This window comes from Agilicoccus flavus (genome assembly GCF_014857905.1).
GTDB classification, from domain to species: Bacteria; Actinomycetota; Actinomycetes; order Actinomycetales; family Dermatophilaceae; genus Agilicoccus; species Agilicoccus flavus.
In genome coordinates, this window is the sequence record NZ_JACYXE010000002.1 from 115,344 (window position 1) to 171,889 (window position 56,546).

Genomic DNA, 56,546 nt, shown 5'->3' on the forward strand with positions numbered 1-56,546 from the left:
CACCGGGTCCAGCGCGTCCCCGTCACCGAGAGCCAGGGCCGGATCCACACCTCGGCCGCCGGCGTGCTCGTCCTGCCCGAGGTCGAGGAGGAGGACGAGGTCGAGATCGGGCCGAACGACCTGCGCATCGACGTGTACCGCTCGTCGGGACCCGGCGGCCAGAGCGTCAACACGACCGACTCGGCGGTGCGGATCACCCACCTGCCCACCGGGATCGTCGTCTCGTGCCAGAACGAGAAGAGCCAGCTCCAGAACAAGGAGTCGGCGCTGCGGGTCCTGCGGGCCCGCCTGCTCCAGGCGGCGCGGGACGCGGCGGATGCCGAGGCGAGCGAGGCCCGCAAGAGCCAGGTCCGCACCGTCGACCGCAGCGAGCGCATCCGCACGTACAACTTCCCCGAGAACCGCATCGCCGACCACCGCACCGGGTTCAAGGCGTACAACCTCGACGCGGTCCTCGACGGCGACCTCGACCCCGTCGTGCAGTCGGCGGTCGAGGCCGACGAGGCGGCGCGGATGGCGGCGCTGGGCGAGGCGGGCGGCTCCGGCTCGGGCCGCGCGTGACGCCCGCCGTGCCCGGGGCGCCCGACCTGCCGCCCCCGTCGTCGCCCTCGTCGCCCCCGTCGGCCGGGCGGGACCCGAGCGTGGCGCAGGCGGTACACGCGGTCGGCGCCCGCCTGGCCGCGGCGGGGATCGCGTCGTCCCGCGCCGACGCCGTGGCACTGCTGGCGCACGTCCTGTCCGTCGAGCCCGGTGAGGTCGAACGCCAGGTCGTCCTGCGCTCCGGGACGCTGCCGCCGCAGGCGCGGCACCGGCTCGTGGCCCTTGTCGACGAGCGGGCGCGGCGCGTGCCGTTGCAGCACCTCACCGGCCGGGCCCACTTCCGGCATCTGACCCTGCGGGTCGGTCCCGGGGTGTTCGTGCCCCGCCCCGAGACCGAGGTGCTCGTCGACCTCGCGCTGTCGTACCTGCGCCGGCGCGAGGCGGTCGTCGGGGCCGAGCCGGTGGCCGGATCGCGGGCGGAGCGCGACGCCGCGAGCTCGACACCGCCGGTCGTCGTCGACCTGTGCACCGGCTCGGGGGCGATCGCGTTCGCCCTCGCCAGCGAGTGGCCGTCGGCGCGCGTCCACGCCGCCGAGCTCGACCCGGCCGCGGCGGCGTGGGCGGAGCGCAACGGCCGCGAACTCGGCCTCGACGTCAACCTGAGGTCGATGGACGCGGCCGAGGCGTTCCCGCAGCTCGCGGGGCGCGTAGACCTCGTCACGTGCAACCCCCCGTACATCCCGGCCGACGCCGTGCCCCTCGACCCGGAGGTGGCCGACCACGACCCGGAGCTCGCCCTCTACGGCGGTCCCGGCGACGGTCTCGGGGTCCCGCGCGTCATGGCGCTCGCCGCCGCGCGCCTCCTGCGCCCCGGGGGCCTGCTGCTCATGGAGCACGCCGACAGCCAGGGCGAGTCGATCCTCGCGATGTTCGACGGGATCACGGCGGCCGAGGTGGCGGGGGAGGACGACCGCCCTGCCTCGGGCGGCGGCCGGCCGGCCTTCGTCGAGGTCCTCGACCACCCCGACCTCACCGGCCGCCCGCGTGTGGCCGCCGCCCTCCGGGGGTAGAACTCTCGCGAAGACCGACCAGCGGGCGGGACCGCGCTCCGACCGCGACCGGCCGACGAGCGCCGCACCGCAGCCACCGCACGACGAACCACCAAGGAGACGTCATGGGCTTCCTCGATCGCGTCATCGCCAACCTCACCGGCCGCTCGATCCGAGGCGAACACCCCGACTCCCGCCGCGGCTCGGGCCCCCACGGGTCGTGGCAGGGCCGGTCGTCCGGGGGGCAGCCGCCGTACGGTCAGCAGGGCTACGAGCAGCAGTACGGGCAGCCGCAGCACGGGCAACCGCAGTACGGGCAGCAGGGTTACGGCCAGGCCACCTTCGGCGGGCCGGGCCAGGGCTCGTGGGGGACGTCGGGACCGCAGGACCGGGTGGCCGGCCAGGGCGGATACGGCGCGCCGGGCGCGTCGGGCCGCAACCGGGACGAGGAGGCGATCGCCCGCTACCGCTACCTCCTCGAGACGGCCCCGCCGGAGCGCATCGAACAGGCCCACGAGGAGGCGTTTGCGCAGCTCACGCCCGAGCAGCGGCGTCAGGTGCTCCAGCAGCTCACCGAGGCGAGCGGCGAACCCGTGCGCGGCGACGACCCGCGGACGCTCGCCCGCGCCGCGACGCGCCTCGAGATGCGGCGCCCCGGCTCGCTCTTCTCGACGTTCGGTGGGCGCGGCATGGGCATGGGCGGCGCCGGCATCGGCCTGGGTGGGATGCTCCTCACCTCGGTGGCCGGGGCCTTCGTCGGCTCGGCCATCGCGAACGAGATGTTCGACAACGACGGCTTCATGGACTGGGACACCGACGGCGACGCCGGCGAGCAGGTCGCCGACGGCGGCGACGGTGGTGGCGACGGCGGAGGCGACTTCGACGGCGGAGGTGACTTCGGCGGGGACTTCGGCGGCGGCGACTTCGGCGGAGACTTCGGGGGCGGTGACTTCGGCGGGTTCTGACCCGTCGCCCCGGGTGGCGCCGGGCCCGTCGTCGGCGCGGGCCGGCGGGCCGGGAGGGCCCGGCTCCTACGATGGGCCCATGAGTACGGTCATCGACGCCACCGGCGCGGAGGAACGGTCCGACGACGGGCCGCAGCAGGACCGGCCCGAGCCCGATCTCGCCCTCGTCGTCGAGGCCGTCCGCCGGGGCGCGCTCGTCGTCCTGCCCACCGACACCGTCTACGGCATCGGGGCCGACGCCTTCGACGCGGAGGCGGTCGGCGAGCTCCTGGCGGCCAAGGGCCGCGGCCGCGACATGCCCCCGCCCGTGCTCGTCCCGAACAAGCGCACCGTCGACGGCCTCGCCACCGAGGTGCCGGCCTACGCCCGGCGCCTCATCGACCGGTACTGGCCGGGGCCCGTCACGCTCGTGCTCAAGGCCCAGGCGTCGCTGCGCTGGGACCTCGGCGACACGAACGGCACCGTCGCGGTGCGCATGCCCGACCACGAGGTCGCGCTCGAGGTGCTCGCCGACACCGGGCCGCTCGCGGTCTCCAGCGCCAACCGGCACGGGCAGCCGGCGGCCACCACGGCGGCCCAGGCGCGCGAGCAGCTCGGCGACGCCGTCGAGGTGTACGTCGAGGCGGGCCCGGCGCCCGGCGGCGTCGCCTCGACCATCGTCGACTGCACGAAGGACGCCCCCGCCATCCTGCGCGAGGGGGCGGTCCCCGCCGCGGAGGTCTTCGCCATCGCCGGCGTCGGGGACCCGACCGACGCCGACGCCCCCGCCGCTGACGTCGCCGACGCCGACGCCGACGCGCCCGAGGCCGACACCCCTGCCGATACCGACCCCGCCACCGACACCGACGTCGCCGGCCCGGCCCGGGCGGCGGCCCCCGGCGACGGCGACGCGGGAGCCACCGCCGTCGACCGCCCGGAGCCGGCGGGTCCCAGCGACGACGAGGTCCTCGTCGAGGCGTTCGCGCCGGAGGGTGACCGGGCCGACGTTCCGGCCGACGACGCCGGCGACGCCGACCACGCCGACGATTCCGACGACGTGGGGGCCCCTCGCCGCTCGACCGAGCCCGGCCCCCGGGGCTGAGGGCAGGTGCGCGAGTACTTCCTCGTCTGCGTCGTCGCGGCGGCCATCACGTTCGCGACGACCCCGATGGTGCGCGCGCTCGCCATCCGCGTGGGCGCCGTCACGGCGGTGCGGGCCCGTGACGTGCACACCCACCCCATCCCGCGGCTCGGGGGAGTGGCGATGTTCCTCGGCTTCGTCGGGGCCACCGTCGTCGCCGGCCGGCTGCCGCACCTGTCGCAGATCTTCGAGAGCCCCGAGATGCGGGGGGTCCTCATCGGGGCCGCCATCGTCACCGCCGTGGGGGCCCTCGACGACGTGACGGAGCTCGACTGGCTCACCAAGCTCGCCGGTCAGACGATCGCGGCGGGCGCCATGGCGTTCTTCGGCGTCCAGCTCTTGTCGTTGCCGCTGTTCGGGGTGACGGTGCTGCCGGGGCCAGTGCTCATCGGGCTGACCGTCGTCATCGTGCTCGTGTCGACGAACGCCGTGAACTTCATCGACGGTCTCGACGGGCTCGCCGCGGGGATCGTCGCCATCGCCTCGCTCGCGTTCTTCCTCTACGCCTACCAGCTCAGCTACACCTTCGACCCGCCCAACGTCATGTCGACGGCCACGTTCATCACCGCCGCCACGCTCGGCGCCTGCCTCGGGTTCCTCCCGCACAACTTCAATCCGGCCCGGCTGTTCATGGGCGACTCGGGCTCCCTCCTGCTGGGGCTGCTGCTCGCGGCGACGACCATCTCGATGGTCGGCAACATCGATCCGAGCGCCCAGGTGAACGCGAACGCCCAGGTGGCCCTGTACCTGCCGATCGCCCTGCCGCTCGCAGTGATGTCGATCCCGTTGCTCGACATGACCCTCGCCGTCGTCCGACGCACCCGCCGCGGGCAGCGGCCGTGGACCCCCGACGCCCAGCACCTGCAGCACCGGATGCTGCACATCGGCCACACCCACCGCCGGGCCGTGCTGCTCCTGTACCTGTGGGCCGGGATCGTCGCCTTCGGCGTCGTCTCGTTCGCCTTCGTCGACGGCTTCTGGCCCGTCGCGGCCATCGCGGTCGCCGTCCTCGTCGCGCTCCTGCTCACTGCCAAGCTGCCCGACTGGCTCGACCGCCGGGCCTCCCGCGCGCGGGCTGCGGGCGCGGCGCCGGCGGGCGAACGCCGCCGCTGAGCGGCTCCGACCGCGGACGGACGGCTCGCGACGCTTGTGATAGCGTTCACAAGCAAGATGCAGGGCGGACGTCCCGGTCGCGTGCTCGTGCGAATCACCCGTTGGCGTGATCGGCCGAAACGGAGCACGATGCGACCCGTAGGAACCGCCCGTCCCGACCCCGCCCAGGAAGGCGCAACATGCCGCGTGCACCCCATCGCGCCGGCCGACGTCGCGCGCCGATCGGGCGGATGATCCGCGGTGGCTCCGTCGCCGCCGGTGCCGCCACGGGGATCGCCGCCGCCGTGCTGTGGCCGCTGCGCGGGGCCGTCGCCGCCGCCTCGGCCCTCGGCGCGGGCGCCGTCGTCACCCTCGCCTTCGCGATCGGGGTCGGCGCCCTCGCGCTCGTCGTGGCCGGCCCCGGCGCCGTGGCCAGGATGAGCCTGCTCGGTGCCTTCGTGGTCTACGCGGGGCAGCTCATCGCCCTCACCGCGCTCGCCCTCGCGCTGCGGGACGTCGAGGTCATCGACCGCGTCGGCGTCGCCGTCGGCGGCATCGCGGCCTGCCTCGCCTGGCAGGTGGGGCAGATCCGCGGCTTCACCACCTCCCGGGCCCTCGTCTTCGGCGGGGCGGTCCGATGAGCGCCCACACCCCGCGCGAGGGTGACGGCACCCTACGCCGCAGCTACTCCCGGGGCGAGTCCATCGGCGGCACGGTCAGCGCCTACCTCATCGCCGGCCCCGTCGCGTACGGTGCGCTGGGATGGGGGCTCGACCGGTGGCTGGACACCGTGTTCCTCACCCCGCTGGGCCTGCTCCTGGGGATGGCGCTGGCGCTGTACGTCGTCTGGCTCCGGTACGGTAAATCATGAGCGGTCGACCAAGTTCCACTCAGGTCGTCGCGCCCACCCCCTTCCCGCAACCCCGACCGCTGCCGAGCTTCAAGGAGAATCCGTGAGTCTGAACGCCTGGGGCGCCTCCCTCGGTGCCGTGGTGGCCGCCGAGGGCGACAGTCACTTCCCCCCGAAGGTCGCGGACTTCTGGCAGCCGCTGGTCACGTTCGGTCACGTGGGCAACACGACGATCGCCCTGACCCGCCCCATGGTCGTGCTCACGCTGGTGGCCCTCGTGCTCTCGGTGTGGCTCGTCACGACGACGCGTCGCGCGGCCGCGGTGCCGAGCAAGGGGCAGTGGTTCACCGAGCAGGTGTACGACTTCGTGCGCAACAACGTGGCGCGCGACATGATCGGCACCAAGGACTTCATGCGGTTCGTCCCGCTGCTGTTCGCGCTGTTCACGTTCATCCTGCTCAGCAACCTCAGCGGCGTCATCCCCGGCATCCAGATGCCGCCCATGGCCCGCATCGGCTTCCCGATCGCCCTGACGCTCATCGTGTACGTCGTCTACCACTGGATCGGCATCAAGAAGCACGGCGGGTTCGGCCGCTACCTCAAGTGGATGATCCCCCCGGGCATCCCGGGCTGGCTCATGCCGCTCATCGTGCCGCTCGAGCTGTTGACGTACTTCATCACGCGCCCGCTCACGCTGGCCCTGCGACTCTTCGGCAACATGTTCGCGGGTCACATGCTCCTCGTCGTCTTCATCATGGGTGGCTGGCTGCTGCTGACGTCCGGCAGTATCGGTCTGGCCCTGGTCACCATCCCGGCGTGGATCCTCGGTTTCGTCATGACGGCCTTCGAGATCCTGGTCCAGGTGCTGCAGGCCTTCGTCTTCACCCTCCTCGCCGCGAGCTACTTCGGCGGCGCCCTCGCCGACGAGCACTGAGCCCGCTCGGCCCCACAGTTTCCGCGCCCCGCGCGCGGTTGCCACAACCGAATAGAACCCCTCAGAGCTGGGCGGCACTCGGCCGCCGGCAGATCCACGAGAACGAAAGAGGCAACATCGTGACTGGTGACGTCACCCTCATCGGCTACGGCCTGGCCGCGATCGGCCCGGCCATCGCCGTCGGCCTGATCTTCGCCGCCTACATCAACGGCGTCGCGCGTCAGCCCGAGGCCGGCCGCCTCCTGCAGCCGATCGCCATCCTCGGCTTCGCCCTCGCCGAGGCGCTCGCGATCTTCGCGCTGGTGCTCTTCTTCATCCGACTCTGATCCACCCGGCCCGACCGGGCCGACGCGCAAGGAGACCACAGTGCAGCTATCTGGCTTGACCACGGCCGCCGGCCTGGCCGCCGCGGCCGGTGCGGAGGATCCGGAGGCAGCCGCCATCCCGATCCTGCCGAACCCCGTGGAGCTCGTCTTCGGTCTGGTCGTCTTCCTCATCTTCCTGGCGGTCATCGCGAAGTACGTGGTGCCCAACCTCGAAAAGGCCTACGCCGAGCGCAAGGCCGCCATCGAGGGAGGCATGAGCCAGGCCGAGGAGGCGCAGCGCGAGGCCGAGGCGACCAAGCGTCGCTACGAGCAGCAGCTCGCCGACGCCCGGGACGAGGCAGCGCGCATCCGCGAGGAGGCGCGCGAGCAGGGCGCCTCGATCATCGCCGAGATGCGGGGACAGGCCCAGGCCGAGGCGGCCCGCATCACCGAGGGCGCGCAGAAGCAGATCCGCGCCGAGCACGCGCAGGCGCTGACCTCGCTGCGTTCCGAGGTGGGGCGCCTGTCGACCGACCTCGCGAGCCGCATCGTCGGCGAGTCCCTGCACAACGAGACGCGTCGGTCCGGCATCGTCGACCGCTTCCTCGAGGAGCTCGAGGCGGGCCGTGTCCGTCCGGAGGCCGTCGGCCACGGGACGCCCACCCCGGCGGCGCACGTCGGCGCGGAGGGACAGCACTGATGCAGGGCGTGTCGCGCAGCGCGCAGGCGCAGGTGCGCGAGGCCACGCAGCGCGTCCTCGACGCCGGCGTCGACTGGGCCGCGCTCTCGGACGACCTGTTCTCCGTGGTCGCGGTCCTCGACGGCAGCGCGGCCCTGCGCCGTGCCGTCGGCGACCCGTCGCGCGAGGGGAGTGCCAAGAGCGAGCTGGTCGGCCGGGTGTTCGGCGGCCGCGTCTCCGACGCGACCGTCGACGTCGTCAAGGCGGCCGCAGCTCAGCGCTGGTCCTCCGAGAGCGACCTCGTCACGGCGCTCGAGACCGCCGCGGTGGACGTGCAGTTCGCCATGGCGGAGGCGGCCGGCCGCGGGGACGACGTCGAGGAGCAGCTGTTCCGCTTCGAGCGCGCCGTCGCCGGCGCGGGCGACCTGCGGGACGGCCTCAACGACACCCGTCTTCCGCGGGAGCGCAAGGAGTCGGTCGTCGATGCCCTCACGCAGGGTCGGGTCCACCCCGAGACGCGCCGGCTGCTCCTGCAGGCGGTCCGTCACCCCCGCGGGCGACGGTTCGACTCGACGATCGAGCACTACCTCGCCGTCGGTGAGCAGAGGCGGGACCGGCTCGCCGCGCTCGTCTCGGTGGCCCAGCCCCTGACGGGCGAGCAGCAACACCGGCTCGTCGCCGCCCTCGAGCGGCTGTACGAGCGCAAGGTGGACCTGCGGATCGTCATCGTGCCCGAGGTCATCGGCGGCATCCGCATCCAGGTCGGCGACGAGGTCGTCGACGGCACCGTCGTGCGTCGCCTCGAACAGGCCCGTCGGGCCATGGACGCCTGACGCGACACAACTTCATCCCGTGGTGATGTCGGTGACATCCCACACGCACATCACCACGCAGAGCAGCACACCGATGGCCATCGACCACGTGTCGGGGCCGGACGACGAGGAGACGAGACAACGATGACGGAGCTTTCGATCCGTCCGGAGGAGATCCGGGACGCACTGGACCAGTTCGTCCAGTCCTATGAGCCCGGCGCGGCCTCCCGCGAAGAGGTCGGCCGGGTGTCCGACGCCGGTGACGGCATCGCCCACGTCGAGGGGCTTCCCTCGGTCATGACCAACGAGCTGCTCGAGTTCGCGGACGGCACGCTCGGCCTCGCGCTCAACCTCGACGTCCACGAGATCGGTGTCGTCATCCTCGGTGACTTCTCCGGCATCGAGGAGGGGCAGAGCGTCAAGCGGACCGGTGAGGTCCTCTCCGTGCCCGTGGGCGACGCCTACATGGGCCGCGTCGTCAACCCGCTCGGCCAGCCGATCGACGGCCTCGGCGAGATCGACGCCTCCGCCCGCCGCGAGCTCGAGCTCCAGGCGCCGAACGTCATGAAGCGCAAGTCGGTCCACGAGCCGCTGCAGACGGGCATCAAGGCGATCGACGCGATGATCCCCGTGGGTCGCGGTCAGCGCCAGCTCATCATCGGCGACCGCCAGACCGGCAAGACCACGGTCGCGGTCGACACGATCATCAACCAGCGCCAGAACTGGGAGTCGGGCGACCCCGACAAGCAGGTCCGCTGCATCTACGTCGCCATCGGGCAGAAGGGCTCGACGATCGCGTCCGTGCGCGGCACGCTCGAAGAGGCCGGCGCGATGGAGTACACGACGATCGTCGCCGCCCCGGCCTCCGACGCCGCCGGCTTCAAGTACCTCGCCCCCTACACCGGCTCGGCCATCGGCCAGCACTGGATGTACGAGGGCAAGCACGTCCTCATCGTCTTCGACGACCTGAGCAAGCAGGCCGAGGCCTACCGCGCCGTGTCGCTGCTGCTGCGCCGCCCGCCGGGCCGCGAGGCCTACCCGGGCGACGTCTTCTACCTGCACAGCCGGCTCCTCGAGCGCTGCGCGAAGCTCTCCGACGACATGGGGGCCGGTTCGATGACGGGTCTACCCATCATCGAGACGAAGGCCGGTGACGTCTCGGCGTACATCCCGACGAACGTCATCTCGATCACCGACGGCCAGATCTACCTGCAGGCCGACCTCTTCAACGCCAACGTGCGCCCCGCGATCGACGTGGGTGTCTCGGTGTCCCGGGTCGGTGGCTCCGCGCAGATCAAGGCCATGAAGTCGGTGTCGGGTCGCCTCAAGCTCGACCTCGCGCAGTTCCGCGCGATGGAGGCGTTCGCGATGTTCGCCTCCGACCTCGACCCCGCCTCCCGCGCGCAGCTCGCCCGCGGCGCCCGGCTCGTCGAGCTGCTCAAGCAGCCGCAGGCGTCGCCGTACCCGGTCGAGGAGGAGGTCGCCTCGGTCTGGTCCGGGACGACCGGTCACCTCGACGACGTCGCGGTCTCGGACGTGCGCCGCTTCGAGCGCGAGTTCCTCGACTACCTCCGTCGCACCGACGACGGCGGCATCCTCGCGGCCATCCGCGAGACGAAGAAGCTCGACGACGACACCGAGAAGGCGCTCGAGCACGCGATCGGCGACTTCACGTCGCAGTTCAAGGCCGGCGAGGCCGACGACCTGGTCCCGCAGGACGAGCCGACCGAGGCGCTCGGTGACGAGGACGTCGACCAGGAGAAGATCACCCGACGCCGCTGACGCCGTCGGCGTCGGGGGCCGAGAGGCTCCCGGCGCCGCGCGTCCGGGCGGGTGATCCCGATCGAGAACCACAGGTAGGAGAGGCGGAACACTATGGGAGCGCAGATCCGGGAGTACCGGCAGCGCATCCGCTCCGTGAAGTCGATCAAGAAGATCACGCGGGCCATGGAACTCATGGCGGCCTCGCGCGTGGTCAAGGCCCGGCAGCGGGTCGACGACACGACGCCGTACGCGGACGCCATCACGCAGGCCCTCGCCACGGTCGCCGGCCACTCGGACGTGGTCCACCCGCTGACGACCGAGGCCGAGAACCCGACGCGCGCGGCCGTCCTCATCGTCGCGAGCGACCGCGGGCTCGCCGGGGCGTACTCCTCGGCGGTCCTCAAGGCGAGCGAGCAGCTCGTCACGCGGCTGACGGAGGAGGGCAAGGAGGTCGTCCCCTTCCTGTACGGCCGCAAGGCGGTCGGCTACTACTCGTTCCGCCGCCGGGAGTTCGCCGAGTCGTGGGAGGGCAACACGGACGCGCCGCAGGTCGAGCGCGCCCGCGAGATCGCCGAGCGTCTCGTCGAGGAGTTCCTCGCCGAGGAGGGGGGCGTCGACGAGGTGCACGTCGTATACACGAAGTTCGTCTCCATGGTCTCCCAGGAGCCCCGCTCCCTGCGGCTGCTGCCGATCCAGGTCGTCGACGACGCGACCGGGTCCGACACCGACACGGCGCGGTCGGGGCGCGACGAGGGCGGGCAGATGCCGCTCTACGACTTCGAGCCCAGCGCCGAGGAGGTCCTCGACGCGGTCCTCCCGCAGTACGTCCGGCACCGGATCTTCAACTGCCTGCTGCAGGCGGCGGCCTCCGAGCTCGCGGCGCGCCAGCGCGCGATGAAGTCGGCCACGGACAACGCCGAGGACCTCATCACCACGTACACGCGGCTGGCCAACCAGGCCCGCCAGGCGGAAATCACGCAAGAGATCAGTGAGATCGTGGGCGGCGCCAACGCCCTCGCGGACGCCAAGTAACCCACCCACATCCGAGGAGCACCGCGCATGTCTACTGCAGTTGCCCAGACGACCCAGCCAGATGCCCACCAGGGTGGGCAGGGTCGGCTGTCCCGCATCATCGGTCCGGTCGTCGACGTCGAGTTCCCCGCCGACGCGATGCCCGAGATGTACAACCTGCTCACCGCCGAGGTCGAGCTCTCCGGCGAGACGAAGAAGATCAACCTCGAGGTCGCGCAGTTCCTCGGCGACAACCTCGTCCGCGCCATCTCGCTGCAGCCGACCGACGGCCTCGTGCGCGGCACCCCCGTGCAGGACACCGGTGGCCCCATCACGGTCCCCGTCGGCGACGTGACCCTCGGGAACGTGTTCAACGCGACCGGGCAGTGCCTCAACCTCGAGGGCACCGGCGAGACGCTCGACATCAAGGAGCGCTGGGGTATCCACCGCGGCGCCCCCGCGTTCGACCAGCTCGAGTCCAAGACCGAGATGTTCGAGACGGGCATCAAGGTCATCGACCTGCTCACGCCGTACGTGCTCGGCGGGAAGATCGGTCTCTTCGGCGGTGCGGGCGTCGGCAAGACCGTCCTCATCCAGGAGATGATCGCCCGCGTCGCCCGCGACCACGGTGGTGTGTCGGTGTTCGCCGGGGTCGGCGAGCGCACCCGTGAGGGCAACGACCTCATCGTCGAGATGGAGGAGGCCGGGGTTCTCGGCCAGACCGCCCTCGTCTTCGGCCAGATGGACGAGCCGCCGGGCACCCGCCTGCGCGTCGCGCTGTCGGCGCTGACGATGGCGGAGTACTTCCGCGACGTGCAGAACCAGGACGTGCTGCTCTTCATCGACAACATCTTCCGGTTCACGCAGGCCGGCTCCGAGGTGTCGACGCTGCTCGGCCGCATGCCGTCCGCGGTGGGCTACCAGCCGACACTCGCCGACGAGATGGGCGTGCTCCAGGAGCGCATCACCTCGACGCGCGGTCACTCGATCACCTCGATGCAGGCGATCTACGTGCCGGCCGACGACTACACCGACCCGGCCCCGGCCACGACGTTCGCGCACCTCGACGCGACGACGGAGCTCAGCCGCGAGATCGCCTCGCTCGGCATCTACCCGGCCGTGGACCCGCTGACCTCGACGTCGCGGATCCTCGACCCGCGGTACATCAAGCAGGACCACTACGACACGGCGGTCCGGGTGAAGTCGATCCTGCAGAAGAACAAGGAGCTGCAGGACATCATCGCGATCCTCGGTATCGACGAGCTGTCCGAGGAGGACAAGATCGTCGTCAACCGCGCGCGTCGCATCCAGCGCTTCCTCTCGCAGAACACCTACGTGGCGAAGCAGTTCACGGGCATCGAGGGCTCGACCGTCCCGCTCAAGGACACCGTCGAGGCGTTCACGAAGATCTGCGACGGTGACTACGACACCGTCCCCGAGCAGGCGTTCTTCATGTGCGGTGGCCTCGACGACGTCGAGCGTCAGGCCAAGGAGCTCGAGAAGCACAGCTGACCTCGGGCGCTGCCCGTGGCACAGTGAGAGGTCGGTTCCGCCGCATGGCGGGACCGACCTCTTGCGGTGTCCGCGCCGGATGGCAGAGCCGCGCGATCCCACCGCGTCTATCGTGCGGGATATGACCGCCCGGTGTGCGTACGTGATCCTGTGCCACACGGATCCCCAGGGTGTCCTCCGGCTCGTGCGCAGGATTCGTCGGCTCTCTCCGGGCGCCCCGATCCTGGTGCGACACCATCGCGCGAGTCTTTTCGCCTCGGGCGACATCGAGTCGGCCGGTGGAGTGTCGTATCGGAGCGACGTCGCCGTCGAGTGGGGCGATTGGTCCATGGTCGAGATGCAAATCGACGCTCTGCGAGCTGCCCGCCGGATCGTCCCGGCGGCCCGTTACGTCGTCGTCTCGGGCCAGGACTACCCCGTTCGGGATCTCGAGGCGTGGGAGGACGAGCTTGCAGCGGAAGGCGCGGACATGCTCCTCGACCCGATGTCCGCTCAGCCCCGAAACCACGAGTTCGTCTGGCGGGTCATCGGTGAGCCCGCGCGAACCCCGCGGCTCATCCACGCGTTGTCACGGACCCTGGCGAATACAGTCAGCGCGCTGGCCGGCGATCACCTCGAGATCTATCCGGTCACGAGAGAGATGCGGACCCGGTGGTGGGTCGGGACGCGCCGGCGCGAGACACCGCCGCTTCCCATCGTCAAGGCATCAGCGTGGACCACGCTCAGTGACCGCGCCGTGGCGGCGGTTCTTCGAGCGGGGGAGGACCCTGAGATCACGTCCTTCTTCAAGACCGTACGAAATCCCGACGAGTTCTTCGTCTCTTCCGTGCTCGTGGCTTCCGGTCTACGGACGAGCATCCGCCGGACGACGGCCAAGCGCTTCGCCGTGGGCGCACCCGGTCCGGACTGGGTGGACCTCGACCTGGTGGAAGCAGCCGCCACGTCGGACGCCGCGTTCGTCCGCAAGATGCCACCGAACGTCGATCCGGTCGTCGTGTCCGCTGCCGATGCGTTGGTGGACCTCGAGCGGGCTCGCCGAGTGGCCGACTGAGCCGCTCGGGGTGCGGGGTCGACGTCGGAAGCGTGGGGGGTGGACGTCGTCGGTGTGCGGTGACGTTCGTCACCCCGCTGTTGTGTACGTCGAGAAGGGTTGGCGCCGCGCGCACCTCGACGTTCTTCCCGCTCTCGGCGGTCGCGGGGGATGCCGTCCCGGCTCAGATGCGGGGGTCGAGCGACGATGGGTCAGACGTCGAAGGATCCGACATTCTGCACCGCCACGGAAGGCATCTTCATGCGTCACCCACGCCCTCGTACCTCTGTCCCCATCGTTGCCGCAGTGGTCACGGCACTGGCCGCTCTGACCGGCGCCCCCGCCCTCGCCGCGACCGGCACCTCGCCGCGGGCGCCGCAGAAGGTCGCCAAGACCAGCGCCGACGACCGCATCGCCCGGGCCGCCCGCGGCACGGCAACGCAGGCTGCCGCGCGGACCGCCGCGAGCTCCACCGCATTCGCGTCCCGGGTGACGGCCCGCGCCGTGACGTTCACCGACACCGCCGGCAAGAAGTGGGCTCCGCGCCCGGTGACGTTCGGCACGCGCAAGCAGTCGACCCGGCTCGTGGGCCAGGACGTCACCCGCACGACACAGGACGCCCTCTACCAGGTCAACGCCTGGGGTGTGAAGGGGTACTCGCTGCCCGTGCCTGCCCCGGGCACCTACACCGTTCGCATCCTCACCGCCGAGGACACCTTCGACCGAGCAGGCAAGCGCGTCTTCGACGTGGTCGCCGAGAAGCGGACCGTCGGCTCGCGGGTGGACATCGCCAAGGCCGTCGGTCGGGGCGCTGCCCATGACATCGTCGCTCGGGTGCCCGTCACGGACGGCCGCCTCGACCTGTCCTTCGTCAAGAGGGTCGACGAGCCGTTGGTGGCTGCGATCGAGGTGACGGGTACGGTCCCTGCCCACCTGGCCGCCGGCCCCGCGCCCACGCAGGCCGTGCGGTTCGCACCGGGGAACGTCTTCACCACTCGCGTCGACACGGCCCCGCTCGCTCCGAACAGCGCCGCCGCGGCGGCGAAGCTCACGAAGCAGGTCCAGAACCACTGGGGCGGCACCGCGGGTGTCAGCGCCTACGCATACGGCGTCGGCTTCAACGTCGCTCCCAGGGGCACCAAGCGCATCACCATCGGATTCCACGACTGCCAGAAGAAGAAGCACATTCCGTCGGGTCTGTATGACGGTGCGAAGCACTTCGTGTCCGTCCCCGTGCCTGCGGATGCGACTCCGGCGGCCGGTACGGACGCCGAGATGACGATCTACGACCCCGCCGCCGACCAGATGTGGGACTTCTGGCAGATGCGGCGCAACACGACGACGCGAGCGTGGGAAGCATGCTGGGGCGGCCGGATCGACAAGGTGTCGACGGTGACGCGTCCGGCGTTCGAGAACTACTTCGGAGCCAGCGCCTCCGGCCTGGCCGTCGCCGGCGGGATGATCACCGTCGAGGACATGCTCCGCGGGCGGATCGACCACGCCATGAGCATCTCGCTGATCGACGTGGCCCGATGGGACAAGGTCTCGTGGCCCGCGTCCCGGTCGGACGGAATCTCCACGGACCCGGACGCCATCGCCGAGGGCCAGCGCATCCGCCTCGACCCCGCCCTGGACCTCGATCGGCTCCAGCTCACGCCGTTCGCGCGGATGGTGGCCGAGGCGGCTCAGAAGTACGGCTTCATCGTCATGGACAAGGGCGGCGCCGTCGCGGTGGCCACGGAAGCCGGCGATCTCGCCAAGCGCCGCACGGGCCAGAACCCGTGGGACACGTTCCTCGCGGGGCCGGCCTACGACGCGCTGGCGGGATTCCCGTGGCAGCACGCGCAGATCCTGCCCATGCACTACGGCCGTCCCTGATACCTCTCACCTCCTCGACCCCTCCGTCGTTCTCACCTGATCCCACGGAAGGGACATCTCGTCATGCCCAGATCTCGACGTCGGCGGAGCATCGTGCTCGCCGCGTGTGCTTCGATCGTCGCGTCCGCCTCGCTATGGTCTTCCCCTGTAGCGGCCCACCCGAGCGTCGTCGATGCGCCGGCGCCCGTGAGGTTCACCACCGACACGGCCCCGCTGACCGACGCTGCCGGCGCGATCTGGCAGGCCAGGCCGGCCGAGCTGGACACCGACAAGCGATCGACGCGCCTCCTCGGCAAGGACGTTCGCGGCACCACCGACGACCGTCTGTACCAGGTCAACGCGTGGGGGGCGACGAAGTGGACGATCCCGGTGACGGTCAGCGGCCGCTATCGGGTGCGGCTGCTCGCCGCCGAGGACACCTTCACGGAGGCTGGGCGTCGGGTCTTCGACGTCACGGCCGAGGGCAACACCGTGGCGTCCGCCGTGGACCTCGTCGCCGCGGCCGGGTTCGGCACGGCTCACGACATCACCTTCGAGACGCAGGTCGTCGACGACCGCCTGGACCTGGGCTTCGTCCGAAAGGTCGACATGCCCCTGATCGCGGCGGTGGAGGTGACGTGGGTGCCACCGGCCCAGACCGAGGACGGGCACGTGCGGATGGTCGCCGGTCCGGCCGCGGTGCGTGACGCGGCGGGGGCGACGTGGTCACCGGCCTTCGGATACACCGGCCCATACCGCACGTCGACGGCGCTGGCCGGAGCGGCGATCGGCGGTACCGACGACGACGAGCTCTACCGCACGTCGACGTGGGGCATGACGGGGTGGAAGACCCCCGTCCGGTCGCCCGGTACCTACACCGTCCGGTTGCTCACGACCGAAGGACGTTGGACCGCGGTCGGGCAGCGCCTCTTCGACGTGACGGCGGAGGGCCGCCCCGCTCTCGAGGCGGTCGACATCTACAAGTCCTCGGGCATCAAGTCCGCCTTCGCACCGCAGTTCCAGGTGGAGGTCACCGACGGGGTTCTCGATCTGGGTTTCGTCGCCACGAAGGATCAGGCGACCGTCTCCGCCATCGAGGTCATCCCGGCGACGGCCACCCCCACGCCGCCGACCGGCCCGCCCGTGGTGGTCGACGACGGGACCGACGAGGAGGAGAGCGGCCCGGTCGAGAGGGCGATCTTCACCTCGCGCATGGTGGCGCGACCCACGGCCTACACCGATCTCGAGGGACACCGGTGGTCGCGGTGGTCGGCGACTCTGGGTTCCTGGAACGCCACGACGAAGCTCACCGGCGACGTGGGGGGGACGACCGACGACGACCTGTACCGCGCGAACGTCTGGGGCGTGAAGGGGTACACCCTGCCGGTGCCCGAGTCCTCGACCTACCGCGTCAGGCTGCTCATGGCGGAGGACAGCTTCTTCAGCGCGGGCAAGCGCGTCTTCGACATCGCCGCCGAGGGTGCGGTCCGGGAATCCGGCGTGGACGTCGCGGCGAGAGTCGGTCACGGCGTCGCCCACGACGTCACCTTCGACGTCGAGGTCACCGACGGGGAGCTCGATCTCACGTTCCTCCGCAAGATCGACGAGCCCCTCGTGTCTGCGATCGAGGTGACGTCCACGAACCCGGTCCTGGTGCCGGAAGCGGCCCCTCACCGCCTGGTGAAACTCGCGCCCGACAGCTTCTTCACGACACCGGTCGCCGACGCTCCCGTGGCCGAGAACTCCGCTGCGGTGTCGTCCTGGCTGACCTCGCAGGTCTCCTCGCGGTATGGAGGCATCGCCGCCTTCAGCGCCTACCACTTCAACATCGCGTTCTACCCGGTTCCGGCCGGCGTGCGCCGCGTGACCGTCGACTACTCCTGCGGGCCCACTCCTCCGCCCAGCTTGTACGACGGGCCCGGATACTTCCTCGACGTGCCTGTTCCCGACACCGCCGTCACGTCCCAGGGCACGGACGGTGCCATGACGATCTACGACGCGAAGACCGACCAGATGTGGAACTTCTGGCAGATGAAGTACTCCGCCACCACGAAGCGGTGGTCCGCCTGCTGGGGCGGCCGCATCGATCAGGTCTCGAAGAACCAGGGAGTCTTCCCCAGCGGGTTCGGGGCCAGCGCCTCGGGCATCGCCGTCACGCCCGGGATCGTCAGCCTGGAGGACGTGAAGCGGGGCCGCATCGATCACGCGCTCGTCCTGTCCGTGCCGGGGCCCGCGGCGGGGCGCTTCTCGTGGCCCGCCAACCGCACCGACGGCACCTCCTCGGACCCGGCGGCCGTCATGGAGGGGCAACGGCTCAGGCTCGACCCGTCGCTCGACCTCGATACGCTCAACCTGACCCCCGTGGGGCGCCTGGTGGCGGAGGCCGCGCAGAAGTACGGGTTCGTCGTCACGGACAACGGTGGCTCGGTCGCCGTGTCGACCGAGGCCGGCGACCACGAGGCGGTGCTCACCGGCGCCAACCCGTGGGACACCTACGTGGCCCGGCGGGACTGGGAGGTCATGAAGAACTTCCCCTGGAGCAAGGTGCAGGCCCTGCCCGTGGACTACGGGCGGCCCTCGTCGCCGTAGTATCCGTAGCCGAGCAGACCGGGGCGCTCGGGGCGGGTGGGCCGTGTGGCCCGCTTGTTCCGGGCGTCCCGCCATGCTCGTGAGAGGAACAGCGGATTGCCGATGACGTATCGGCGCCACATGCGACGCGGTTCCTGAGCGAGCCGCCAGGCCCACTCCATCCCCACCTCACGGACCCATCGTGGCGCGCGCGGGATACGTCCGGAGTAGAAGTCGAAGAGTCCGCCGACGCCGAGGACGAGGCCGGCCCGCAGCGCGTCGCGATGGCGGTCCAGCCAGATCTCCTGGAGCGGCACACCGAACGCGACGAGAAGGATGTCGGCCCCGGAGGCGTTGATCCGGTCGATGACCTCGGCCTCGTCGGTCGGGCCGAAGTATCCGTGATGCGTCCCCGCGATGCGCAGGGTCGGGTACCGCCTCTGCATCTCGCTCGCGGCGGCCGAGGCGACGCCGTCCCGGGCGCCGAGCAGGAACAGGGACAAGTCGTTCTCGGCCGCCTGTTCGCACAGCAGGGGGAACATGTCGGTCCCGTTGACGTTCTCGCGGACGTCGATGCCCTGGAACCCGGTGGCCACCTTGATGCCGATCCCGTCCGGCATGACTCGATCGGCATGGGACAGGACGTCTCGGTAGGCGGCGTTGTCGATGGCCTGGTTCAGGCAGTCCGGATTGACGAAGGTCAGCACGGCGGTCCTCGCGGCCTGAGCCTGCTGCACCGCCCAGTGCAGGGTCTCGTCCATCGTCGAATTGTCGAGCTCGACGCCGAGCAGGTCGAAGCGTTCGGGTGTAGGTCGCCCGCCTCCGCCGAGCAACTCGGCGACGACGTAGCGCGCCACCAGAGCGAGGTTGCGGGGCCGGAACAACGCCTGGTCGATCGGCTCGTCCTCGGCGACACCGTAGGCGATCCCTGTTCGGGCCCGAAGGCGTTGCGGCGACAGCAATCCGGGTTCGACGGCGGGATCCCGGTCACGCCGCCCGATCACATCGGCAGGATGCAGGGGCCGGGGGCCGATGACCCTGAGGTCTCCGACGATGAGCGACAGGGCGTACGGGATGCGACGTCCACGGGCCGTCCCGGCGAACGAACGGATGACGATGGGCCGCTCCGCGCGTCCGAGCCTGCGGTGCTCGTCGAAGACGCGACCGGTCTCGCGTTCCGCCATCGCCGCCCGGGCGATGGCCAGGGGAGCGGCGACCGCCAGGGCCACGACACCGGCCAGACGGTCGACGGCGCGACCAACGCCGACCTCGCCGCAATCGAGCGCCGACGAGGACCCGGGCGCGGCCCGCCGATCCGACCCGGGACGCTCCTTGGAGCCCCCGATGCCACTGTCTCCCATGGGAATCAGGTTAACTGGCGTTTGGTGAGCCGCCGACGGCACGGTGCCGGAGCGAGGCGAGCCCGCTGGGAGGTGACCGTGACCGTGGAGTCCGATGTTGCCGCGCGCCCGACGTCGTGGCCGCAGGTGTGGGACGTCTTCCGCGAGCTGCGCCGGGCCGACGATCGACGTAGTCACTACCTGTTCTCCCGGGTCACTCTCGACATCTGGCGGGCCGGCCAGTGCCTCAGGTATGCGCGCGGCGCCCGTTGCTGGGTCGTCCGGCGGATGGTTCTCGTCGCCGATCTCGTGTGGACCCAGGCCCTGATGGGCGCGGAGCTCCCCCACGAAGCCTGGGCGGGTCCGGGGCTGAAGCTCGAGCACGGCGGCCGCGGCGTGATCCTGCATCCCTCGGTGTCGCTGGGACGAGACGTGACGATCTACCACCGCGTGACCATCGGCGTGAAGGACGGCCGCCCGGCCGCGTCGGTCGGGGATCGTGTGTACCTCGGCGCCGGCTGCGTGATCCTGGGGCCGGTCGTCCTGGGTGAAGGGTGCCGGATCGGCGCCAACGCCGTGGTCACGAACGACACCGAACCCCACCGGACCTATGCCGGAACTCCGGCGAGACCGGTCGGGACACCCAGAGTTCACGACCTGTGACGCATGGGGGTTTGTCGGGGTTGTCATGGGAGTGGGCGTCCGGGACGGACCGGCGTCCCGGCCTGCGGGGGTCGACGATGTGAACGGAGTTCTCAGTGAGTGACATCAGCACGCCAGATGCGACGAAAGTGCCCTTGGTCTCGGTCGTGGTGCCGACCTACAAGAGGGCCGACAAGATCGGTCCGGTGCTTCGCAGTGTTCTCGACCAGACGCTGCAGGACTTCGAGGTGGTCGTCGTGGACGACGCCTCGCTCGACGGGACCGATCGCGTCGTGCAGGAGATCGGCGATCCTCGGATCCGTCTCGTCGTCCACGACGTGAATCGTGGCGGCAACGCGGCACGTCGCACGGGGATCGAGCACAGCACCGGCCGTTATGTCGCCTTTCTCGACAGCGACGACGTGTGGTTGCCGACCAAGCTCGAGCGTCAGGTGCAGGCCCTGGTCGACAAGGGACCCGGTTACGGATTGTGCGCGACGTGGTACGTCATGGAATCGCCCGACGGGGCCGAGCGCTCTCGCGTGGAGCCGACCCTCGAGGGACTCGCCGTGCCGGCGCTGTACGCGGGCAACTGGCTCGGAAGCTACTCGACGATCATGGTCGAACGCACCGCCCTGGACGCCGTCGGTGGCCCGGACCCCTCCCTGAAGTCGTGTCAGGACTGGGACCTCTATCTCCGGGTGAACCAGGTGACGAGCCTGGTCTGCGTCCGTGAGCACCTCGTCAGGTATCTCGTGGACGACGACGATCCGGTCCGCATCTCCGGGCGTCGATCATCCGTCCTCAGCGGACACCGCCACGTCGTCGCGCTTGCAGCCCGGGCCGACCTCGACGACGCCACCCGGGTCGCGGCCGCGGTCACCTTCATGCAGGTCTTCGCGCACCACGGCGCCACGCGCGACCTCGTGCGCGCCGTTCGCCTCGTGCCCGGACGCGCGTGGACCCCGCGGGGAGTGCGGTTCGCGGTACACATGTGTGCCCGCGCGGCAAGGCGCCGGTTGTCCGGTGCGCGCCGGCCTTCTGCCTGAGCGGCTCTCTGTCGGGCCCTCAGGAGTAGTGGGCGTCGAAGGCAGCCATGGCGGTCGCGACGGCGTCCGCCCTCCCGGGCGGGACCCACGCGCCCGTCAGGATGCGTTCGATCTTGCCTCGGAAGTCGCGGTACTCGGCGGAGGTGGCCTCCGTCGGGCTCGGGTAGACGACGCGTGCCTCGGGATTCGTCAACCCGTCCGCCAGGTCGCTCATCGTCGGCATCTTGTAGTCGTACGGCTCCTGAGCGAACAGGTCGACGAACATCCGCACGAGGAGGAGCCGGAAGCGGTCGTCGGCGAACGTCGACGTCGACTTCTGGAAGTGCCGGTAGGTCGCGATGACGTAGTTGAAGTGGACGATCGCGTCATCCTGTTCGTGGATCGCGATGCGTCGTTGGTCGCTGAGGGCCTGGGTGTGCAGGGTGATGTCGAAGACGTGCTGCTCGCCGAAGAGCTCGCTCTCGTGCCCCATGTGCATGTGCGGCGGGAACGATCTGAGCCAGTCCCGCGACGCGCACAGCTCCCACGTGGCCGCGATGGTCAGGTCCTTGGACGCGTACCACTCGTCCCATACCGAGTTGACGCCCGACACGAACAGGCCCTCGTCCCGGGTCCTGGTGTACCGGTCGTCCAAGGCACCCGGCCGCAGGAGGAAGAGGTCGGCGTCGTGGAGGATGACGTGCGTGCCGCGCGCCGCCGACACCCCGGTGATGAGCTGGATGCCGTAGTTGTGGAACGGATTGCGCAGTGCCGGCAGGAGGTGCCGTTCGGGGTGAGGGAAGTACCGCATCGAGATGGGCCCGTTCCACCTGGACCGGCGTGATTCGAGGACCTGTGCGATCGCCTTCGTCGGCCGGTCGGGCACGACGATGGTCTCGACCCGGTGGGCGCTCTCCTGGGTCGCACACGTGGCCATGGCCAGCTCGAGGAAGACGGGCAGGTCGCCGGGCACCGGCATGAGCAGGCTGTAGCCCGGAACCGCTGGTTCTGCGGCGGGCCAGCGCGCGAAGCGACCGCTCCAATAGGTGGGAGCCAGCGACATCAGGGCGCTCCTTCTCGTTCGTCGGTAGGGGGGCGGATCAGGACCGGCGTGAGCCGACCCCGGCGAGGAAGTCGGACATCGGGCCGGCAGTCGTGTCGGTCGTGAACGAGCGCAATACGGCATCGCGGCCCGTGCGGCCCATGCGTGCGCGGGCGTCCGGATCGCGTGCCAGATCGGCCAGGGCGCCGGCAAGGAGGTCGCCTCGCCCGGGCGGGAGCACCCGGCCCATCCTGCCGTCCTCCACGAGTTCCTCGACGGCGGCGATCCGGGTGGTCACCACAGGAAGCTCGGTGGCGAGCGCCTCCATGATGACGACGGGCAGCCCCTCCTGGAACGACGGGAGGACGAAGACGTCGGCCCAGTGATACTGCTCGAGGATGTCGTCCTGCCCGATCGGCCCGAGGAGGCTGACGCGATCGCCGAGATCACGCGCACGGATCTGGTCGCGCAGATCGTCCTCGAGCTCACCGCCGCCGACGATGCGGACCTCCACCTCCACGCCGGCGTCCCGGAGCTCGGCCACCGCGTCGATCAGCACCGGTGCACCCTTCTCGGGAACCAGGCGACCGACGTCGAGAATGCGAAGGGGGCGGTCTCCCGTGGTGTCCCTGCCCCCTGGCGGTGGCACATACCGGCGCGGGTCCACCGCCATGCGCACCACGTGCAGCTTGGGCCACTGCGACGGTGCCACGAGCCGCATCAGCTGGCTCCGACAAAAATCGCTGATGCACGCGACGCCGTCGGCCGAGGCCACCTTGGCCGCCAGGTCCACCTTCTCGACGGCCTCGAATTCGGTGGGGCCGTGCATCGTCATCGACCAGCGCCATCCGGCGTCGGGGCCGTCGATGATGCGACCGAGGTGGACGACCAGCCGCGCCACGTCGGCCGAGACGTTCGCGAAGTGCACGTGGACGTGCCGGATGTCTCGCCGCCGCAGCTCGTCGAGGAGCACGACCGCCTCGGCGAAGTAGAAGGTCTGCCAGAGGCGTGCTCGAGCCGTGCGGTCGCCGGACCACAGCGCGCGGCGCAGCCCGGAGGCCCAGGCGGCCGGGCGCTGCCGCAGCAATCGCGCATGGGCACCCGGGAACCGCCGGGCGACGTCGTCCAACAGATTCGTGGTCGATGCGGCCTCGGCCCGCATCTCCGACGAACGCAGTTCGTCCTCGGGGCATGGTCGGACCGAGAACGTCGCGACCTCTACCCCCTGGGTGCGCACCGCCTGGATCTCACGCTCGATGAAGGTATGAGAGATCGCCGGGTATTTGCTCACGAGATACGCGACCCGGTGCCGGGCCGGACCCGGCGCGGCGCGATCAGGACCCGACGAGGCCGGTCGTGGATGCTGGGCCGTCATCGTGTGGACTCGTCCCGGTCCCAGGCCGTCGAGGGCGTGGAGGCGGCGGCCCGTGCGGCCCGTCGTCCGGCCAGCACCACACCGACGTAGACCACTGCCCCCGGCAACAGGCGAGGGCGCCGCAAGACCAGGAGAAACAGACTGCGAAGGGTCGCCGTGGTCGATGTGGAGAAGTCGCCCGCCGATCCGCCCACCACGTCGTCGTCTCCGGCCCGAGCCAGCGCGGCGTTCCCCCGGGCGACCCGCGTCCGCACCGCGACGAGGTTGCGCAGATCCCGCGGCGCGTGCACGTCGAACCACCCGTCCGTGACCACCCGCTCCTCGGCGGTGAACAGGCGCTGGACGAAGAGGTCGTCCGCCTCCAGCGCCGGGAAGTCGGAGAAGCGCCGACGTCCCGCCTCGGACAGGCCGTAGACGCCGAGGCCGACGAGGCCGGACCGTACGTAGGGAAGCTCTCGGTAGACGTCGTAGTACGCGCGGACGGCCCAGGAACAGTGCTCGGTCCGAAAGCGCACGTGCGGCGCCGCCACCCGCGCGTCCGAGACCGAGAGAGCGGAGATCATGCCCCCGAGCGCGTCGGGCGACAGAGTGATGTCGGCGTCGAGAAAGATCCGGGGAAAAGTGCGAGCGGCCGCATCACCCGCGTTCAGTGCGCCGGCCTTGCCCGGTCGGGAAAGATCGAGCACCGTGACACCGGCGTAGCGACGAGCCACGACGACAGTGTCGTCCGTGCACCCGTTGGCGGCGACGACCACGTCCAGCGGAGGTGTCCCGGCCCGGGCCAACCCCTCGAGGCACCGGCCGATCACTCGCCCCTCCTGATAGGCGGGGATGACGACGGACGCGGCCGGTTCCGGCGTGGAAGACGCCACGGGACACGCTCCTCGAGATCGACGGTCGCACGGGCAGGTCGGCCTCAGTCTACGTAACCGCCGGTGGCCCGCGGCGACGCGTCGGGGCCGACAGACCTGCGAGAGTCGTTGCGGAACAACGTTATTGTCATTGACAGGAGACCGAGGAGCGCACCAGGGGGGCCGCTGATGAGGGTCATGTTCCATCCGCCCACGCTCGGGGCGGCAGGCAATCCCTACGTCGACCACCTCGCTCGAGGGTTGTCGTCCGCGGGGGTCGAACTCGTGCCCTACACGCGCCGGGGGATGCTGGCGAGGCTGGACGCCATCCACGTCAACTGGCCCGCCTACTTGTTGGACTGGCGTGACCGCCCGCACGCGATCCTGGACGTCGGCCGCCTGACCGCCTACCTCACCATCGCCCGCCTGCGCGGAACCAAGATCGTGTGGACGGCACACGACCTCGGGGCGCACGACCGCACCATGCCACGCCTCAGGAGGCTGTACGAGAGGGTCTTCTCCGCGTGCGTCACCGACGTCATCAGTCTCAGTGCCGCAGGTGTGCCGGCGTTGCGCCGACACTTTCCGGAACTGCGGCGGGCTCGGGTGCACGTCGTCCCGCACGGGCACTATCGCGACGACTACCCGCACGACGTGGATCGCGCCGAGGCGAGGGCCCGCCTCGGGATCCCGGGCGACGGACCTGTCGTCCTGCAGTTCGGGCAGCTGCGACGGTACAAGGGCATCGACGCGATGATCCGGTCCTTTTCCGCGCTCGACGATGAGGACGCACGCCTGGTCGTGGTGGGGGAGTCGAAGGACGAGACGTACACGCGCGAACTGCAGGCGCTCGCAGGCTCGATCCCGCGCGTGGACCTGCGTGCGACGCGTGTGTCCGAGGAGGACGTGGGTCTTCTCCTGACGGCGTGCGACGTGCTGTACGCGGCCTATCCGCCCGGCACCTCCCTCAATTCGGGGGTCGCGGTGCTCGGAGCCTCGTTCGCGCGCCGGACCGTCGTGCGGGATACCCCCGTCATGCGGGAGCTCGCGAGCATCGTCGGAGACGGATGGATCGTCCTGGCGGCAGACGGCCAGGACTCGGCCGCCCTGCGCACGGCTCTCGACCCGTCGACGACCCCCACCCGATCGCCGGCCCTGGAGGAGCTGGACTGGGACCGGATCGTGGCGGCGACCCTGGCGGTCTACCAGGGGTCCGCCGACGCGCACAGCGCCTGACGCCGGGTCACGAAGGCGGCGACCCGGCCCCGGGTCCGCTCTCGCTCAGACCCGTCGCCTCGTCGATGCGTCGATCCCGACGGCGCCACAGCCCGGCGCTCGCCGGGGCGAGAGTCAGGCTCCAGGCGCGTAGCCGCAGTCGGCGATCGTGGCGGATGAAGCCGGCGGCCCGGCGGTACTCCCGTGCCGCGGTCCGGGCATCACCGGACCGCAGGGCTCGATCGCCGGCTGCGCGGCTGCGCCACGGGGAACCGCGGTCGAGTCGGTCCTGGAGGATCTCGCGCTCCTGCGCCGACAGGTCGAGACCTTCGGTCTCGATGAATCGGCGGAAGACGGACTCCTCGCCGGTGAGCATTCGTTCACCGTCGGAGGAGAGACTTCCCCGTCGCCAGCGGTACAGGGCCAGGGGCCGCCGCTCGAAGACGATCTCCACTCCGCCGTAGATCGCCCGAAGCCACAGATCCCAATCCTCCGCAACGGGCAGGGTCGTGTCGTATCCGCCGAGCTCGTCGAAGACGTCCCTCGGGATCAGAGCGATCGTCGAGACGAAGTTCGTCGCCAGGATCGCCTGCCGCTGTCGCTCCGGTGCCGGAAAGAACTCCATGACCCGTGCGCGGTCCGGCGCGATGCCCTCCACCGTGAGCGGGTAGGCGTTGCAGCTGACGATCCGACGGCCGGCGCCGGCCTCCCGCCAGGCGCGCACCATGGCTTCGACGGCCGGAGGGAGGAGCACGTCGTCCGAGTCGCAGAAGACGAGCAAGGACCCTCGTGCGGCCGCTGCGCCCGCGTTCCGTGCGCTCGACACGCCGGCGTTCTGCTGGCGGATCACGCGCACTCGCTCGCCGTGGGCCGACGCGACCTCCGACGTCGCGTCGGACGAACCGTCGTCGACCACGAGGACCTCGATGTGCGGGTAGGTCTGGGTCAGCAGGCCCGTGAGGGTGGCGCCGATGGTGTCGGCGGCCTGGAACGCCGGCACGACGGCGGTGACGAGCGGCTCTGTCGCGGCGGGGGTGCGGACGGTCGGACGGGGCGGCTCGGAACGATCCGAGTCGTCCGGTGTCCCGTCGGCAGGCGTCGAGTGCCGGGGTGTCGTCATGGGCGGAGTCCTGTCGGGTGCATCCCCGAGCCATCCCGCCCGTTCACGCGGAGTCTGGGCGCGTGGTCGGTGCGGCCGCTGCGGAGGAGGGGCGAATGTCGCTCCTGGCCTACAGTATCCGCGTGACATCACCCTGTTCCACGACCGCGAGGGCGCCACTGGGCGCCCGTGTCCGCGGAGGGAGTGAATGACGGCGGGCACCCCTCCGGGTGATCCGGAGTTGCCGCCGGACGAGTCGCGGCCGACGCCAGGGGAGCCTGTCGCCGCCGAGCCGCTGCCGGTCGACGGCGGGGAACACCGCCCGTCCGTGACACGGGTGCTGTTGAAGGGGACGTTCTGGCAGGCGCTGTCACAGTTCGCGCCGCTGATCATCAACCTCGTCCTGACGCCCTACATCATCCACGGGCTCGGACTGGAGATGTACACCATCTTCCTCATCGCGAATTCCGTTCAGGCGCTCATGGGGACGTTCAACGGCGGAATCGGGCCGAGCGTCACCCGGTATCTCGTCATCTACGCGGGACAGCGTGACCAGGTTGCAGCGACTCGACTGGTTACGACCATGGGTGTGGTCGTCGGCGTCGGCGTCCTGGTCGTCTTCGGTGCGTTCTACGCGTTCATACCCGCGATCATCGACTTCTACCCCGCGATGCAGCAGGACGAGTCGGGCGCCGCCTTCCTGCTCAGCACCCAGGTGATCCTCCTCGGAGTGCTGCAACTGCGAAGTCTGTTCCAGTCGGTGCTCTTCGCACAGCAGCAGTTCGTCGTGGCGAGCGTGGCGGTCTTGATGGGTCACCTCGTCTACACGGTCGGCCTCGTCCTCACCGTCGAGTCGGGAGCCGGCCTCCGCGGCATCGCCTGGACCTTCGTCTGCCAGCAGGCGCTCGGAACGTTGATCATCGTTCCTCCCGCCTTCCGGCACCTGAGGCGGAAGGGAATCGGGTTCATCGACCGCGCGCTCTTCCACGAGTTCTTCGTCTACGCCGGGAAGGTGCAGGGGTCTTCCTTGCTCGGCATGATCGGGCAGCAGGCCGACACGCTCATCATCGGCAAGGTGCGTCCGGAGCAGATGGGGTTCTTCGGTCCCGGGTCGACATTCGCCCAACAGCTCCGCACAGTGCCGCTGAATGCCGTCGGACCCATGGAGACCATTCTCGGGCGCGCCGTGGGCGAGCGCGGAACCGCGGATGCCCTGGAGGAATGCCGACGGCTCCAGCGGATCTGGGTGCGCGGCGTGACCGGCTTCATCGCCGCCGGTGCACCCGCGGCGTATTTCGGCGTGATCGCCTGGTTGCACCTCGGCTCCAACCTGCCGGGCATCGTCGCGTCGATCCTCCTGGTCGCGCACCTCTTCTCCCTGCTTCCTCGAGTTCAGATCATCTGGTGTCTCGTCCTTCGACGGGCCGGCTTCGACCTGTCGCAGAACATCGTGTTCCTCGTCGTCAAGCTCGCAGCGACCCTGGCCCTCATCGGTCCGTTCGGAGTCGTCGGTGCCGTCCTCGCGACCGCGGGGGCGCAGCTCGTGGCGAACGCCTTCCTCACGCATCGCATCAGGGCGCGGCTGGACACGCCCGTCCCGTCGCCGTGGCGGGACGTCCACGTCCCCGCAACCTTCCTCGCTCTCGGTCTCTCCCTGGCCCTCGCCTGGGGGGCGAACCAGCTCGTCGGTCCGGTCGTTCCGTTGGGGCCGCTCGGGCTCATCACGTGTGGACTGGCCGCCGCTCCTGCGTTCGTCCTCTACCTGCACCAGGCGGTCGGTCTCGGGCGTCTGCGGGACATCCTGCGGCAGAGGTGACCCCGGTGCGACGAATCTGCTTTGGGTAGAATGGATCACCGGGGCCGAGGGCAGTGTGGGCCGGTGGCCCGTCGGCCGCTCACCCGATCGCTACCGATCGTCGTGGGTGGCCATTCCGACCGAGTTCCCCCGAGACTTCCGGAGCGCGACTGTGCCACCACGTCCCCTCGTCAGTGTCATCGTTCCCGCTTACCAGGCGGAGGACACCCTCGGGGCTGCCTTGACGGGTGCCCTGACCCAGACCTATGACCGGGTCGAGATCGTGGTGTGCAACGACGGATCCTCCGACGCGACCTCCGCGATCGCCCACGCCCACGCTCTGGGCAACTCCTCGACACGGCATCGCGTCGTCGTCGTCGATCAGGAGAACCGTGGGCTGGCCGCGGCACGCAACGCTGCCATCGAGGCGAGCAGTGGAGAGCTGGTCACGCTCTGCGACTCCGACGACATGCTGCTGCCGTCGCACGTGGGCGACGCCGTCGAGGCCTTCGACCGGCGTGGTGGCGGGCGGACGTTCGTCTCCTCCAATGCATGGTTCTTGTCGAAGCACGGCATCATCCCCGGGCGGCGCATCTACACTCGCCCGGCTGCCGTCCCGTCCGAGCACCAGCGGATGCGCATTCTCGAGGGCAACATCGCCAGCATCTTCTCGACCTTCCCTCGAGCGATGTGGGAAGAACTGGGTGGATTCTCGAGCGAGATGCGTCTGATGGAGGACTACGACCTCTGGGCGAGAGCGATCTTCGCGGGGTGGACGTTGACGTGGGTGGAGCGCCCCACCGCCTGCTACCGGCTCACGCCCGGCTCCCTCTCGTCCGATTCGGCTCGGATGGCGGAGTACGACAAACTCCTCAAGGGTCGACTGCGCGAGCGCTTCGGGGAGTCCATGACGCCCCAGGAACGTGACCGGCTCGACTTCATGCTCGAGCACGACACCGCGGCCCAGTACATCGACGCGGCCGCCGTCGAGTTGGCAGCCGGCAGGACCGCGGAGGCCGCGCGCCTCCTCGGTCTCGCGGCACGCCTCTCCCCGTCCGACCGACGGTTGCGTCTGAAGGCCCTGGCCCTGCAGCGGCTGCCCGTGACCGGCCGTGTCTACGCTCGCCGGGAGGCCCAGCGCCTGTCGGAGACGTCTCGATGATCGATGCGCCGCGACCCGTGGGGGCCCGCAGGCGTCCACGCCGGTCCGCCCGGTGGTTGGCAGCTCTGTGTGTCGGTGCGATTCTCACCGCCTCCTGTGCCGGGCCGGAGCCTGAGCCCTCCCCGACGACCTCGGCCCCGTCTCCCGCTGAACTGGCGAAGACGCCGTCGAAGCTGTTCGGGTCCCCGCCGGATAATCCGTTCCTCACCGACGTCTCGCATGCCCCGGTCCATGGGAACTCGACCGACATGATGCGGGATCTCCTCGGACAGATCGCCGCGAGCAACGGTTCCGTGGCGCTCAACACCGGGCACTACAACTCGACGTTGTGGGTGGCCGACGCCGACACGCGCCCCGTCCGCATCGCCTTCGACAACTGCCAGAAGAAGCCCGACGTACCGGACGGTCTGTACGACGGGCCCAAGTACTTCGTCGACGTCCCCATGCCCGACGCTGCTGCCCCTGCCAAGGGGACCGATGGTGCTCTCACGGTGTGGTCCCCGGATGCAGACCGTCTGTGGGAGTTCTGGGTCGCCAAGGAGGACGCCGCGGGCACGTGGTCCGCGTGCTGGGGAGGCCGCATCGACGGGCTGGCCCAGAGCCACGGCGCCTTCCCGAACCCCTTCGGGGCGTCGGCGTCGGGTCTGGCCACGGTCGGGTCGATGATCAGCGTCGAGGAGGCCCGCCGCGGCCGCATCGATCACGCGATCAACATCGGGCTGCGCACGGTCGGCTCGCCGTCCCGCGTCTACTACCCGGCCAACCGGAGCGACGGGAAGGGCGACTCGCCGGCATCGATCCCCATGGGCGCCCGCCTGCGCCTCGATCCGTCGATCGACGTGAACGCGCTGGACCTGACCCCGTTGGGCAAGGCCGTCGCGCGCGCGGCGCAGACGTATGGATTCCTGGTCACGGAGACGTCAGGGACCGTGGGGCTGGGGGCCGAGAGCGGACAGGCGGAGCGGCAGCGCACCGGCACCGACCCGTGGAAGGCGATCCTGGGCGACGTCCCCGACTACGCACAATTGGACGACTTCCCGTGGGATCGCCTGCAGGTGCTCGAGGCGGGATACGGGGCGCCCGAGGACGTGCCCTCCCCGTCCACGTCAGGCTGACAGGGTTCGGCTGTCCGCTGCGCGCGACAGGTCAGGCTCGTCGTCGAGTTCGCTGTTCTCGACCAGCTCCGGCCTCCCGGCGATGCCGGCAACGAGCCACATGAGGTCGTTCGGCAGGGGATAAGGGTTCGGGCTCGTCATCGACGGAACGAACCAGACCACCAGAAGAGCGATGAGGAGCAGCGCGAAGCCCTGGTACTCACTCCCGGGGACCCGGCGGGGTAGGCGAGCGGCGACCGCGACGGGGCCGAGCAGGACGGCCAGGATCCACAGGACCGCGCCGAGGATGCCCGTCTCGACCGCGCGGGAGAGGAACACGTTGTGGACCTCGATGGCGACGTTCGACAGTGGGTAGTTCGGGTCCTGCCGGACCCAGTCGTCGACGACGCGCACGAAGCGTTGCCACCCCACTCCGTCCAGCGGGCGTTCGGCCACGACGCGCAGGCCGGCGGCGTTGGTGTTCTGGCGGTCGTAGATCGAGGACTGCATGGTGAGGCGCTCACTGAACGCGTCACCCAGCCCCGGGACGGCCGCGAAGAGCACCACCACGAATCCGATCGTGCCCAGGACGACGGCAGGTAGCCGCCGTCGCGCCGCGGGCACGAGCAGACCGACTCCGAGCACGGCGACGACGACGGCGAGCCATACGGAGCGCGTCAAGGCCAGGGCGACCCCGAGCGTCGTGCAGACGATGGCGGCGCCCGCCAGCACCCGAAGACCGGTACGGCCACGGGTGCGGCTCCACAACAACGCCGCCATGAAGAGACACATCGCCTGTGTCATCCCGTTCGCCTCGGCGCCGGCGAAGGGACCCCGGGCCCGTCCGAAGAGAATGCCCACGCTCTCGTCCATGATGTAGCGCGGCCGAACGAGCGACGAGGGGCCGATGATCTCGAAGACTGCGGTCAGACCCAGATAGACGCCGACCACCGAGAACACGATGAGCAGCAGCTCACGGCGCCGCGTCGTGGTGAAGACCAGCGCCCCGAGGGCGAACATTCCTAGTGGAACGATGATCCGATCGAGGAGCGCGAACGCCGGACCAGCCTGGAAGAGGGTGCCGTGGGTCAGGGCCGACGCGGCGGTCCACGCCACGACCGCGAACATGACGACGTAGACGTACTGGAAGCGCAGGCGCGGGCGGTGCGGGTCGAGAACGAGCAGGAGCACCGCTCCGGCGAAGGCGACTCGATCCAGAGGCAGTGGGACGCCGAGGAGGCCCCAGAACCCCGAGAACATCGAGCCGACCAGAGCGGCGAGCAGCGCCCACGTGTGGAGGGGGATCCGGTCCGATCTCCCGGCCGCCCGGCTCATCGGGCGCGCGACGACCGTCGGCGGTCGAGGCCGACGGCGATCACGAACGCCAGCAGCAGGCCGAGGCCGGCCCCGACGACCCCGTAGCGCTGCATCGAGGAGCGGCCCGTGTCCGAGATGACGGCCGCCTTTGCGATCGTGCGCAGGTCGGCGGACGCAGACGTCGCGGCGATCTGTGACTTGTACTTCTCGCTGCGCGCCTCCAGCTCCACCTCGAGCACGGATGCGTTGCTCTGCGCCTTCGTCACGGCCGCGGCCGTGCGGTTGTATTGGGCACTGGTGGAGTTTCGGTTCCCGTTGACCCGGGAGAACTCGGTCGTCGCCCGATCGAGCTCGGTCTTGGCCGCTGCCCAGGCCGCTGCAGCCTGCTTCACCTGTGCCAACGTCGCCTGCGGGTCCGTCTCCTCGCGGGCCGTGTTGACGGACGCCACCAGCGCCTCGGCGGCCGCGTCGGCCCCACCGAGGGCCTCCTGTTCGGAGCCGCTCTCCGCCAAGACGCGGATGACGTTGGACTCGGGTACCGGCGACGCGGAGACGGACGTCCCTGCGGGGACGTCGACGAAACCGCTCTGGGTCACCCAGCGGGAGTAGTCCTCGGCCATCGACCGCGTCGACTGCGGGAAGCCCGCAATGGCTCCGGCGCTCATGTCACCCGGTCCGACGGCCACGCGGGCCTCCGCGGTGTACGTCGCGGGGAGCCGGCTGCCGATCAGGGCACCGAGCGCGCCGAGGAGAAGGACGAGGCCAAGTGCCAGTGGCCAGCGTCGGATCAGCGACCCGATGGGTGACGCCAGGGTTGTCTCCCTGGTGGGGGTGGAGCTCACGCTTCTCCTCGAGGTTCACGGTGCCGCGAGCAGCAGGTCGGCCTGGCTCGAAGGCGTTGCACGACATAGCTATACGGTTCGGTGGCCCACCCTAGCGCCGTTGCCCGAAGAAGCCCGTCGGAGCCTGTCAACGCGACCCGAGCACGCGCGCGGGCGTCCCGCCGACGATCGTTCCCGGCTCGATGGCTCCGCGGACGACCGAATTCGCGGCGACGACGACCCCGGATCCGATCCGGGCTCCGGGAAGCACGGTGACTCCTGCCCCCAGCCAGACGTCGTCGCCGATGACGACGCCGTCACCGGACCACGGCTGTCGGGCGATCGGTGTACCGCGCTCGGTGCCGTGATTGGACCCGACGAGCGTGACGAACTGGGAGATGAGGCAGTCCGACCCGATCTCGATGCGGGCGCCAGCGCATCGGATGTTGTTGAACTCACCCACGTACGTGCGGTCGCCGATGCTCAACGTGGCTCCGGTGAGGCCACCGCCGTTCGTGACGGACACCACCGCCGGGCCCGACAAGGTCACGCCGTCACCCAGGGACGTTCGGGCCACGTCGCCGGAGAACGCCAACGACGGAGCGATGTGGGCGTGAGGAAAGGCCAGTCGCAGTCGCTCCCGGGGGAGCACGACGTCGCGCACGTACCGGGCGATGGCCTTCAGCGGCATGAGTTGTCCTGTCGTGGTGGAAGTTCGGGGCTCGAGCCCCAGCCTACGAGCCTGCGAGCGCGGCGCCCGGGCAGTCGAGCCGCGGGGGCGGCGGGAAGGGGCGCGGTGGCGACGGGCCGGGGCGATAGACTGCCCGGACCGCAGCGTCTACCCGGAGGATCACCGTGGCCAACCTGAACGTCGAGCTCGTCGCCGCCAACGGCAAGGTCTGGGAGGGTGAGGCCCGGATGGTGCGGGTCCGCAGCGTCGAGGGCGACCTCGGTGTCCTGCCCGGTCACGAGCCGATGCTCGTGGCGTTGGCGCCCGGCGAGGTCCACATCCGCGCCGAGGGCGGCGACGACACGACGGTCGAGATCGACGGTGGCTTCATGACCGTCGACAGCGACCACGTGACGGTCGTCGCCGAGTCGGTCGTACGCAGCGGCTCCTGACCCGATGAGCGGGGTGCTGATCTCGGCCGAAGTGCTGGTCGGTGCCCTGCTCCTCCTCGGCGTCTTCGTCGCCGTCACCCTGCTCCGCCGGCGCCTCATCGCGCAGGACGCCGAACTCGCCCTGTGCACCCTGGTCGTGGGCACGTCGCGCCCCCGGGTCGGCATGATGCGCATGACGGTGGACACCCTCGAGTGGTACCGCCTCTTCGGCGTCACCCCGCGCCCCGACCACCGGTGGGCCCGTTGGGGGCTCGACATCGGGACCCCCCGGCCCGTCGACGAGGACGCGAGCCCGCACGGGACGACGAGTTCCAGCGTGCAGGTCCCCGTCGAGGTCGCGGGGGAGCCGACCCCTCTGGCCATCGTCATGACGATCGGCAGCTACACGGCCTTCCGGGCCTGGGCCGAGGCCGGCCCACCGCGGTTCCCCGTCACGGGCTGAGCGGCCGGTCGGGCCGCGGCGAGCGGCGCAGCGTCACTCGCCGGACGCGTCGCCAGCGCCCTCGTCCTCTCGCCGCGCCCGGCCCCGCCGCTCCGGCGCTTCCGCACGGCCGCCGCCGGGCCGCCACAGGACGTCGCCGTCGGGCCCGCTCGCGACGCGCGCGAGGATGAACAGCAGGTCCGAGAGCCGGTTGAGGTACGTCGCCGCAAGGGGGTTCACTCCGCCGGGCCGGTCCCCGTCCGCGGGCTCGGTGCCGTAGGCCTCGACGGCCGCCCACGCCGACCGCTCCGCCCGGCGCACGACCGTGCAGGCGAGATGGAGGTAGGCCCCGCCGGGGCCCCCGCCGGGCAGGATGAAGGACCGCAGCGCGGGCAGGTCGGCGTTGTAGCGGTCGCAGTCGGCCTCCAGCTCGTCGATCCAGCGCTCCTGGACCCGCAGGGGCGGGTACTCGTAGGCGGTCGCGAGCGGGTTGCACAGGTCGGCGCCGACGTCGAACAGGTCGTTCTGCACACGGGTGAGCGTCTCGCGGATCTCCTCGCTCAACCCCCCGACCGTGACGGCCACACCGAGCGCCGCGTTCGCCTCGTTCGCGTCGGCGTACGCGACGAGCCGCGGGTCGGTCTTGCTCACCCGGCTGAAGTCGCCGAGGGCCGTCGTGCCCGAGTCCCCGGTGCGGGTGTAGATCCGGCTGAGGTTGACCATTCCCGCATCCTCCCAGACGCCCTCGACGCGCCGGGTCTACGGTCGGGGCATGGGCGATCTGCAGTGTCCGGCCACCGTCCTCGTCGTGCCCCCCGGCTGGGACGCCGGCGCGGTCGACGCCTCCTGGGCGGACGCGCCGCACGCCTGGCCCGGACCCCTCGACGCGACCGTCGCCCTCGTGCTCGCCGCGCCCTCGCGCGTCGAGACCGCGCAGGCCCTCGCGGCGCGGGTCGGGGCGGGAATGCGGGTCGTGGACGGTCTGGGCGGTTCCTCCGCGACGGTCGTCGCCGCCGCCATCGACGACGCGACCGACCTCGCCCGGGGGGAGCTCGTGCTCGTCCTGCCGACGGTGTCGCCGCCCGGCTGCCCCGCCGACGCGCCGGCGTGGCTCAGCATCGACGACGACGGGTGGGTGACGGTACCCCGGAACCCCGACCCCCTGGACTCCGAGCCCCGGAACCCCGGGGCCTCGGGGCGCGCCGGGCTCGGACCTCGGTGAGCCGGTCCTCCGGTCAGCCGACGCCGGTGGCGGCCTCGCGGCGGGGGTCGCCGGCGGCCTCCAGCGCGGAGTCGGGGTGGCGCAGGCAGGCGCCGACGCCGCCGAAGAACATCGCGAGCCGCTCGTGCGCGACGGCCCGCATCCCGGTGGCGGCGGCGATCTCGGCGAGTCCGACGCCGGGCTCGTACTCGAGGTGGGCGGAACCGTCGCCGTCGAGGACGACGTGCGCCCGGGGTGCGTCGATGGCTTCCTGCAGCGGGTGGTCGTCGAGGCAAACGCCGCCGAGCACCTGGAACAGCGCTGTCGTGATGCGGTCGGCGCCCGGGCTGCCAATGGCGAGCACGGCGCCGTCGTCGCGGCGGGCCGTGGCGGGCGCCATGTTCGACGCGAGGCGGGTGCCGGGGCGCAGCGCGTGCAGGCCCCGACGGTTGAGCTCCGGCTCGCCGAGCGCGTTGTTGAGCATGAGACCGGTGCCGGGCACCGTCACCCCGGAGCCGTAGCCCGACGACGTCGTGATCGCGCACGCGAGGCCGTCGCTGTCGACGACGGAGACGTGGATCGTCTCGGGGGAGGAGCACACCGCCTCGAGGCCGGCCGGGCCGAGGGTGTCGAGCAGCTCGAGCAGCTCGCGGCCGGCGGTCTCGAGGTCGTGCGCCCGGTCGATGGCCCGGTAACGGTAGCCGAGGACCGTGCGCTGGATGTCGACGACGTCGGACGCGTCCGTCGCGCCCCGGGTGCGGCGCCGGTCGGCCAGGAGCCGCAGCATCGTCGTCAACACCGGACCGCCGACGGACGGCGGCGGGTTGGCGGCGATGTCCCACGCGTGCAGCCGCGACCGCAGGGCGGGCCGGGTCACGGTCCGGTACTCCTGCAGGTCGGCCAGGCCGAGCAGGCCGCCGCGTCCGGCCAGGTCGGCGGCCAGCAGGCGGGCGAGCTCGCCCGAGTAGAGCGTGGACACCCCGTCGGCGGCGATCGTCTCGAACGTCGCGGCGAGCTGCGGGCTGAGCAGCGTCTGACCCATGACGGGCAGCGTGCCGTCCTGGCGGAGGTACGCCTTGGTCTCCGGGTCCGCGGCGAACAGCGTGTCGCCGGCCGTGCCGAGGTAGTAGGCCGACGCGCCGCCGAGCCGGAAGCCGCGGCGTGCGACGTCGATGGCCGGCGCCATCACCTCGGCCCACGGCAGGACCCCCCATCGCCCACTCGCCCGGTCGAGGGCCGCGAACATCCCGGGGGTGGCCACGGTTCCCGCGCCGCCGTAGATCGTCAGCCCGCCGAAGTACCCGGTCTCGTGCGCGTCGACGCCGTGCGTGAACCGCTCGGCGGCGGCGGCGCGGCCCGGCATCTCGACGTTGCCGTCGACGACGACGGGCTCGTCGCCCGGCGCCCACACGTTGACGAAGGCGCCGCCCATCGGCGACACGAGGCCGGGCTCCGTGACGGTCGCCGTGATGACGGCGGCCACCGCCGCGTCGACGGCGTTGCCGCCGGCGGCGGCGACGGACAGGGCGGCGTCCACCGGGTCGTGGCCGGGGGCGGCCACGGCGACGCGTCGGGTCATGGGTGCTCCGTTCGATGCGGGGCGCGGCCGGTCGGCGCGCCGTGAGGCCACCCGGCGTCCGCGCCAGGGAGGCGTTCCGGCGGTCCGGCGTTCCGGTGCGGGCAGGTCGCCCGTCCATCTTCCCACGGCGAGATCCGTGCGAAGGGCGGGAGCGAGCCTGCCGAGATCGAGCTAGAAGAGCCGCGCCTCGGCGTCGTCCATGCCGCGCAGCGCCTCGTAGTCGAGCGTCACGCAGCGGATACCGCGGTCGGTGGCGAGGGTGCGCGCCTGCGGCTTGATCTCCTGGGCGGCGAAGACGCCCCGCACCGGCCCGGCGGCGCGCAGGTGCGGGTCGCGGTTCATGAGCTCGAGGTAGCGGGTGAGCTGTTCGACCCCGTCGATCTCGCCGCGGCGCTTGATCTCGACGGCCACGCTCACGCCCGCCTCGTCGCGGCACAGGATGTCGACCGGTCCGATCGCCGTCATGTACTCGCGCCGGACGAGGCGGTAGCCCGCCCCCAGGGTGGTGATGTGTTCGGCGAGCAGCTTCTGCAGGTGCGCCTCGACCCCGTCCTTGACGAGGCCCGGGTCCACCCCGAGGGCGTGGGACGAGTCCGACAGCACCTCGAAGAGGCGGATCCGCAGCGTGTCGCCCGACTTCGGGGCTCGGACCACCCACACGGCGGTGACGCCCAGCTCGGCCTCGACCTCGTCGGGGTCGGCCTCGGCGAGGGTGCACGGCGGCGACATCCAGTTGAGCGGCTTGTACGAACCGCCGTCGCTGTGCACGAGCACCGACCCGTCGGCCTTGACGAGCAGCAGACGGGTCGCCCGGGGCAGGTGGGCCGCAAGACGGCCCTCGTAGTCGACGCTGCAGGACGCGATGACGAGACGCACGACGAGTCACCCTAGCGGGCCGGGAGGTCCGGCGATGACGCCCTCGGCGGGCGGCGGTTCGGGTGCCGGCGACGTCGCCCGACCGTCCGCGGGTCGGCCTCCCGGGCCTCGTGGCGCTCGAAAGGCCATTCGACGCAAGGGTGCTCGCCCTGGCAGGGTGGAAGGAGGCGACGGTGCCTCGACCACGACGGGCCCTGCGGGGCCCTCCACCCGGAATCGACCCCAGGAGCACCGGTGACGCAGGCGGCCGAGCACAGCCCCAGCCACGACAAGCCGATCATGAGCAGCATGTGGGGCTCCACGCCCCGCTGGGAACGATACGTCGCGTTCTACCGCCCGGAGCGGGTCGGCACCCTCGCCGACCACCGCCGCATGTGGTCCCTCGCCCGGGGCCGCCGCGCCGTCATCCTCCTCGGCGCGGTCTCGGTCCGGCACCGCTACCGCGACCTCGTCTTTGCCCTCGCGCTGAAGTACCTGCGCCGCCGTCCCCCGCGCGTCCTCATCACCGACGCGACGTGGGAGCCCGGCAGCCGGGCGCTCGCCGCCCGGACCCACCTGCCCGAGTCCGTGCTCGCTCGCCTCGTCCGCGGCGTGATCGGCCTCATCGACGGGCCCCACGTCCACTACGCCGTGCTGTCCCGCGACGAGATCCCCGCCTTCTCGCAGACCTGGGGCGTGCCGACGGAACGTATCGTCTTCACGCCGTTCCCCGCGACGATCCCCGCCGACACCCCCACGTCCGAGGGTGACTACGTCTTCGCCGGGGGGAACTCGCTGCGCGACTACGACCTGCTCGAGGAGGCCCTCGAGCGGTCGGGCCAGCGGGCGGTCGTCGCCTCGACGTGGCGCCCGCGGCGCGACGTCGCCGACGTCCGGGCCGGCACGTTTCCCCATGAGGAGTACGTGCGCCTCCTCGCCGGCGCCCGCGCCGTCGTCACGCCGCTGCAGACGACGGTGCGGTCGGCCGGCCAGCAGACCTACCTCAACGCGATGCTCCTCGGCAAGGTCGCCGTCGTCACGGACGCGCCCGGCGTGCGCGACTACGTCACCGACGGGGTCACCGGCGTGATCGTGCCCCCGACGGCGGAGGCACTGGCGGCGGCGCTGCGCGACATCGCCGACCCGGCCCGAGCGGAGCACTACCGGGCGATGGGGCAGCGGGCCCGCGAGTACGTGCTCGCACACCACACGTACGAGCGGTACTTCGACGACGCCGTCCTCGGTGCGATCGGGCTGCCGGCCTCGGTCTGAGGTCGCCGTTTCGACCGACCGGTCAGGACGCCCACCCCACCTCGATCGGGAGGTCGAGGGCTGACCGATCGATCAGGGGCCGTCGGGGGAGCCGGGCCGCTCGAGCTGGGCGAACGCGTCGCGGAGCTGTTCCGCTCCCCGCTTGAGGCGCTCGGTGCTGCCCACCCGGTTCCACACCGGCCAGGTCAGCGGCACCGTCACCGGGCTGCCGGGGGTCGACGACTCGATGGTCATCGCCATGCTCCGGATCGGGGTGAGGCCGGCCTTGAACCCGTCGAGGTCGAGCACGGTGCGCGCCGACGGGTCCGCGAACGACAGCATGGACCAGGGCAGCCGGAAGATGAGGGTGGCCGGCTTGGCCGCGTCGGGGCGCTCGAGGTGCCACGTCGCCCGGGAGTCGTAGTTCGGGTCCTTCGGGTCCCACGTGCCGATGACGAGCTCACCCACCTTGAGGAAGGTGGGCGACACCTGCGTCGTCGTGCCGGGCACGACGTAGGCCGTCGACGTCGTCAGGGCGACGACGTTCCACCCGCCGACGTCGGGCAACGGCCACCAACCGGCGGGGAGCCCGTCGAGCCGGGCCGGGTCGAGCGCGGCCCGCACGAACACCTCCGCGGTGCTCATCGTCGGCACCATGCGGATCGCGATGTCGTAGACCGGCTCGCCGCTGCCCCCGGGCAGCCGCAACCCGGGGCCGGTGAGCAGGTCGAACCCGATCTCGATGGGGGAGGTGACCCGTCCGGAGAACGACATCGTCAGGTACAGCCACGACTCGTCGTGGTCGATCTGCACCTGCTGCATCCCGTTCTGCGGCGCCGAATGCACCGTGCGGGGGCCGGACCTGACCGGGTCGTGCGCGAGCAGGCCCATCCACTGGTCGGCCGTGAGGGGGTCGTGCGTGAGCACGCGGCGGGCCGGCGCGACGAGGGCGGTGCGCGGCGCGGTGTTCCACGTCGTGGCCGACCAGTCGTCGTGCCACGCGGCGTACATCCCGCCCGCGAGGCCGAGGCCGGCGTACAGGCGCAGGAGGTCGGCGCCGATGCGCAGGGCCTCCTGCTCGCTGTGCGGCCCCTGGTCCCGCTCGGCCGGGCCGTTCGACCCGGAGCCGAGCGAGCTGCTCACCCCGAAGCTGCTCACGAGCAGGGGCGTGCCGCCGTGGTGCGAGGCGAGGGCCGCGAGGTAGGCGCGGTACGGGTCCTCCTCGTTCGCGTACTGCGGCTGGCGGTCGAGGAAGTCGGGCGCGTAGGGGGCGGCCGCGTAGGCCGCGAACGTGCCGCCGGGCCAGGCCGGGGAGGCGAACACGTGCGTCGTGTCGATGCCGGGGCCGCGCTGCGCGGCGATCCGCTCGGTCGGGTGGCTGAACGGGTCGGTCTCGGGGGAGTTGCCCACTGCGAGGGGAACGGACACGCCGCGGGCCGCCTCGAGCGCCGCGAGCTCGTCGAGGCGCGCGGCGAGCCAGTGCTCCGTCGCGGACGCCTGCACCGTCGAGGAGAAGTACCGGCCCTCGTGCCGGGCCTGACCGCTGCCGGCGGCGTCGGTCGCGACGACGGTCGCGGCCGGCCAGCCGTCGCCGAGGATCCACGCCACCGTCCAGGCGGAGACGTCGGCGGCCCAGCTGCCCGTGGGGCGGGCCGCGGTCGCGCGACCCGGGCGGACGAGGTCGCCGTGGACGGCCGCGCTCGCGTCGCGCAGCGCCTGCGTGGTCGCCGTCGTGACCCGGGGTGCGGTCAACAGGTCCCGGGCCAGGGGCGGCACGGCCACGCCCTGCACGAGGTAGATCGGGCTCGTCGCGTGAGCCGCGTTGTACGCGCGCAGCTCGGCGTAGAACGCCGGCGGGTGCAGCCGCGTGAGCCGCACGATCCGGACGCCGAGCTCGGCCATCGTCCCCAGCCACCGCCGGTAGTCGGCGGCCGTCGCCGAGAAGGTGCCCGGGGCGTCGCCCGGGAGGGTCGCCTCGAGGGTGACCCCGCCCCAGAACTGCACGTCCTGGCCCAGCGTGTGCAGGACGAGGCGCTGCTGGGCCTGGACCGCCACGCACGAGAGGCCGCCGACCGTGCGCGGATGCGGCGCCCAGGATCCGGCTCTCGAGGCGGAGGTGCTCGCGCGGCCCGTGGAGGGTCCTGCGGCGGGCGGGGCGGGCTCGGCGGTGCAACCCGCGAGAACGCCGCTCGCCCCGGCCGCGAGCGTGCCCGCGAGGAATCCGCGACGGGGCACTCCGTGCGGCGAGGTCATCGGTGGGCTTCTCCTCACTGCGGGGCGCGGGGGCGGGCGGTCCGCGGCACGGTCGCCGACGCGGACGCGCGCCGGGTTGAGACAATACCGCCATGCCCCGCGCCAACCGCCGTCGCCGTGACGACCGCGGATTGAGCCTCGACCGCGCGATCGGCGGCCTCGTCCGCACCGAGCACTATGCCGGGCGGCCGTTCTCGGTCCGGCGGGTCGGGCCGCGCCGCGACGGCGACGTCCGCGACTACCGGTGCCCGGGGTGTCAGCAGGCGGTGTCCTCGGCCATCGCCCACGTCGTCGCGTGGCCGGAGGACGGCTGGGGCGGCATGGGCGGCCTCGAAGACCGGCGTCACTGGCACGAGAGCTGCTGGCGCGCGCGGGACCGCCGCCCGCCGCCCGGGTCCTATCGCTGAGTGCCTCCCCGGCGCCACCCCGATGGCCGTCGGCGCCCCCGGTGACCGTCGGCGACCCCCTGCGACCCTCGCGTCGTCAGTGACCGGCGCCGGGTTCGACGAGCTCGACGAGGACCCCGCCCGCGTCCTTGGGGTGGACGAAGTTGATGCGGCTGCCGGCCGTGCCGCGCCTGGGCTCGGGGTAGAGCAGTCGCACCCCGCGCTCGCGGAGGGTGGCGCTCACCGCGTCGACGTCCTCGACCCGGTACGCGACCTGCTGGACCCCCACACCGTTGCGCTCGATGAACGTGGCGATGGTGGAGGACTCGTCCAACGGCGCGAGGAGCTGCACGCACGACCCGGAGTCGCCGACGCCCATCATCGCCTCGGCCACGCCCTGCTCCTCGTTGACCTCGCGGTGGAGCAGCGTCATCCCGTAGACGCGCTCGTGGAAGGCGATGGCCTCGTCGAGGTCGCGCACGGCCACGCCCACGTGGTCGATGGCGGTGAATAGGGGCGTCGGCCCGGCGGAGGGGGTGGCAGGGGTGGCGGGCCGGTGGGGGGTGGCGTCGTCGGTCGTCATGGGCCTCACGGTAAAGGCCCGGCGGCCGACCCGCCCGGGTGTCGGCTCCGGCCACTAGGCTGGCGCCGACCCACCCGGCCGGACCCACGGCCCGGGCGACCCGACGCGGGGCAGGCTCCCCGCACCCATCTGCATCACCGACGCCGGAGGCTGATCGACATGAGCGGAACCGACAACACGAAGACGAGCGTCATCGTCGCGGGGGCCCGCACCCCGACAGGCCGTCTCCTCGGCGGGCTCAAGGACCTGAGCGGCGCCCAGCTCGGCGGGATCGCCATCAAGGGCGCGCTCGAGAAGTCGGGCGTCTCGCCGGACCAGGTCGACTACGTCATCATGGGCCAGGTCCTCACGGCCGGGGCCGGCCAGATCCCCGCCCGCCAGGCGGCCCACGAGGGCGGCATCCCCATGTCCGTGCCCGCCCTGACCATCAACAAGGTGTGCCTCTCGGGCATCGACGCCATCGCCCTCGCCGACCAGCTCATCCGAGCCGGTGAGTTCGAGGTCGTCGTCGCCGGTGGCCAGGAGTCGATGACGAACGCACCGCACCTGCTCGCCAAGAGCCGCTCGGGCTTCAAGTACGGCGACGTGGGCCTCAAGGACCACATGGACTACGACGGCCTGTGGGACGCCTTCACCGACCAGGCGATGGGCGGGCTCACCGAGGAGGCCAACTCGGGCGACAAGGAGCTCACCCGCGCCGAGCAGGACGAGTTCTCGGCCCGCAGCCACCGCCTCGCCGCCCAGGCGACCGAGGAGGGCCGCTTCGCGGACGAGATCGTCCCCGTCTCCATCCCGCAGCGCAAGGGCGACCCGGTCGTCGTGGACAGCGACGAGGGCATCCGCAAGGGCACGACGGCCGAGAGCCTCGGCAAGCTCCGCCCGGCCTTCCGCAAGGACGGCACGATCACCGCCGGGTCGGCCTCGCAGATCAGCGACGGCGCGGCAGCCGTCGTCGTCATGAGCAAGGCCAAGGCCGAGGAGCTGGGCCTGACCTGGCTCGCCGAGATCGGCGCGCACGGCGTCGTCGCCGGCCCCGACTCGACGCTGCAGAGCCAGCCCGCGCGGGCCATCGTCAAGGCGTGCGAGAAGGAGGGCATCGACCCGGCCGGTCTCGACCTGTACGAGATCAACGAGGCGTTCGCCGCGGTCGGCGTCGTCTCGAGCCGCGAGCTCGGCCTCGACGCGCAGCAGATCGAGGAGAAGGTCAACGTCGACGGCGGCGCGATCGCCCTCGGCCACCCGATCGGCGCCTCGGGCGCCCGCATCACGCTGCACCTCGCCAACGAGCTCAAGCGCCGCGGCGGCGGCGTCGGCGTCGCCGCCCTGTGCGGCGGCGGCGGCCAGGGCGACGCGCTCATCCTGCGCGTGCCCGCCCAGAGCTGACCCCCCCGGCCGACCGGGCGATCGCGGATCGCCCGGTCGGCCTCGGCTCCGGTCCTGAGACGGCACGTTCTGCCGGCCGTCTGGGCCGCGGGGCTCTGCGGGCTGCCGCCCACGCGGGCCGCCGGGGCCGCGCATGCGTCCTCGCCGAGATGCTGCGCGAATTCGCCCGGACCGTCCACGACGGCCGGCTCAGCGCGCACGTGCTTGCCGCGGACCTGCGCCGGCGCGGCGATCGACCCGCGGCCACGACTCCGGTCGGCTCGACCCGGCCCGACGGCGCGGGCCGGCACGCCTCTGCCGCGCCGACGAACCATTCGGGCCGGGTCGAGGTCCCGACCGACACCCCCGTCCGGTCGTTCGCGCTGGTCAGGGCGTTATCGCCCCGGGTCCGTCCCGATCGACCCGGCCCGAATGGTTCGTGACGCCGGGCGCCGGCCCCGAACCGGGCCTCGGGGTCGGCGGTCTGAGCGGTCTCGCCGCCGTCACGGTCACCGTCACCGTCACCGCCGAGCCAGGTGCCAGAGCACCTGGGCGGAGCGGCAGCCGCCCGAGCACCTACGCGGAGGGGCAGCCGCCCGAGCACCTGGGCGGAGGGGCAGCCGCCCGAGCACCTGGGCGGAGGGGCAGCCGTCGTGGGCCTCGCGGGCGAAGCGACGCCGGCCTCGCCGGCGGTCGTTCGTGTTCTCTCACCGTGTGGTCGTGTGGGCCGCGGCCCGGGTGGAGCGCGGCCTGCTACCCACGTCCCGGCGAGCGCCCAGGCCGGCGCCCTACCGTCGCCGGGTGCCCCTGACCTTCGCCCACCCCGTCGCGGTCCTGCCGCTGCTGCGCACGCCGCTGCCCTTCTCGGCGCTCGCGGTCGGCGCGATGATCCCCGACCTCCCACTGTTCGTGGGCGGCCTGCTGCCGGCGGGGATGACGTACGCGACGACCCACACCCCGCTCGCCGTCCTCACCCTCGACGTCGCCCTCGGGCTGCGGCCTGGGCGGCGTGGCGGGTCGTGCTGCGGGCGCCGCTCGTCGACACCGCCCCCGCGGCCATCCGCTCCCGCGTGCCCCGGCCGACGCGCCCGCGCGGGGCCCGGTTGTCGTTCGTGCCGCTCGCCGTCGCCGTCGGCGCGGCGACCCACGTGCTCTGGGACGAGTTCACCCATCCGGGGCGGTGGGGGACCCGGAACATCGAGTGGCTGGCCGCCACGCACGCGGGCCTGAGCGGCGCGTCCTGGGCCCAGTACGTCAGCGGCGTCGGCGGCCTGCTCGTCCTCGCCGTGGCGGGGGTGCTCGCCCTGCGCCGGGCGACCCCGTCCCCGCGCCCGCGCCTGCGGCCTCGTCTCGCGCCCTGGGTCGTCCGGGTGCCGGTGGCGGCGGCGCTCGCCGTGGCGTCGCTGCTCGCCGGTCTGCGCCCGTCCTCGCTCCACGAGTTCGCCTTCGAGGCGGTCACGCTCGGCGCGGCCGCCGCGGGGGCCGGACTCCTCGTCGCGGCGGTCCTCTGGCACGTCGCCCCCGGTCGGCGGCGCGAAGGGGTGCCCGGTGCGCCTGAGCGCTCCGAGGCGGCCTCGGACGGGGTGGGGTCCCGCTGGGCACGCGCGGACGCATCGGAGAGAATGCGGTCATGACCCAGCAGCCGAAGCTTCCCCCCGCCGCCCTGCGCGGCGCCGTCGACCTGTCGGGCATCGGGACACCGCCCCCGCCGCCGCGCGCACCCGGTGCGTCGGGTGGTTCGGGTGCCGGCGCGGCCGGTATCCGCGTCGACGGCACGGACGCCGGGTTCCAGGAGCTCGTGCTCGGCTCGCGCGAGGTGCCTGCGCTCGTCGTCCTCTGGTCGGCCCAGCACCCCGAGACCGAGCAGGCCGTCGACGCCGCAGTCTCCGTCGCCTCCCGCCTCGAGGGGCGTCTGCGGGTGATCGCCGTCGACGTCCAGGCCAACCCCGGTGTCGCGCAGGCGTTCCAGGCCCAGCAGATCCCGATGACGGCGGGCCTCATCGCGGGCCAGCCGGTCCCGCTGTTCGCGGGCGTGCAGCCGCCGGAGCAGCTCGTCCCCGTCGTGGACGAGATCCTCAAGGTCGCGGAGCAGAACGGCGTCACGGGCCGCATCCCGCTCGGTGACGAGGCGGACCAGGCGCCGGAGCCCGAGCCGCTCGACCCCAACCACGAGGCGGCCTTCGACGCCATCGAGCAGGGTGACTTCGACGCCGCCACGCGCGCCTACGAGGCGGCGCTCAAGGCGAACCCCGCCGACGAGGACGCCCGCATCGGGCTCTCGCAGGTCAAGCTCATGGCCCGCACGGCCGGAGTCGACCTGCACGAGGCCCGGGCCAAGGCGGCCGCGGCGCCGGGTGACATCGACGCCCAGCTCCTCGCCGCCGATCTCGACCTGCTCGGCGGCCACGTGGAGGATGCGTTCTCCCGGCTCATCGACGTGGTCCGCGTGACCGCCGACGAGGAGCGCGAGCGCGTCCGCACCCACCTGCTCGAGCTGTTCGAGGTCGTCGGCACCGCCGACGAGCGCGTGGGCAAGGCGCGGCGTGCCCTCATGAGCGCGTTGTTCTGAGCGGCGAACGTAGGCGGGCGTGCGAGCCGGAGTGAGCGCGACTGCGGGCTCTGGGCGGTGAGCGGAGGCGGGCGTGCGAGCCGGAGTGAGCGCGACCACGGACTGCGAGCGCGACGGATAGTTCAGCGCGGCGAACGTCAGCGAGGTTTGCGAGCCGTCATGAGTGCGACGGCCGCCTCCGAGCACTGAACGGTGCTGTCGGCGCCGTAAGAGGCCGGTCCCTCACGGCAGGGGCCGGCCTCGGGCGTGCAGGACGAAGTCGCCGGCCGGCCCGAGGAGCCGGGGCGTGGGCCGCCAGACGGCCCGCAGGCTCCGGGCGAAGGAGGCGTCCTCCACGGGCACGACGACGAGTGTCCCGGCCCGGCGGGCGCCCTCGACGGCCAGCGAGGAGAGGACGGCCGGGCCGGACCCGGCGACGACGGACGCGACGATCGCGCCGGTGCTCGAGAGTTCCATGACGGGCTGCGCCCGGTCGAAGGCGCCGAGCAGGTCATCGACGGTGCGCCGGGTGCCGGACCCCGGTTCGCGGACGATGAGCGGCGTGCCCGCGAGCTCCGCGAGGGGCAGCGGTCGGCGTCGTCGGGCCCACGGATGGTGGGGCGCCACGACGACGACGAGCTCGTCGCGGGCGACGACGGTGCCGTGCAGCCGGGCGAGCCGGCCGGGGCTCTCGATGAAGCCGAGATCGAGCCTCCCGCGTTCGAGGGCCTCGACGACGTCGGCGGAGTTCATGACGGACAGGCGGACCGACACGTGGGGGCGCAGGTCGCGGAACGTCCGCAGCCACCCGGGGGCGAGGTGCTCGCCGACGGTCAGGCTCGCCCCGATCGAGAGGGTCGAGTCGGCGTCGACGCGCAGCGATCGCGCCCCGGCGAGGAGGCGGGAGGCGGCCTCGAGGACGGGCTCGGCCCAGTCGGCGACGAGGCGCCCGTCGGCGGTGAGCGTGGAGCCGCGCGGGGAGCGGTCCACGAGCCGCAGGTGCAGGTCGGCCTCGAGGCGGCGCAACAGCCGGCTCGCGTTCGGCTGCGCGAGGCCCAGCGACCGTGCCGCCGCCCCGAGGCTGCCGGTCGTCGAGATGGCGACGAGCAGGGACAGGGGCAGCAGGTCGAGTCGGTCCCGTCCGACGTCGGCTCCCGGGGCACGTCCGGTCGTCCCGTCGCGACCGACGGCCCTCGTGGGGATGGCCGGGTCGGCGGGGAGGTCGGGGGTGTCGTCGAGTGGGGCGGGCCTGTCGTGTCCGGGGTCACGGGCGGCGAGGTCTGGGTCGTCGGCGAGCGGACCAGGCCCGCCGTGTCCGGGGCCACCGCTCGCGCGATTCCCCGCGTGGGCGGGGTCGGTGCCTACCCGACGCGGGTCGCGCCCGCCCCCCTCGAGTCCGCTCATATCGAAAGGGTATGACCTGCGCCGGGAAAAGGGTCTGGTCGGGAGCGCGCGGCCCGTCGAGGCTGGACCCATGCTGCCTACCGCCCCCACCGCTCCCGTTGTCGGACCGCCGTCCGCCGCGTCGGGCCGGAGGGCGGTGCCGCCCCGCACGCCCCGGACGCCCGAGAGGCCCCGCGTCGGGCCCGGTCTGCTGGCGGCCGGGGCGGCGGCGACCGTCTCCGTGGTCGTCGCCCACGCCCTGCCGGTGAGCGCGTTGCTCGTCGCGATCGCCCTGGGGATCGCCGCCGCGAACATCGGGCGGCTGCCGGACGCCCTCGCTCCGGGCCTCGCCGTCGCCGCCCGCCACCCGCTCCGGGCGGGCATAGTCCTGCTCGGCCTGCAGCTCTCGCTGCGGGACGTCGCCGCGCTCGGCCCCGGGGTGATCGCCGTGGTGGTGGCGGTCGTCGCCAGCGGGTTCGCGGTCGCGCAGGTGCTCGGGCGTCGCCTCGGACTCGCGCCGACGCAGCGGCTGCTCATCGGGGCCGGTATGTCGATCTGTGGGGCCGCGGCCGTCGCGGCCGTCGCCGACGCTCTCGACGAGCGCGACGCCCGCCCCGCTTCGCGGGACGCGGCCTGCTCGGGCGGGCGGGGGCCCGTGGCCGCGCTGAAGGACTCGGCCGGCCTCGCCGGTGACCTCGGGCGTCCCCGGGTGACGGCCGTCGCGACGGGCCCGCAGGGCGACTCTGCAGGGCTCGCGGGTGATCTCGATCGGACGCAGGTGGCGGCTCTCGGCACGGCCGCGCAGGGCGACCCGGCCGGGCCTGTGGGTGACGGCCACTCGATCCGGCCCGACGGCGACTGGGCCGGGCCCGTGGGTGGCGGCGACTCGGCCGGGCCTGTGGGTGACGGCGACTCGGCCGGGCCCGCGGGCGACCTCGAGCGGGACACCGTGACGGCCGTGGCCCTGGTGGTCCTCCTGGGCACGGCGACGATGGCCCTCCTGCCCGTCGCGGCGGGGATGCTCGGGCTCGACCCGCTCCTCGCCGGGCAGTGGGCGGGGGCGTCGGTGCACGAGGTGGCCCAGGTGGTGGCCGTCGGGGGCGTCCTCGGCGCGGGTGCGCTGCAGGTCGCGGCCGCGGTGAAGCTGGCGCGCGTGCTCCTGCTCGCGCCGGTCGTCGCAATCATCGGGCTCGCGCGCCGGCGGTCGGCGGCCGGCACCTCCGCGGCCTCGCTGCCGGGTCGCCGTCCGCCCCTCGTCCCGTTGTTCGTGCTGGGGTTCCTCGCGGCGTCGCTGGTCCGGATGACTGGAGCGCTGCCGCCCGCGGCGCTCGACGTGGCCGGATCGGTGCAGACGGTCCTGTTCGCGGCAGCGATGTTCGCGCTCGGGACGGGGGTGAGCGTGGCCCGGCTGCGGGCCGTCGGGCGCCGCCCGGTGGCGGTCGCGGCGGCGACGACCCTCGTCGTCGCCGCGGTCGGCCTGGCCGGCGCGCTCCTCACGGCGTCCATGTCGTGAGATGGCGATCCGCACCGCGTCGGCCGCGGAGCGGGCGGTCGGACGTGTCATCTCACGATGCGGCCCGCCTCTGCGGTGGGTGTCGGGGGGGCCTGTTGCCTACCCGGGGGTAGGGGCCTAGCGTCGAACGATGATCACCCTCTCCGCCATCCTCGGCGGCCGCCGGCGTTCCGCGACGTCGGAGCGGCGCGTGTCCCGCCTGTCGCGCGCCTCCGACGGCTCGCGGCGGCGCACCTTCCGACCGGCCCTCATGACGCCGATGGCGTGGTCGCGGCGCGACGAGAACGAGGGCGAACCGCTCGGCGCGGGCGTCGAGGACCGACTCGAGGCCATGCCCGCCTCCACCGCCGCCGACGTCGACGACGCCTGCGACACCTCCTTCGGCGCCCCCAGCGCGTCGACCACGCCCCACCGGCACTGACCGCCCCGTCGACGCCGGCGGTGCGGTCGCCTCAGCCGCGGGCCGGGCGCAGCACGATGCGCTGTTCGGTGTGCTTCGCGATCGCCGCGGGGCTGAACAGCATCGGCACGTAGCCGCCGCGCGCCCAGATCGGGGCGAGGTCGCGGTAGTGGGGGTCGGCCGGATCGCCCGACTGGCCCGGGGTGTTGATCGTCCACGACGCGTCCCAGTTGCCGACGTCGATGACCTCCTTGTACGACGCCCGTCCGGAGGCGATGGGGGTGGTCCGTGAACCGGGGATCGCGAAGGGCCCCACGTTCAGCCGCGGGTCGACCTTCCCGAGCGGGTGGTCCATGCTCACCGCGTTGCCGCGGTACCCCCACGTCGCCGCCGACATCGGCCCCCGCTCGTCGAGGGCCGCGCGGTAGGCGGCGGTCAGCGTGTCCCGCAGGAGTGCGTCGCGGCGGGCGACGCCGTCGCCGCCCAGCCACCTCGTCGGGTGCGTGAGCACGTCCTCCACGACGAGCCAGTCGATCGTCGGGACCAGATCGCGCCGCGCCGCCGGGACGAGGGCGTCCCGGACCGCCGCGTTGACGCGCGGCTGCCAGTACGTCTCGAACAGGGTCGCGGGGATGGAGCCGAGGGACTCGGTCCCCTCCCAGCCCGACATGACGTCGATGGCCGCGGTCGTGGCGGCATCCTCGCCGGTCAGCGGCCGGGTCAGGCGCAGCAGCAGCCGGGCCCGCGGCGACGTGGCGTCGCGTTGCAGTCGCTTGGAGTCGGCGAGGGTGTGCCGCGGCTGCCGCGAGAGGACCTCGATGATCCGCCGGTGACGCTCGGGCCCCGACCACTCGTAGGCCGTCACGTCGGCCCGATCCGTGCCCGGACGCAGGTTGTACTGGTTGGCCGTCGCGAAGAACCCCCGCGCCGGGTTGTAGACCTGCGGCAGTCGCTCGCTCGGGACGAACCCGGCCCAGTCGTAGCGCCCGTCGCCCGGCACCGGCAGGAGCCCGTCGTAGCCGACGCGCCGCGGCGCGAACGCGGCCGCCTTCCACCCGATGTTGCCGCTCGTGTCGGCGTAGATCTGGTTCTCGCCGGGCGCGCCCCACCGCCGGAGCGCGTCGAGGAACTCGGTCCAGTTCCGGGCCCGCATGTAGCCGATGCTCGCGAAGTACGCGGACGTGCCCGGCTCCGACCACACGGACCGGACCGCGTAGGCCTTCCGTGCCGACCGGTCCATCCACACGACGGGTCCGTGCCGGGTGAACCGGACCGCCCGGCTCACCGGGGCACGACTCTTCACGCCGATGCGTTCGGTCTCGGTGCGGATGGGCTCCCACCCGCCCCGGTACCGGTACTTCGTGCCCGTCGCGTCGAGCTCGTACGTGTACAGGTCCTGGGCGTCGGTGCCGAAGATCGTCAGCCCGAAGGCGATCGAGTCGTTGTGGCCGATCGAGATGCCCGGCAGGGCGGGCTCGCCACCGCCGATGACGTTCAGGCCCGGGGCGCGCAGGTGCGCGATGTACCGCAGCGAGGGCGCCCCGTGGACCCGGTGGGGGTCGTTGGCCAGGATCGGCCGGCCGGTCGCCGTGCGGCGCGGCGACACGGTCCAGTTGTTGCTCCCCTCGGCCTCGGGGCCTTCGGCGCCGTCGCCCCGGGGGGCGAGGGCGAGCGGACGGGCCGCGTCGCCGGTGAACGCGACGGGCTGCGTCGCGAGCTCGTAGGTCCGCAGGACGCCCTCGGGCAGGCACGGGTCGGTGCCGGCCGGCACCGCCGTCGCGTGGGCCGGTTGCCGACGCAGACGCAGCGCGTCGAGGTGGAGGGCGCCGGCGCAGGCGAGCTTTGCCCGCGCGACCTCGTCGTCGAGCCCGCTGACGAGGGCGTGGGTGCGGATGCGGACGATGTCCTCGGCGGTCCACCGGTCGGGTCGGTAGCCCAGGGCCCGGAACTCCGGGGGGAGCTCGTCGGGGTGGTCGTCGAGCCAGTCGAGGTAGGCGTTGACCCCGGCGGCGAACCGCGTCGCGATGCGCCGGGCGTCAGGCCCGTAGGCGGCCCACTCGGCGTCCATGTCGCCGCGGTACAGGAAGAGGCGCGCCGCGCGGTCCTGCTCGACGTACCGTTCGCCGAACACCTCCGCGAGCCGGCCGAGCCCGCGCCGGTGCGACAGGTCGATCTGGAAGAGGCGGTCGCGGGCGGCGTTGAAGCCCTGCGCGAGGAAGGCGTCGTCGGTGCTCGCGGCGCTGATGTGCGGGATGCCCCAGCGGTCGACGTCGATCGTCGCCGGCTTCTCGAGACCTGTGACGGGCCGCGTGGTGGTCCGGACGCCGGGCGGGGCCTGCGCGCCGGAGGCGGCCGCGAGGCCCGGGGGAGGGCCGGCGGAGGCCGCGGCGGGCACCCCGAGCAGGGCGCACGAGGCGGCGGCGACGGCGGCGACGAGAGCGCGAGCGGCGGACGACGGGCGAGGCGTCATGGCTGACCTCCACGGTGAGGCGCCCGACCCTACCGGACCGCCGGGCGCCGCGGGAGGGAATCGACCTGCCCCACAGGGCGACTCGCGCCGGGTGGCGTCAGTTCATCGGCGCCGACAGGGTCGCCTCCACCTCCGAGACGAGGGCGACGTCGCCGGCGCGGTGCAGCTCGCCGAGGTGGGGGCGGTGCCACAGCCACGTGTAGAGGTCCTCGGCCGTGCCCGAGAGGATCGCCTTGGGCCGGACGGTGCCGTCCCCGGGGTCGGTGTCGACGACGACGTCCGGCTCGTCGTGCTGGATCCCGTCGGGTGCCGTGCCGGTGAAGCGGGCGGGCGTGAGCAGCCACGACGTGCCCGTGTCGGTGGCGGCGACGCGGACGATGCGGCCCTCCTCCGGGGTCTGGGTCCCCCACGGCGGGCAGCCCCCGTACATGACGCGCAGCGCCTCGTCGACCCCGTCGGTGGCCAGCAGCGCGTCGATGGGGGTGCGGGCGCTGCCGTCGGGTGCGGCCGTGAGCTCGGCGTCGACGCGGTGGATGCACGCCTCGTGCATCTGGCGTCGGCGGACGAACCCGGCGCTCTGCTCGCTCGACCAGGTCCACACCCGGGTGTCGGGCGGCGTGTCCCGCAGGGTCGCCACGAGCGCCGCGGCCGCCTCGCGCCCTGCCGCGAGCAGGGCCTCCCGGCCCTCGGGGCGATCCGGCTCGCCCAGCGCCTCGACCTGCTCCGGCTCGGTGAGGCGCTCGACCACGACGCGCTGCCAGAAGACCTGCACGCCGCGCAGGTGGGCGAGCAGGTCGTCGGTGTCCCAGGCGGGGCACGACGGCACCCGCGTCCCGGGCGGTACGGCGGCGAGGACGTCGTAGAACCGTGCGGAGTCGGCTTCGATGTGGGCCAGGGCCGCCTCCTCGGAGGGGCGTGGCACGGTGTGGCGGGGGTCGGAGCCGGTCATGGTCTCCACCCTGTCAGCCGAGCCCCCGCGGGCGCATCCGGGCCGGCCGGGGGCCTCCCGCGCGACGGGCGTCCGAGCGGACGAAAGCCGGTGGCCGACGACCGCGCGTCGGGGCACGATGGGCGTCATGGTCTCCCGCACATCGAACTTCTGCATCGACGCCGCCGACCCCTACGCCCAGGCCACCTGGTGGGCCCAGGTCCTCGACGACTTCGTCCTCGACGACGAGTCCGCCCCCGGCGAGGACGAGTGCGGCCTGGAGGGGCCGGCCGGTCGCTGGATCGGCTTCCTCAAGGTTCCCGAGCCCAAGACGGTCAAGAACCGCATGCACATGTGCCTGCGCCCGGTCGACGCGGACCGCGACGCCGAGGTGGAACGCATCCTCGGGCTCGGGGCCACGATGGTCGACGACCGCCGCGGCCACGAGGGGTGGGCCGTCCTCGCCGACCCCGAGGGCAACGAGTTCTGCGTCCTGCGGACCCCGGCCGACGAGGCCGGGGTGTCGCGCGCCTGACGCCGGCGCCCTGCGGCCGCGCGTGAAGAACCATTCGGGCCGGGTGATGCCCGTGCCGGCGATTCGTCCGCGCGAGAGTGACTGTGGAACAAGGCAACTCGACATCGCGGGTCCGCGGGCGGCTGATCGACCCGGCCCGAATGGTTCTTGCCTGCGGTTGGCCCGCCGATGTGGCCCGGCTCGTTCTTACTCCTGCTCCAGGCCGGGGCCGTCGGGCGGGGTGAGGGGGCCGGTCGTGTCGAGGAGCGCCTCGTCCAGCCGGGCGCGGACCTCGGCCACGGTGACCTCGACGGACATCCCGGAGGTGTCGAGCCACAGGCCGGCGCGGGGCGTGTCGGCGACGCCCTCGGCGAGCGCCTCGACGGTGATCGTGCCGGCGTAGCCCCGCGTCGGACGCCCCTCGTCCCGCGCGCGGAGCGTGTCGAGGTCGGGGCAGAGCATGACGACGTGCAGCGGCGCCGGCGACACGAAGTCGACGAAGTCCTCGAACAGCTCACCGAACACGTTGTCGCTGATGACAGCGTCGAACCCCGCCCGCTGGTACGTCTCGGCGACGGCGATGGCGGCGTTCCAGCGCAGGAAGAGCTGCTCGAGCGCGTCCCGCGTCAGCGGCAGCTCGACCTCGACCGCTCCAGAGACGACGAGCGCGGCGATCGCGTCCCCGTCGACGTGGACCGCGCGGGGCAGGCTCCGGGCGAGCGCCCGCCCGACCGTCGTCTTCCCGGCCGCCTGGGCACCCGTGACGAGCACGAGCCTGCCGGGGGTGGGCTCGTCCGAGCCGGGCGTCGCTGTCATGGCCCCACTGTGCCGCAGGCGAGGCCGCTGCTCGTCGTGGGCCGGGGCGGTGTCGCGGGGCGGTGAGGGAAGGGGCCCCGACGCGCGGTCGCGTCGGGGCCCCTTCCGGTACCGGAGGCTCAGCCGCCGAGGGCCGCCGAGACGACCTCGCGAGCCTCGGCCTGCACCTGGGCGAGGTGCTCGGGGCCCTGGAAGGACTCGGCGTAGATCTTGTAGACGTCCTCGGTGCCGGAGGGCCGGGCCGCGAACCAGGCCGAGTCCGTCGTCACCTTGAGGCCGCCGATCGCCGCGCCGTTGCCGGGGGCCTGCGTGAGCTTGGCCGTGATCGGCTCGCCCGCGAGGGTGTCGGCGGTGACGTCGGACGGAGACAGCTTCTTGAGCTTCGCCTTCTGCTCGCGGTCCGCGGGGGCGTCGACGCGGGCGTAGGCGGGCTCGCCGTGCTTCGCGACGAGCTCGGCGTAGTGCTGCGAGGGGCTCTTGCCGGTCTTCGCCTGGATCTCGCTCGCGAGCAGGGCGAGGATGATGCCGTCCTTGTCGGTGCTCCACACGGAGCCGTCGAAGCGCAGGAACGATGCGCCTGCCGACTCCTCGCCGCCGAACGGGCCGGACCCGTCGAGCAGCCCGGGCACGAACCACTTGAACCCGACCGGCACCTCGACGAGCCTGCGGCCCAGGTCCTCGGCGACGCGGTCGATCATCGAGCTGCTCACGAGGGTCTTGCCGATGAACCCGTCGGCCGGCCACTGCGGGCGGCCGCCGCCGTAGAGGTACTGGATCGCGACGGCGAGGTAGTGGTTGGGGTTCATGAGGCCGCCGTCGGGGGTGACGATGCCGTGGCGGTCGGAGTCGGCGTCGTTGCCGGTCGCGATGTCGTAGCGGTCCTTCTGCTCGATGAGCGAGGCCATCGCGGAGGGGGAGGAGCAGTCCATCCGGATCTTGCCGTCCCAGTCGAGGGTCATGAACCGCCACGTCGGGTCGACGAGCGGGTTGACGACCGTGAGGTCGAGCCCGTAGTGCTCACCGATCGCACCCCAGTAGTCGACGGCCGCGCCGCCCAGGGGGTCGGCGCCGATGCGCACGCCCGCATCCTTGATGGCGGCCATGTCGATGACGTTCGCGAGATCCTCGACGTAGATCCGCTTGAACTCGTAGCCTTCGCAGGCCGCGCGGGCCTCGCGGAAGGGCGTGCGCCGCACGCCCTCGAGTCCGGCGCGGATGTACTCGTTCGCCTGGTCGGCGATCCAGGTCGTCGCGTCGGTGTCGGCCGGGCCGCCGTGCGGCGGGTTGTACTTGAATCCGCCGTCGCTCGGCGGGTTGTGGCTCGGGGTGACGACGATGCCGTCGGCGAGGCCGGCGTTCGCGGGGAGGTCGGCGACGCCGCCGATCCTGCCCTTGTTCGCCCGCAGGATCGCGTGGCTCACCGCGGGGGTCGGGGTGTAGCGGTCCTCGGCGTCAACCATGACCCGGACGTCGTTCGCGACGAGCACCTCGATCGCGCTCGCCCACGCCGGCTCGGACAGGCCGTGCGTGTCCCGGCCGATGAACAGCGGGCCGTCGAAGCCCTGCTCGCGGCGGTAATCGACGATCGCCTGCGTCGTGGCGAGGATGTGGTCCTCGTTGAAGGCCGTCTTCAGGCTGGAGCCGCGGTGCCCGGACGTGCCGAACGAGACCTGCTGGTCGACGTTCGACGGGTCCGGCTTACCGGTGTAATACGCGGTGACGAGGTGGGCGACATCGACGAGGTCGCTGGGCTGGGCAACGGTGCCGGCGCGGGAGTCGTTCATGGGGCCATCCTTGCAGCCGCCGGGCCCTGGGTGGCGGGTGCGGCTCGGCGACCGGCAAGGGCCCCTGGGCGCCGCGGGGGTGGAAGATACACCCTCGATGCCGCCGAAGACGGAGGGCGTGGACGTGTCGTATCTCACACGCTACGGTGGGGCGACCGGGCCAGCAGCGTTTCCCGCCCTCGCGGGAGTCGCCGGAACCACGCCGAACGTGACGACAGGCCGGCCGTGTCCGCAACCCGGGCAGGCGCCGTCGAGCCGCGGCCCGGCGTCGCCGTCGTGCATGGCCCAGGAGGCGCCATGTCCAGGCT

Annotated in this window: 52 protein-coding genes and 2 pseudogenes (2 of these 54 cut by a window edge); 36 read left to right on the forward strand and 18 right to left on the reverse strand. The window is 72.3% G+C overall.

Annotation, left to right across the window (positions count from 1 at the left end; translation table 11 throughout):
- From prfA to ICW24_RS04140, 17 genes are all read left to right on the forward strand, one after another.
- Window positions 1-561, forward strand: the 3' portion of a protein-coding gene (gene prfA / locus ICW24_RS04060; protein WP_226344435.1) for a peptide chain release factor 1. 543 nt of this gene lie to the left of the window's left edge; only the last 561 of its 1,104 coding nucleotides appear in the window; its start codon lies off the left edge, out of view; it ends in the stop codon at window positions 559-561.
- 80 nt (window positions 562-641) lie between these two features.
- Entirely contained in the window at window positions 642-1,610 is a 969-nt protein-coding gene (prmC, locus tag ICW24_RS04065) for a peptide chain release factor N(5)-glutamine methyltransferase (RefSeq protein WP_226344436.1), read from the forward strand.
- A gap of 104 nt (window positions 1,611-1,714) precedes the next feature.
- Complete coding sequence (locus ICW24_RS04070; protein ID WP_226344437.1) at window positions 1,715-2,554, forward strand: hypothetical protein; 840 nt, start codon at window positions 1,715-1,717, stop codon at window positions 2,552-2,554.
- A 79-nt stretch (window positions 2,555-2,633) separates the two neighbouring features.
- Window positions 2,634-3,635 (forward strand): L-threonylcarbamoyladenylate synthase, encoded by a 1,002-nt coding sequence (locus ICW24_RS19615; protein WP_307781288.1) that lies wholly within the window; start codon window positions 2,634-2,636, stop codon window positions 3,633-3,635.
- Window positions 3,636-3,641: 6 nt separating this feature from the next.
- Complete coding sequence (locus ICW24_RS04080) at window positions 3,642-4,787, forward strand: MraY family glycosyltransferase (RefSeq protein WP_226344438.1); 1,146 nt, start codon at window positions 3,642-3,644, stop codon at window positions 4,785-4,787.
- Between the two features lie 179 nt (window positions 4,788-4,966).
- Window positions 4,967-5,407: a hypothetical protein gene (locus tag ICW24_RS04085; protein ID WP_226344439.1), complete on the forward strand. Its 441-nt coding sequence runs from the start codon at window positions 4,967-4,969 to the stop codon at window positions 5,405-5,407.
- Window positions 5,404-5,637, forward strand: a complete 234-nt coding sequence (locus ICW24_RS04090; protein WP_226344440.1) for an AtpZ/AtpI family protein — start codon at window positions 5,404-5,406, stop codon at window positions 5,635-5,637. Before ICW24_RS04085 ends, ICW24_RS04090 begins: the two co-directional genes overlap by 4 nt.
- A gap of 82 nt (window positions 5,638-5,719) precedes the next feature.
- The gene (gene atpB, locus ICW24_RS04095) at window positions 5,720-6,550 is read left to right on the forward strand and encodes a F0F1 ATP synthase subunit A (protein WP_226344441.1); all 831 of its coding nucleotides are present in this window, start codon (window positions 5,720-5,722) and stop codon (window positions 6,548-6,550) included.
- A gap of 119 nt (window positions 6,551-6,669) precedes the next feature.
- Entirely contained in the window at window positions 6,670-6,876 is a 207-nt protein-coding gene (locus tag ICW24_RS04100; protein ID WP_226344442.1) for an ATP synthase F0 subunit C, read from the forward strand.
- Window positions 6,877-6,916: 40 nt separating this feature from the next.
- Window positions 6,917-7,555, forward strand: coding sequence for a F0F1 ATP synthase subunit B (locus ICW24_RS04105; RefSeq protein ID WP_226344443.1), 639 nt, complete (start codon window positions 6,917-6,919; stop codon window positions 7,553-7,555).
- A complete protein-coding gene (locus ICW24_RS04110) occupies window positions 7,555-8,367 on the forward strand; it encodes a F0F1 ATP synthase subunit delta (RefSeq protein WP_226344444.1) in 813 nt (270 codons plus the stop codon). The genes ICW24_RS04105 and ICW24_RS04110 overlap by 1 nt, the downstream gene beginning before the upstream one ends.
- Before the next feature lie 123 nt (window positions 8,368-8,490).
- Window positions 8,491-10,128, forward strand: a complete 1,638-nt coding sequence (atpA, locus tag ICW24_RS04115; RefSeq protein WP_226344445.1) for a F0F1 ATP synthase subunit alpha — start codon at window positions 8,491-8,493, stop codon at window positions 10,126-10,128.
- A gap of 93 nt (window positions 10,129-10,221) precedes the next feature.
- Window positions 10,222-11,142 (forward strand): F0F1 ATP synthase subunit gamma, encoded by a 921-nt coding sequence (locus ICW24_RS04120; RefSeq protein WP_226344446.1) that lies wholly within the window; start codon window positions 10,222-10,224, stop codon window positions 11,140-11,142.
- A 27-nt stretch (window positions 11,143-11,169) separates the two neighbouring features.
- Window positions 11,170-12,633, forward strand: a complete 1,464-nt coding sequence (gene atpD, locus ICW24_RS04125; RefSeq protein ID WP_226344447.1) for a F0F1 ATP synthase subunit beta — start codon at window positions 11,170-11,172, stop codon at window positions 12,631-12,633.
- 121 nt (window positions 12,634-12,754) lie between these two features.
- A complete protein-coding gene (locus tag ICW24_RS04130) occupies window positions 12,755-13,684 on the forward strand; it encodes a beta-1,6-N-acetylglucosaminyltransferase (RefSeq protein ID WP_226344448.1) in 930 nt (309 codons plus the stop codon).
- A gap of 285 nt (window positions 13,685-13,969) precedes the next feature.
- A complete protein-coding gene (locus ICW24_RS04135) occupies window positions 13,970-15,541 on the forward strand; it encodes a malectin domain-containing carbohydrate-binding protein (RefSeq protein ID WP_226344449.1) in 1,572 nt (523 codons plus the stop codon).
- 186 nt (window positions 15,542-15,727) lie between these two features.
- Entirely contained in the window at window positions 15,728-18,109 is a 2,382-nt protein-coding gene (locus tag ICW24_RS04140; protein ID WP_226344450.1) for a malectin domain-containing carbohydrate-binding protein, read from the forward strand.
- Here ICW24_RS04140 and ICW24_RS04145 read toward each other — a convergent pair.
- Complete coding sequence (locus ICW24_RS04145) at window positions 18,085-19,449, reverse strand: WecB/TagA/CpsF family glycosyltransferase (RefSeq protein ID WP_226344451.1); 1,365 nt, start codon at window positions 19,447-19,449, stop codon at window positions 18,085-18,087. The two genes, ICW24_RS04140 and ICW24_RS04145, sit on opposite strands and share 25 nt — an antisense overlap.
- A gap of 78 nt (window positions 19,450-19,527) precedes the next feature.
- On the opposite strand from ICW24_RS04145, the gene ICW24_RS19620 reads away from it, so the two are divergent.
- Together ICW24_RS19620 and ICW24_RS04155 are read left to right on the forward strand one after the other, a co-directional pair.
- Complete coding sequence (locus ICW24_RS19620; RefSeq protein WP_226344452.1) at window positions 19,528-20,091, forward strand: DapH/DapD/GlmU-related protein; 564 nt, start codon at window positions 19,528-19,530, stop codon at window positions 20,089-20,091.
- Between the two features lie 128 nt (window positions 20,092-20,219).
- Entirely contained in the window at window positions 20,220-21,119 is a 900-nt protein-coding gene (locus ICW24_RS04155; RefSeq protein ID WP_226344453.1) for a glycosyltransferase family 2 protein, read from the forward strand.
- A gap of 19 nt (window positions 21,120-21,138) precedes the next feature.
- On the opposite strand, the gene ICW24_RS04160 is transcribed toward ICW24_RS04155, so the two are convergent.
- The 3 genes from ICW24_RS04160 to ICW24_RS04170 all read right to left on the reverse strand — a co-directional run bounded on the left by ICW24_RS04160 (window position 21,139) and on the right by ICW24_RS04170 (window position 24,573).
- A complete protein-coding gene (locus ICW24_RS04160; RefSeq protein ID WP_226344454.1) occupies window positions 21,139-22,161 on the reverse strand; it encodes a glycosyltransferase family 2 protein in 1,023 nt (340 codons plus the stop codon).
- Window positions 22,162-22,198: 37 nt separating this feature from the next.
- Window positions 22,199-23,302 (reverse strand): glycosyltransferase family 4 protein, encoded by a 1,104-nt coding sequence (locus tag ICW24_RS04165; protein ID WP_226344455.1) that lies wholly within the window; start codon window positions 23,300-23,302, stop codon window positions 22,199-22,201.
- 209 nt (window positions 23,303-23,511) lie between these two features.
- A complete protein-coding gene (locus ICW24_RS04170; RefSeq protein ID WP_226344456.1) occupies window positions 23,512-24,573 on the reverse strand; it encodes a glycosyltransferase family 2 protein in 1,062 nt (353 codons plus the stop codon).
- Between ICW24_RS04170 and ICW24_RS04175 the strand changes: the two genes are divergently transcribed.
- A complete protein-coding gene (locus ICW24_RS04175) occupies window positions 24,556-25,602 on the forward strand; it encodes a glycosyltransferase family 4 protein (protein ID WP_226344457.1) in 1,047 nt (348 codons plus the stop codon). The genes ICW24_RS04170 and ICW24_RS04175 overlap by 18 nt on opposite strands.
- A 7-nt stretch (window positions 25,603-25,609) precedes the next feature.
- On the opposite strand, the gene ICW24_RS04180 is transcribed toward ICW24_RS04175, so the two are convergent.
- Window positions 25,610-26,701, reverse strand: a complete 1,092-nt coding sequence (locus tag ICW24_RS04180) for a glycosyltransferase family 2 protein (protein WP_226344458.1) — start codon at window positions 26,699-26,701, stop codon at window positions 25,610-25,612.
- Window positions 26,702-27,008: 307 nt separating this feature from the next.
- On the opposite strand from ICW24_RS04180, the gene ICW24_RS04185 reads away from it, so the two are divergent.
- The 3 genes from ICW24_RS04185 (at window position 27,009) to ICW24_RS04195 (ending at window position 30,752) form a co-directional block, all read left to right on the forward strand.
- A complete protein-coding gene (locus tag ICW24_RS04185) occupies window positions 27,009-28,496 on the forward strand; it encodes a lipopolysaccharide biosynthesis protein (RefSeq protein ID WP_226344459.1) in 1,488 nt (495 codons plus the stop codon).
- 151 nt (window positions 28,497-28,647) lie between these two features.
- Window positions 28,648-29,637: a glycosyltransferase family 2 protein gene (locus tag ICW24_RS04190; RefSeq protein ID WP_226344460.1), complete on the forward strand. Its 990-nt coding sequence runs from the start codon at window positions 28,648-28,650 to the stop codon at window positions 29,635-29,637.
- Between the two features lie 248 nt (window positions 29,638-29,885).
- Window positions 29,886-30,752: a hypothetical protein gene (locus ICW24_RS04195; RefSeq protein ID WP_226344461.1), complete on the forward strand. Its 867-nt coding sequence runs from the start codon at window positions 29,886-29,888 to the stop codon at window positions 30,750-30,752.
- Here ICW24_RS04195 and ICW24_RS04200 read toward each other — a convergent pair.
- From ICW24_RS04200 to ICW24_RS04210, 3 genes are all read right to left on the reverse strand, one after another.
- The gene (locus ICW24_RS04200) at window positions 30,744-32,066 is read right to left on the reverse strand and encodes an O-antigen ligase family protein (RefSeq protein ID WP_226344462.1); all 1,323 of its coding nucleotides are present in this window, start codon (window positions 32,064-32,066) and stop codon (window positions 30,744-30,746) included. The two genes, ICW24_RS04195 and ICW24_RS04200, sit on opposite strands and share 9 nt — an antisense overlap.
- Entirely contained in the window at window positions 32,063-32,890 is an 828-nt protein-coding gene (locus tag ICW24_RS04205; RefSeq protein ID WP_226344463.1) for an SH3 domain-containing protein, read from the reverse strand. The genes ICW24_RS04200 and ICW24_RS04205 overlap by 4 nt, the downstream gene beginning before the upstream one ends.
- Before the next feature lie 127 nt (window positions 32,891-33,017).
- Window positions 33,018-33,560, reverse strand: a complete 543-nt coding sequence (locus tag ICW24_RS04210; protein WP_226344464.1) for an acyltransferase — start codon at window positions 33,558-33,560, stop codon at window positions 33,018-33,020.
- Between the two features lie 164 nt (window positions 33,561-33,724).
- On the opposite strand from ICW24_RS04210, the gene ICW24_RS04215 reads away from it, so the two are divergent.
- Both ICW24_RS04215 and ICW24_RS04220 read left to right on the forward strand, forming a co-directional pair.
- Window positions 33,725-33,991 carry a F0F1 ATP synthase subunit epsilon gene (locus ICW24_RS04215; protein ID WP_226344465.1) on the forward strand — a complete coding sequence of 89 codons (267 nt, stop codon included), beginning with the start codon at window positions 33,725-33,727 and terminating at the stop codon, window positions 33,989-33,991.
- A 4-nt stretch (window positions 33,992-33,995) separates the two neighbouring features.
- Window positions 33,996-34,433, forward strand: coding sequence for a DUF2550 family protein (locus ICW24_RS04220; RefSeq protein WP_226344466.1), 438 nt, complete (start codon window positions 33,996-33,998; stop codon window positions 34,431-34,433).
- A 33-nt stretch (window positions 34,434-34,466) separates the two neighbouring features.
- On the opposite strand, the gene ICW24_RS04225 is transcribed toward ICW24_RS04220, so the two are convergent.
- Entirely contained in the window at window positions 34,467-35,135 is a 669-nt protein-coding gene (locus tag ICW24_RS04225) for a cob(I)yrinic acid a,c-diamide adenosyltransferase (protein ID WP_226344467.1), read from the reverse strand.
- A gap of 49 nt (window positions 35,136-35,184) precedes the next feature.
- On the opposite strand from ICW24_RS04225, the gene ICW24_RS04230 reads away from it, so the two are divergent.
- Entirely contained in the window at window positions 35,185-35,634 is a 450-nt protein-coding gene (locus tag ICW24_RS04230; RefSeq protein WP_226344468.1) for a hypothetical protein, read from the forward strand.
- A 13-nt stretch (window positions 35,635-35,647) separates the two neighbouring features.
- Here ICW24_RS04230 and ICW24_RS04235 read toward each other — a convergent pair whose 3' ends face one another.
- Together ICW24_RS04235 and nucS are read right to left on the reverse strand one after the other, a co-directional pair.
- Window positions 35,648-37,192, reverse strand: a complete 1,545-nt coding sequence (locus tag ICW24_RS04235) for a gamma-glutamyltransferase (protein WP_226344469.1) — start codon at window positions 37,190-37,192, stop codon at window positions 35,648-35,650.
- Window positions 37,193-37,363: 171 nt separating this feature from the next.
- Entirely contained in the window at window positions 37,364-38,068 is a 705-nt protein-coding gene (nucS, locus tag ICW24_RS04240; protein WP_226344470.1) for an endonuclease NucS, read from the reverse strand.
- A gap of 234 nt (window positions 38,069-38,302) precedes the next feature.
- Between nucS and ICW24_RS04245 the strand changes: the two genes are divergently transcribed.
- Window positions 38,303-39,319, forward strand: a complete 1,017-nt coding sequence (locus ICW24_RS04245; RefSeq protein WP_226344471.1) for a glycosyltransferase — start codon at window positions 38,303-38,305, stop codon at window positions 39,317-39,319.
- 72 nt (window positions 39,320-39,391) lie between these two features.
- On the opposite strand, the gene ICW24_RS04250 is transcribed toward ICW24_RS04245, so the two are convergent.
- Entirely contained in the window at window positions 39,392-41,551 is a 2,160-nt protein-coding gene (locus tag ICW24_RS04250) for a hypothetical protein (RefSeq protein ID WP_226344472.1), read from the reverse strand.
- Window positions 41,552-41,643: 92 nt separating this feature from the next.
- Between ICW24_RS04250 and ICW24_RS04255 the strand changes: the two genes are divergently transcribed.
- A complete protein-coding gene (locus tag ICW24_RS04255) occupies window positions 41,644-41,958 on the forward strand; it encodes an Rv1322 family protein (RefSeq protein WP_226344473.1) in 315 nt (104 codons plus the stop codon).
- Window positions 41,959-42,034: 76 nt separating this feature from the next.
- Here ICW24_RS04255 and mce read toward each other — a convergent pair whose 3' ends face one another.
- Window positions 42,035-42,520, reverse strand: a complete 486-nt coding sequence (gene mce / locus ICW24_RS04260) for a methylmalonyl-CoA epimerase (protein ID WP_226344474.1) — start codon at window positions 42,518-42,520, stop codon at window positions 42,035-42,037.
- Window positions 42,521-42,679: 159 nt separating this feature from the next.
- Between mce and ICW24_RS04265 the strand changes: the two genes are divergently transcribed.
- The 4 genes and pseudogenes from ICW24_RS04265 to ICW24_RS04275 all read left to right on the forward strand — a co-directional run bounded on the left by ICW24_RS04265 (window position 42,680) and on the right by ICW24_RS04275 (window position 46,451).
- The gene (locus tag ICW24_RS04265) at window positions 42,680-43,903 is read left to right on the forward strand and encodes an acetyl-CoA C-acetyltransferase (protein WP_226344475.1); all 1,224 of its coding nucleotides are present in this window, start codon (window positions 42,680-42,682) and stop codon (window positions 43,901-43,903) included.
- A gap of 411 nt (window positions 43,904-44,314) precedes the next feature.
- A pseudogene (locus ICW24_RS19185) lies at window positions 44,315-44,863 on the forward strand (DUF4184 family protein); the annotation flags it as partial.
- A gap of 29 nt (window positions 44,864-44,892) precedes the next feature.
- Window positions 44,893-45,516: pseudogene (locus ICW24_RS19190) on the forward strand (DUF4184 family protein); the annotation flags it as partial.
- Window positions 45,513-46,451, forward strand: a complete 939-nt coding sequence (locus ICW24_RS04275) for a co-chaperone YbbN (RefSeq protein WP_226344476.1) — start codon at window positions 45,513-45,515, stop codon at window positions 46,449-46,451. The pseudogene ICW24_RS19190 and the gene ICW24_RS04275, both read left to right, overlap by 4 nt.
- A gap of 222 nt (window positions 46,452-46,673) precedes the next feature.
- On the opposite strand, the gene ICW24_RS04280 is transcribed toward ICW24_RS04275, so the two are convergent.
- Window positions 46,674-47,834 (reverse strand): LysR family transcriptional regulator, encoded by a 1,161-nt coding sequence (locus ICW24_RS04280; protein ID WP_226344477.1) that lies wholly within the window; start codon window positions 47,832-47,834, stop codon window positions 46,674-46,676.
- Between the two features lie 70 nt (window positions 47,835-47,904).
- On the opposite strand from ICW24_RS04280, the gene ICW24_RS04285 reads away from it, so the two are divergent.
- Entirely contained in the window at window positions 47,905-49,326 is a 1,422-nt protein-coding gene (locus tag ICW24_RS04285; RefSeq protein ID WP_226344478.1) for a YeiH family protein, read from the forward strand.
- Window positions 49,327-49,456: 130 nt separating this feature from the next.
- Window positions 49,457-49,747, forward strand: a complete 291-nt coding sequence (locus ICW24_RS04290) for a hypothetical protein (RefSeq protein WP_226344479.1) — start codon at window positions 49,457-49,459, stop codon at window positions 49,745-49,747.
- A 31-nt stretch (window positions 49,748-49,778) separates the two neighbouring features.
- Here ICW24_RS04290 and ICW24_RS04295 read toward each other — a convergent pair whose 3' ends face one another.
- Both ICW24_RS04295 and ICW24_RS04300 read right to left on the reverse strand, forming a co-directional pair.
- Entirely contained in the window at window positions 49,779-52,196 is a 2,418-nt protein-coding gene (locus ICW24_RS04295) for a penicillin acylase family protein (protein ID WP_226344480.1), read from the reverse strand.
- A 97-nt stretch (window positions 52,197-52,293) separates the two neighbouring features.
- Window positions 52,294-53,145, reverse strand: a complete 852-nt coding sequence (locus tag ICW24_RS04300; RefSeq protein WP_226344481.1) for a maleylpyruvate isomerase N-terminal domain-containing protein — start codon at window positions 53,143-53,145, stop codon at window positions 52,294-52,296.
- Window positions 53,146-53,272: 127 nt separating this feature from the next.
- Between ICW24_RS04300 and ICW24_RS04305 the strand changes: the two genes are divergently transcribed.
- The gene (locus ICW24_RS04305) at window positions 53,273-53,659 is read left to right on the forward strand and encodes a VOC family protein (protein WP_226344482.1); all 387 of its coding nucleotides are present in this window, start codon (window positions 53,273-53,275) and stop codon (window positions 53,657-53,659) included.
- Between the two features lie 186 nt (window positions 53,660-53,845).
- On the opposite strand, the gene ICW24_RS04310 is transcribed toward ICW24_RS04305, so the two are convergent.
- Both ICW24_RS04310 and pgm read right to left on the reverse strand, forming a co-directional pair.
- The gene (locus ICW24_RS04310) at window positions 53,846-54,454 is read right to left on the reverse strand and encodes an AAA family ATPase (RefSeq protein WP_226344483.1); all 609 of its coding nucleotides are present in this window, start codon (window positions 54,452-54,454) and stop codon (window positions 53,846-53,848) included.
- A gap of 119 nt (window positions 54,455-54,573) precedes the next feature.
- Window positions 54,574-56,238: a phosphoglucomutase (alpha-D-glucose-1,6-bisphosphate-dependent) gene (gene pgm, locus ICW24_RS04315; protein ID WP_226344484.1), complete on the reverse strand. Its 1,665-nt coding sequence runs from the start codon at window positions 56,236-56,238 to the stop codon at window positions 54,574-54,576.
- A gap of 297 nt (window positions 56,239-56,535) precedes the next feature.
- Between pgm and ICW24_RS04320 the strand changes: the two genes are divergently transcribed.
- Window positions 56,536-56,546 carry the start of a cytochrome c oxidase subunit I gene (locus tag ICW24_RS04320; RefSeq protein WP_443588037.1) on the forward strand. It continues 1,708 nt past the right edge of the window, so 11 of the gene's 1,719 nt are visible here — the first part of the coding sequence; it begins with the start codon at window positions 56,536-56,538; its stop codon lies off the right edge, out of view.

Coding starts and splice junctions, on each gene's coding strand:
- ICW24_RS04070 (WP_226344437.1), top strand. CDS start 1,715: ATGGGCTTCCTCGATCGCGTCATCGCCAACCTCACCGGCCGCTCGATC.
- ICW24_RS19615 (WP_307781288.1), top strand. CDS start 2,634: ATGAGTACGGTCATCGACGCCACCGGCGCGGAGGAACGGTCCGACGAC.
- ICW24_RS04085 (WP_226344439.1), top strand. CDS start 4,967: ATGCCGCGTGCACCCCATCGCGCCGGCCGACGTCGCGCGCCGATCGGG.
- ICW24_RS04090 (WP_226344440.1), top strand. CDS start 5,404: ATGAGCGCCCACACCCCGCGCGAGGGTGACGGCACCCTACGCCGCAGC.
- ICW24_RS04110 (WP_226344444.1), top strand. CDS start 7,555: ATGCAGGGCGTGTCGCGCAGCGCGCAGGCGCAGGTGCGCGAGGCCACG.
- atpA (WP_226344445.1), top strand. CDS start 8,491: ATGACGGAGCTTTCGATCCGTCCGGAGGAGATCCGGGACGCACTGGAC.
- ICW24_RS04120 (WP_226344446.1), top strand. CDS start 10,222: ATGGGAGCGCAGATCCGGGAGTACCGGCAGCGCATCCGCTCCGTGAAG.
- atpD (WP_226344447.1), top strand. CDS start 11,170: ATGTCTACTGCAGTTGCCCAGACGACCCAGCCAGATGCCCACCAGGGT.
- ICW24_RS04130 (WP_226344448.1), top strand. CDS start 12,755: ATGACCGCCCGGTGTGCGTACGTGATCCTGTGCCACACGGATCCCCAG.
- ICW24_RS04145 (WP_226344451.1), bottom strand. CDS start 19,449: ATGGGAGACAGTGGCATCGGGGGCTCCAAGGAGCGTCCCGGGTCGGAT.
- ICW24_RS04160 (WP_226344454.1), bottom strand. CDS start 22,161: ATGTCGCTGGCTCCCACCTATTGGAGCGGTCGCTTCGCGCGCTGGCCC.
- ICW24_RS04165 (WP_226344455.1), bottom strand. CDS start 23,302: ATGCGGGCCGAGGCCGCATCGACCACGAATCTGTTGGACGACGTCGCC.
- ICW24_RS04175 (WP_226344457.1), top strand. CDS start 24,556: ATGAGGGTCATGTTCCATCCGCCCACGCTCGGGGCGGCAGGCAATCCC.
- ICW24_RS04170 (WP_226344456.1), bottom strand. CDS start 24,573: ATGGAACATGACCCTCATCAGCGGCCCCCCTGGTGCGCTCCTCGGTCT.
- ICW24_RS04180 (WP_226344458.1), bottom strand. CDS start 26,701: ATGACGACACCCCGGCACTCGACGCCTGCCGACGGGACACCGGACGAC.
- ICW24_RS04195 (WP_226344461.1), top strand. CDS start 29,886: ATGATGCGGGATCTCCTCGGACAGATCGCCGCGAGCAACGGTTCCGTG.
- ICW24_RS04200 (WP_226344462.1), bottom strand. CDS start 32,066: ATGAGCCGGGCGGCCGGGAGATCGGACCGGATCCCCCTCCACACGTGG.
- ICW24_RS04210 (WP_226344464.1), bottom strand. CDS start 33,560: ATGCCGCTGAAGGCCATCGCCCGGTACGTGCGCGACGTCGTGCTCCCC.
- ICW24_RS04220 (WP_226344466.1), top strand. CDS start 33,996: ATGAGCGGGGTGCTGATCTCGGCCGAAGTGCTGGTCGGTGCCCTGCTC.
- ICW24_RS04225 (WP_226344467.1), bottom strand. CDS start 35,135: ATGGTCAACCTCAGCCGGATCTACACCCGCACCGGGGACTCGGGCACG.
- ICW24_RS04230 (WP_226344468.1), top strand. CDS start 35,185: ATGGGCGATCTGCAGTGTCCGGCCACCGTCCTCGTCGTGCCCCCCGGC.
- ICW24_RS04235 (WP_226344469.1), bottom strand. CDS start 37,192: ATGACCCGACGCGTCGCCGTGGCCGCCCCCGGCCACGACCCGGTGGAC.
- ICW24_RS04250 (WP_226344472.1), bottom strand. CDS start 41,551: ATGACCTCGCCGCACGGAGTGCCCCGTCGCGGATTCCTCGCGGGCACG.
- ICW24_RS04255 (WP_226344473.1), top strand. CDS start 41,644: ATGCCCCGCGCCAACCGCCGTCGCCGTGACGACCGCGGATTGAGCCTC.
- mce (WP_226344474.1), bottom strand. CDS start 42,520: ATGACGACCGACGACGCCACCCCCCACCGGCCCGCCACCCCTGCCACC.
- ICW24_RS04265 (WP_226344475.1), top strand. CDS start 42,680: ATGAGCGGAACCGACAACACGAAGACGAGCGTCATCGTCGCGGGGGCC.
- ICW24_RS04275 (WP_226344476.1), top strand. CDS start 45,513: ATGACCCAGCAGCCGAAGCTTCCCCCCGCCGCCCTGCGCGGCGCCGTC.
- ICW24_RS04280 (WP_226344477.1), bottom strand. CDS start 47,834: ATGAGCGGACTCGAGGGGGGCGGGCGCGACCCGCGTCGGGTAGGCACC.
- ICW24_RS04285 (WP_226344478.1), top strand. CDS start 47,905: ATGCTGCCTACCGCCCCCACCGCTCCCGTTGTCGGACCGCCGTCCGCC.
- ICW24_RS04290 (WP_226344479.1), top strand. CDS start 49,457: ATGATCACCCTCTCCGCCATCCTCGGCGGCCGCCGGCGTTCCGCGACG.
- ICW24_RS04295 (WP_226344480.1), bottom strand. CDS start 52,196: ATGACGCCTCGCCCGTCGTCCGCCGCTCGCGCTCTCGTCGCCGCCGTC.
- ICW24_RS04300 (WP_226344481.1), bottom strand. CDS start 53,145: ATGACCGGCTCCGACCCCCGCCACACCGTGCCACGCCCCTCCGAGGAG.
- ICW24_RS04305 (WP_226344482.1), top strand. CDS start 53,273: ATGGTCTCCCGCACATCGAACTTCTGCATCGACGCCGCCGACCCCTAC.
- ICW24_RS04310 (WP_226344483.1), bottom strand. CDS start 54,454: ATGACAGCGACGCCCGGCTCGGACGAGCCCACCCCCGGCAGGCTCGTG.
- pgm (WP_226344484.1), bottom strand. CDS start 56,238: ATGAACGACTCCCGCGCCGGCACCGTTGCCCAGCCCAGCGACCTCGTC.